This is a genomic window from Enterobacter sp. D2 (assembly GCF_034427575.1).
Classification (GTDB): Bacteria; Pseudomonadota; Gammaproteobacteria; order Enterobacterales; family Enterobacteriaceae; genus Enterobacter; species Enterobacter cloacae_M.
This window is the reverse complement of record NZ_JAXQPP010000002.1, coordinates 344,061-399,357: the sequence shown is the minus strand read 5'-3', so window position 1 is coordinate 399,357 and position 55,297 is coordinate 344,061. Positions and strand designations below refer to the sequence as shown.

Below are 55,297 nucleotides of genomic sequence, written 5' to 3'. Positions count from 1 at the left end.
TCGAATGTGAAACCTTCGCGACAGAGGCCGTTCCGCTGGCCGGTATTCGCGTCAACGTCGATATTCTTCAGCTGCAGGAGCTGCTGATGGAGATTGGCGAAGATGAGTTCTTCCAGCCGTCTATGGCGTCGAGCGGGATTAACTCGGCGACGCTGTCGGAAGAGATCCTCTGCGCCATTGAACGTCTGCTGGACGTGATGGAAAGGCCGCTGGACGCGCGTATTCTGGGCAAGCAGATCGTCCGCGAAATTCTCTACCATGTGCTGCTGGGCCCGGGCGGCGGGGCATTACTGGCTCTGGTGAGCCGACAGACCCACTTCAGCCTGATAAGCCGCGTGCTCAAGCGCATTGAAAGCCAGTACACGGAGAACCTCAGCGTCGACCAGCTGGCGGCGGAAGCGAACATGAGCGTCTCGGCGTTTCATCATAACTTCAAGTCGGTGACCAGCACCTCGCCGCTGCAGTACCTTAAAACCTACCGGTTGCATAAGGCGCGGATGCTGATGATCCACGACGGCATGAAGGCCAGCGCGGCGGCAATGCGGGTGGGTTACGAAAGCGCGTCGCAGTTCAGTCGGGAGTTTAAGCGCTATTTCGGCGTCACGCCGGGAGAAGATGCATCACGCATCCGAACCATGCAGGGAGCTTAAGCTTTTTCCTCTCCCCTATGGGGAGAGGGTCAGGGTGAGGGGATTACGCGCTGCAGTACTTCTTCTTAATCACCACCGCGATGGTTCCCACCAGACCCGCCACCAGCAGGAACATCGGCAGCACCATCAGGAAGGTCATCACCTGATCTTCATGGTGTTTCACAAAAGGGATCATATTCAGCGCATAGCCAAGCGTGGTGACTACACCCACCCACAGCAGGGCGCTCAGCCAGTTGAAGAACTGGAAGCGGCGGTTCGACAGACCGGAAATGCCCGCCATCGTCGGCAGAAGGGTGCGAACAAACGCCAGGAAACGCCCCGCCAGCAATGCCAGCAGGCCGTGGCGATCGAACATGCAGGTCGCACGCTGATGATATTTATGCGGTAACTGCGCCAGCCAGCCTTTTACGACGCGGGTATTCCCGAGCCAGCGGCCCTGAAGATAGCTCAGCCAGCAGCCCAGGCTGGCTGCGGAGGTGAGAATAACCATCGTTGGCGTGAAGTCCATGACGCCTTTCCCGATTAACGCCCCGGCAAGTAAAAGCAGGCTGTCACCGGGTAAAAACGAGGCTGGCAGTAATCCATTTTCCAGAAACAGAGTTGCGAACATCACGAGGTAAACGATACCAACGATGTGAGGATCCGCCAGCGCGGCAAAGTCGTGATGCCAAAGCGCCGCGATAATATCTTGAATAACAGCCATGGACTTTCCTGTGGAACAGCAGATATAGCGCTATTGTACTCCCTTATTCGCCCGTCGGGTTTGATCCCGGGCGCAACTCATGCAGACTTTTCTCATTGCCGTGTCCACAAAAGCGTCCAGAGAGTACATTTTCAGCCAGCACTCTACACGATACGCTCGAACCCTGCTGCTAAATCGGCAATCAGATCGTCAACGTTTTCTAAACCGATATGCAGTCGAATCAGGGTACCGCTGAAGTCCACTTCACCGCCGGGACGCAGAGCCGCAACCTGTTCCGGCTGATTAGGCAGGATCAGGGATTCAAAACCGCCCCAGGAGTAGGCCATGCTGAAGAGGGTAAAATTATCCAGATAGCTCGCCAGCTCGTCGTTATCCAATCGTTTTTTCAGCACGAATGAGAACAAACCGCTGCTGCCCGTAAAGTCACGCTGCCAGAATTCGTGGCCTTTACTGCCCGGTAGCGCGGGATGATTCACGCGCTCAACCTGCGGATGCTGCGCCAGCCATTCGGCCACCTTCAGGCTGCTTTCATGGTGCTGACGCAGGCGAACGCCCAGCGTGCGGAGTCCGCGGCTGGTCATGTAGGCCGTATCTGCATCCACCATCTGGCCCATCAGGTAGGCATTTTCACGCAGCTGATCCCAGCAGCGCGCGTTGGAAACCGCGGTGCCAATCATGCCGTCAGAGTGGCCAATCAGGTATTTCGTCGCCGCCTGAATCGAGATATCAATGTCGAATTCCAGCGCTTTAAACAGCACGCCCGCCGCCCAGGTGTTGTCGATCATCACGATCGCCTCTGGGGCTTTGCTACGCACGGCCTTCACGATAGCCGGCACGTCGTGAACTTCCATGGTGAGCGATCCCGGAGATTCCAGGAACACAATGCGCGTGTTTGGCTGAATAAGTTCGGCAATGCCTTCGCCAATCAGCGGGTCGAACCAGCCGGTCGTTACGCCGAGCTTGCTGAGGATTTTGGTACAGAAGTCCTGGCTGGGTTCATAGGCGGTGTTGGTCATCAGGATATGGTCGCCCTGTTCCACAAACGCCAGAATGGTGTTGGCGACCGCCGCCGCCCCGCACGGGAACAGCGCGCAGCCCGCGCCACCTTCCAGCTCGCACATCGCCTCCTGCAGCGAAAAATGGGTTAGCGTGCCGCGACGGCCATAAAACAACCCGCCTTTCGCGCGATTGCGCGTGGCAATTTTTTTCTCCTCAACGGTATCAAACACCAGCGAGGAGGCTCGTTGAATCACGCTGTTGACCGATCCCTGCGTATATTTTTTGCTGCGTCCTGCCTGTACCAGCGTGGTATCAAGATGCTTCTTTGTCATGTTCGCTAACCCTGTTTTTATACGTCTGGACGTCCAGACTACCACGATTGGAAAAAACTGCACCCCGAGGCTTATCGAATAAGCAGAAAATATTAGCAAAAATTCGCATAAGAAATTTTTACTGCGTAAGCGCAAGGAAAGTGAGCGAAAATTACGGCACCATGCAAATACTAATGAGAACTACTATCAATTCGACGACGTTTTGATATTATTACGCTCAGATTTTGTGATTTGCGTCCTGGAGATACAGAGTGGGTAATAATTTGATGCAGACGGATCTCTCCGTTTGGGGCATGTATCAGCATGCTGACATCGTGGTTAAGATTGTGATGATCGGCCTGATTCTGGCGTCCGTTGTCACCTGGGCTATTTTCTTCAGCAAGAGCGCCGAGCTGCTTTCTCAGAAGCGCCGCCTTAAGCGGGAACAGCAGCAGCTGGCAGAAGCCCGCTCTCTGGATCAGGCTGCAGATATGACCTCATCCTTCCACGCGAAAAGCCTGACCACCCTGTTAGTGAATGAAGCACATAACGAGCTGGAACTCTCCGCTGGCAGTGAAGATAACGAAGGCATCAAAGAACGTACCGGTTTCCGCCTGGAACGTCGCGTTGCGGCCGTTGGCCGACACATGGGACGCGGCAATGGTTATCTGGCGACCATCGGCGCGATCTCACCGTTTATCGGTCTTTTCGGAACGGTCTGGGGCATCATGAACAGCTTTATCGGTATCGCGCAGACCCAAACCACCAACCTGGCGGTCGTGGCGCCGGGTATCGCAGAAGCGCTGTTGGCGACGGCAATCGGTCTGGTTGCCGCTATCCCGGCGGTGGTCATCTACAACATCTTCGCGCGTATGATTGGCAGCTACAAAGCCACGCTGGGTGACGTTGCCGCGCAGGTTCTGCTGCTGCAAAGCCGCGATCTCGACCTGAACGCCAGCTCGGTTAAGCCGGTGCACGCGGCGTCTAAACTGCGCGCAGGTTAAGAGTATGGCGATGCGTCTAAACGAAAATCTGGACGATAACGGCGAAATGCATGAAATCAACGTGACGCCGTTTATCGACGTCATGCTGGTTCTGCTGATTATCTTCATGGTGGCCGCACCGCTGGCGACGGTGGATGTGAAGGTTAATCTGCCTGCCTCTTCCAGCCAGCCCCAGCCGCGCCCGGAGAAGCCTATCTACCTGTCGGTGAAGGCGGATAAATCCATGTTCCTCGGGAATGACCCGGTGACGGCCGACTCGGTCATCCCGGCGCTGGAGCAGCTTACGGGCGGTAAGAAAGACACCACGGTCTTCTTCCGTGCGGATAAAACCGTTGATTATGAAACCATGATGAAGGTAATGGACACGCTGCATCAGGCGGGTTACCTGAAGATTGGACTGGTCGGCGAAGAGAAAGCGGCCTCGAAGTGATAAAGAAGCTGGCGAAAGCCGGCTTTTTTTATGCCTGCCGGTTTATGCGTTTTTGCTATCCGTCGGTGCGGTAGAGGGGGTTGCCAGCGCGTCCTCATCAAGCGCAACGCAGGTGACGTTTGAGGTACGGTACTCACCGTCGGACAGCTTGCGCGTCAGACGCAGGGTGGCGATTTCTCTGGCAAGCAGATATTGATAATTGGCCTCAAGACGTCCCAGCAGCTTCTCTTTCAGTTCTGGCCGCTGCTCTATAATGGCGTTCATCACGGCACCGTAAATTTCTTCTTTGACCTGTAGCGGATAAATTTCACGGCGATTCTGCCATTTCAGACGAACCAGCGTCGCCGGGATCGATACCAGGTCTTGCGTAATACGCGTCATCTCGTCATTTTTTGTGTTTCTCAGTGCGTCGAGATTTTGCTTTAAGATAAATTCATCACTTTTTTTATCTTCTAAAGTCAAATAAACGTCGTTGTTTTTAACTTCTTTCACGTTAATCTTCCCCCAGGCTATAAAAAATTGGGTTGTTTTTTTCGCGCGTAATTAAATTAAGCCAAATTTCATTGCCCGCTTCATTAATTTCTTCGGTTTTCTCGGCCATTATTTGACTTAGTTTCTGGGCATCTATTTCACCCTCGGCCTGCAGGTCATTCAACAGGTGGACAAAGGCTTCAATTTTTATGGCGCGAAATAAGCGGTCTTTTATATGGCGATCGTGCTCTTCCAGCAACATATTTCGGGATTTGCCAGTTCGGGAAACACCAATTAATATATCGGGCTCGAAATCAGAGAGCTTTCTTTTCCCCTGAGTGAAACTGGCCTCTTTTTCTGCTTCCGTCGGTTGCTGTTCCACAGGCGTAATGTGGTACTTAGCCGGGACGAGATAGTCGGGCAGCATTTTTAATTTCCTTTATTTTCAACAGGGTGGGGTTGGTAAAGGCGTGAGATTCGTTGACAATATCATGAGGCAAATTTAAAATCAAAAAAAATGGAGCCTACCCATGAACAGCATCTTTTTTACGGTCATCACATTACTATTACTGACCGCTGGTGTGCTTTTATTGATGCAGGAGTTCAATAAAACGAAAGTGTCGAAAGACACCAGTGAACCCCCGCAACCTGAACTGATGACAAAAGAGGAAGGGGAAGACCATTTCTCTGTATTGATGAACTCCGTTACGCCTGTCTGGTACTGGCGGGTGAACCACGAATATATCGACTTTTTACACGCGACAATTAAGCGCATGAAAATGTCGGAAATTAATGATACGCCCGGACTGTTTGAGGCGCAGCGTCGCTGTAGCGATCTGAATTCAGCAGTCTATAAATATTATGACAATATTAAAAAGCGCTGCCTTAACGGCGAGAAGGTCTCTTATTCCGATCTGGACGTATTAAATTTGCGCCAGTGTTTTCGCGAGTTCAGTCTGGAAGCCTATCCTGAACTGGTGGCGCTTGTCTGGCCGGAGTACGCACGTCCCGAGGTTAACCCAGACAACGTCTGAGTGACGTACCGTTGAGTTATTGCAAACAGCCAGCGCCGTTGAGATATACTGGGCGCTGGTTTCTTTTGCAAACAGGACTTTATGGAACGCTTTTTTGAAAATGCCATGTACGCCTCTCGCTGGATACTGGCCCCCGTCTATTTTGGCCTCTCGCTGGCACTTATCGCGCTGACGATTAAGTTCTTTCAGGAAATCTGGCATGTTCTGCCGAACATTTTTTCTATTGCCGAAGCGGATTTGATTCTGGTTCTGCTGTCGCTGGTGGATATGACCCTGGTGGGCGGGCTGCTGGTGATGGTGATGTTCTCCGGCTACGAGAATTTTGTCTCCCAGCTCGATATCGACGAGCGTAAAGAGAAGCTCAGCTGGCTGGGCAAAATGGATGCTTCGTCGCTGAAGAATAAAGTGGCCGCGTCGATTGTGGCGATCTCCTCTATCCACCTGCTACGCGTGTTTATGGACGCGAAGAACGTGCCGGATAACAAACTGATGTGGTACGTCATTATCCACCTGACGTTTGTGCTGTCTGCGTTTGTGATGGGGTATCTGGATAAGATCAGTAAGAAGTAAACTACATCTAATACCTCTCACCCCTCCCTCTCCCCAAAGGGGAGAGGGAGAAAAGCCGCACCGAGCAGTTCCCTCTCCCCTTTGGGGAGAGGGTTAGGGTTAGGGTGAGGGGGGAAGGCATCAGACCGCACTATTTATCCGACGACGTCTGCCACAGATTCAACTCCCCATCCGCAACATGCTGGTCAATCCGCTTGAGTTCGTCCTCCGTAAAGCGCAGGTTTTCCAGCGCCTGAACATTCTCTTCCAGCTGTTCCGGGCGGCTTGCGCCAATCAGCACGGACGTCACGCGCGCATCTTTCAGCAGCCAGCTTAGCGCCATCTGCGCCATGGTTTGTCCGCGCGCCTGCGCCATCTCATTCAGCAGGCGAAGGCTGCTCAGGTTGGCGTCGGTCAGCATCTTCTGCGTCAGGCCGCGCGCTTTATTCCCTTCGCGCTGCATGCGTGAACCTTCAGGAATACCGTTCAGGTATTTTCCGGTCAGCAGCCCCTGCGCCAGCGGGGTAAAGGCAATACACCCCGTACCGTTTGCTTCGAGCGCATCCAGCAGGCCGGTCTTATCGACCCAGCGGTTAAGGAGGTTATAGGACGGCTGGTGGATCAGCAGGGGGATCTTCCACTCGCGCAGCAGCTCGGCCATTTTTTGCGTGCGCCCGGTTGAGTAGGAGGAAATGCCCACATACAGCGCTTTCCCACTCTGCACCGCCTGTGCCAGCGCGGAGGCCGTCTCTTCCATCGGCGTGTTTTCATCCACGCGGTGGGAATAGAAAATATCCACGTATTCGACGCCCAGGCGCTTCAGGCTTTGATCGAGGCTGGCGAGCAGATATTTGCGTGAACCGCCCGAACCGTACGGCCCCGGCCACATGTCGTAACCCGCCTTGGTGGAGATAATCAGCTCGTCGCGGTACGCGGCAAAGTCCTCACGCAGCAGGTGGCCGAAATTCTCCTCCGCGCTGCCCGGCGGCGGGCCATAGTTATTGGCGAGATCGAAATGGGTGATGCCGAGGTCGAAGGCTTTTCGCAGCAGCGCGCGCTGGGCGTCAAGAGGCTGGACGTGGCCGAAACTATGCCACAGTCCCAGCGACAGCGCGGGCAGGCGAAGGCCACTTTTACCGCAATAACGATATTGCATACTCTCATAGCGGCCAGGGTAAGGGTGCCAGGACATGATGTCTCCTTTCTTATTGATGAATTTTTCGAAACAACGTTTTCATCTGAACTTACCACATCGCAAATGACATCCCTAAGCTCGGAACTAATGATTAACGACTGCTGTGCGACCAGTGAAGCCACGCTAATTAAAAATGATCACAAAACGTTATAATTTCCCTCTTTCCTGCCGATAACGAGAGTAGTACTCGCCTCTGGGCGAACTCACCCTCACGGCAAGGAAGACTTATGAATATGCTCCGTAATTTCACGATCCGTTTCGTCATGCTGACGATTCTCGGGATCTTTTGTTTAATGTGGGCGGGCGTTGGGTTGTACAGCACCTGGTCCCTTTCTCGCGTATCAGATGGCAATGAAGTCGACCGCCAGCTGGTTAAACAGATGACGGTACTCAGCCAGGGTAACGATCAATATTTCCGCTTTGTGACCCGTCTGAGCCGCGCAATGGAAGTCAAAGCCGCAGGCGGCACGCCGGATCTGTCCTCTGCCCAACAGGCGCTGGATAACATGGGCAAGAAACTGGCCGAGATGAAGGCGATCTCCCCAGGCCCGATGGATGAGCAGATCTCTTCCAGGGTGATTGGCACCTGGCAGGCGCTGCTTGAACAGGGCGTAACGCCGCAAATGCAGCAGGCGAAGCAGGGGGCTCTGGAGGGGTATCGCCAGCAGGCCAACAACGTCACGCCGCCGCTGAGCCGCGCGTTTGGTGCGGCCGCTGAGGAGTTCAACAATGCCGCCGCGAAGTCGCTCGACAGCACCCGCGTGGTGGTGGACGGCCTGACAAGCATGACCCGCACGGTGATTATCGTTGCCACGATTATCGGCCTGCTGATCCTGCTTTTCACCGACCGTTACCTGGTGGCGATGCTGGTCAAACCGCTGGATCGCATTCGCCAGCAGTTCCGCCAGATTGCCCAGGGCGATCTCAGCCAGCCCATTGAGCCGTTCGGCCGCAACTGCGTGGGCCAGCTGGTGCCGCTGCTGAGCGCTATGCAGGACAGCCTGCGCGAAGCGGTCAGCACGATCCGCTCCGGCAGTGAAAATATCTGGCGCGGCGCGACGGAAATCTCCAGCGGTAACAACGATCTCTCTTCCCGTACCGAAGAGCAGGCGGCTGCGCTGGAAGAGACGGCAGCCAGCATGGAACAGCTGACCGCCACGGTGAAACTAAATGCGGAAAGCGCGCGTCAGGCCAGCCAGCTGGCCGATGTGGCCTCAACTACCGCCAGCCGCGGCGGTTCGCTGGTGGAAGAGGTGGTGACCACCATGAGCGGTATTTCGGAAAGCTCGAAGAAAATCGCTGAAATCACTAACGTTATCAACAGCATTGCCTTCCAGACCAATATTCTGGCGCTCAATGCGGCGGTTGAAGCAGCGCGCGCGGGTGAACAGGGGCGTGGTTTCGCGGTAGTGGCAGGAGAAGTTCGCAATCTGGCAAGCCGCAGCGCCAACGCGGCAAAAGAGATTGAAGGGCTGATTACCGACTCCGTTTCCCGCGTAGAGCAGGGGGCGCAGCTGGTGAGCGACACTGGCACCACCATGGATGCGATTTTGCGCGACGTGACGGAAGTGACAACCATCATGAAGCAAATCGCTTCCGCCTCTGAGGAGCAAAGCAAGGGCATTTCGCAGGTCGGGATTGCCATTACCCAGATGGACGGCGTTACCCAGCAAAACGCCTCGCTGGTTGAAGAGGTTTCTGCCGCGGCGGCGGCGCTGGAGCGCCAAACCGAAGATCTTCAGCGCTCTGTGCAGAAGTTCCGCCTGACGGCATAACGCAGCGTATAAGGCCGCCTTGTGCGGCCTTGTATTATTAACGCCTTCCCCATTCAGCCCCTTCTGAAACTGCTATTCTTTTGCTAACCCCACTGACGTTCTGGGCTCTCTTCTTCGAGGTGTTGCTATGAACAGATCGTTATCTGTCATTCCTGTCCTTTCTTGCATTCTTCTGATGCTGTTCTCGGTTTCTGCCAGTGCGACCCAGCAGGCGCAGGAGCGGCGCGTGGCGCGTGATGTCAGGCAGGAAACCCGTGACGCGTCGCGGCAGGTGAAGCAGACCTGCGTGGCGAACAATAACCAGAGCAATCACGACTGCCGTCAGGACAAGCGTCAGATGAAACAGTCCGGAAGACAAAAAGCGCGGGACATTAAGTATTAATGCAACAGGTGAGGCGGCATGCAGGCATGTCTCTTACCGCCTTTTCCAGTAGCGTTTCGGTATGACGCTCGTCATTGATGCTTCGCCCGGCTAGAACTTTAGGGCGTATTTTGACGTGCGTCCCACGCTGGTGCGTTTAACCCTGCAGCTGCAATTCGGGAAATCGGATATCCCGTTGCGGATGCCACTTCCGCAATACGCTTAAATGAAGGGTTACCGTTTGGTGAAAGTGATTTATAGAGTGATTCGCGAGAAATGCCTGCACGTTTAGCAATGACGGTCATCCCGCCAGAGGCTTCAATCACATGTCGTAAAGCCAGCATGAACGCCTCATAGCCTCCGGGCTCGTCAATTTCAATAAAAGCCTGATGAAGATATACGGGCGCGAAATCCGGAGAATCTTTCAGGAGCTGTACCATTGCGTCATCATGAAGTACTGATTTAGCCATTCCGATTTCCTCTTATATCCTGCGCTTGTAGTCGTTGAGATACTCAACGGCCCTGTCAATATCTGCATTTTGCTTTTTTTTCGTTCCAGTCAATAGCACCAGACTCACTGCGCCATCTGCCGGATCGAAGACTTCGCTGAAATAGACGCGGTAACCTGGCCCCTGGTCAATCCTGAGTTCTGAAACGCTCTCTCTGCATGGCTTGCAATCACCATAGTTACCCGTAGACATTCTGGCGACACGTGTAGCAATCATGGCTTTAGCTATGGGATCTTTCACACTTCTCAGATATGCATCAAAAGGGTCGTACCCGTCTGCTGTGATGTAGTGTTTGACCTTAGCCATTATTGTAGCCTGTAGTTTACGATAAGCAACTGCATTGTAATCTTCAGGCTACGACAGGCAACTGTTCACAGGGTTGTGGCAGTGGGGAAGATGTGATTTCTGAAAGCGGATCGCAAAAATGTGAGACCTTGTGCGGAGGGATTACTGCATAGCAACGAGGCCGGGCTCGCAGAGCGCTGCCCGGCTGTATTTATCAGTGCGTCGCTTCACCAATCAGCGCGCCCGTGCCCGCACCAACGGCTGCACCTTTCAGCACGCTCTTGCCGGTAAGCGCTGCGGCACCTGCGCCTACGGCAGCTCCTACCGCGCCGCCCTTACGTGCGTCTTTGCCCTTTTCGCCGTTTTTGAACATGGCACCGGTACCTGCGCCTACAACGGCGCCGCCAACGGTCGATTTCAGATCTTTGCCCGTAGCCGCGCCAATCGCCGCGCCTGCTACCGCGCCAGCGGCGGTTTTGTCGATGGCCATTCCCGAGGTGGAAAAAATGAGGGCGCTGATAACCAGCGTTGTTTTAATAAGTTTCATAACAGATCCTTTGTGACTGCTGTCGGTTGAGACGTCATTTCTCACTCTCAGACGCGAGAAAAACGTCCAGATAGTGCCAGCAATACCGGCTCAACCTTTAAGCTAATCATGCCCTGGGCAAGGATCTCCGTTGCCGGGCGGGGCTCCGCCCGGCGGAACGTTACGCCTGACGCTTATCTTCCGTATTGGTCTCGAAGTCGCTCGCCGCATGGCGCTCGTGGAGCTGCTCGTTCAGCTCGCCGCTGGTGCGGTTAACGATGCGTCCGCGCTTAACGGCATGGCGATTCGCCACGTCTTTCGCCCAGCGCTGGACGTTGGTGTACTTCTCTGCATCCAGGAACTCGGCGGCGTTGTACACGCTGCCCAGCGCCACGCAGCCGAACCATGGCCAGATTGCCATATCCGCGATGGTGTACTCCTCACCCGCCACGTAGCGACCGCGCGCCAGCTGTTTATCCAGCACGTCGAACAGGCGTTTGGCTTCCATGGTAAAGCGGTCAATTGCGTACTCAATTTTTACCGGCGCGTAGTTGTAGAAGTGGCCGAAGCCGCCGCCGAGGAACGGCGCCGCACCCTGCAGCCAGAACAGCCAGTTCAGGGTCTCGGTGCGCCCCGCCGGATCTTTCGGCAGGAAGTGGCCGAATTTCTCTGCCAGATAAAGCAGGATATTGCCGGACTCAAATACGCGCGTTGGCGGGTTCGTGGAGTGGTCACGAAGCGCCGGAATTTTCGAGTTCGGGTTCACCTCAACAAACCCGCTGGAGAACTGATCGCCCTCGCCGATGCGGATCAACCATGCGTCATACTCCGCGCCCGTCACGCCCAGCGCCAGCAGCTCTTCGAGCATGATCGTCACTTTCTGACCGTTCGGTGTCCCGAGAGAATAAAGCTGCAGCGGGTGGGAGCCCACGGGCAGATCTTTCTCATGGGTCGCGCCGGAAATCGGGCGGTTAATATTGGCGAACGCGCCGCCGCCGTTCTTTTTCCATTCCCACACTTTTGGTGGCTGATACGTGTTGTCTGACATGTTGGCCTGCCTTTTGAGTGATGTGTTGAGGCAGTGTAGCAGGAGATTTGTGAAGCGTTTAACGTTGCGAGCGCAATCAATTAACCGCTATTCCTTCCGGCGCTTATATATATCAAATCCGGCATAAGCTTAATCGAAAATCGCATTTTCATAATTAATGCGTAAACCGATAAAGCTGAATATGATGCTTCAACATAAATAAAAAATGCAGTAATAAACACTTTATAAGGCAAGGAGTTAGTGAGATGCGCAAGCTTCTGTTATCGGCAGTGGTGGTTTCGCTCGCGTTAGCCCTGGCGGGCTGTGATGATGCGAAAAATAAAGAGACAAATACGCCCTCAGCGGCAAAAAACGACGCGCCAAAAGAGGGCGGTTCGCTAATTATTGGAATTACCTCCGGCGACCCGTTAGCCGTTAATCCGCTCTATGCCAGTGACCGTACGACGTTAACGATCATGCAGGCGCTCTATGCCCCGCTGTACAGCTTTAATAACGGCAACATTGAGTGGGGCCTGGCGGAAAGCCTGACGCCTTCCGCCGACAACCTGAGCTATACCCTGACGTTAAAACCCAACCTGAAATGGCAGGACGGCCAGCCGCTGACGGCGGATGACGTGGTCTTCACCTTCAACAAGCTGCTGGATGCCAAACAGCACAGCTTCTTCCGCAGCATGTTCACCTACGGCGACAAGCCTGTTGAGGTGAGTAAGGTTGACGACCGTACCGTTAAGTTCACCCTACCGCAGGTCAGCGCGGCCTTTACCGGCACCCTGGTACAGATCTACCCGATTCCGCAGCACGTGTTCGCCGGTGAAGGCGACCTTGAAAAGAGCAGCAAAAACGATGCGCCGGTAGGCTCCGGGCCGTTCAAATTCAAAGAGTATCGCGCCGGGCAGTATTACGCCCTGACCCGTTTTGACGATTACTGGAACGGCAAAGCGAAGCTTGATTCGGTCACCTACCGTTTCGCCAAAGACAGCAACGCCGCCAACCTTGCGCTGCAAAACGGGGAAATTAACCTCAAGATGGTTGACCCGCAGGATGTGAACCGCCTGAAAAATACCGGTAAGTTTGACTTCGTGGTCTATCCGGAAGGCCGTCTGGCCTATATGACGTTCAACCAGAACGTGCCGGTGATGAAGAGCAAAGCGCTGCGCCAGGCCATCGCGTATGCCATCAACAAAGACGAGCTCACTCAGACCGCGTTTACCTCGCTGGACTACGCTAAACCGGCGACCTCGTTCCTGACGCCAGATACGCTTTACAAGACGGATGACGTCGAGCAGTACAAGTTCGATCTGCAAAAAGCCAAAGACCTGCTGAAGACGTCCGGCGCGCCGGACAACCTCAAGCTGCGCCTGGCGTATGTGAACACCAACAAAACCCAGGAGAGCATGGCGCTCTACATTCAGCAGGCGCTGAAGGGCATTGGGGTGAACGTGGAGCTGATGCCGCTGGACTCCAACGCCATGTCCCAGCGCAGCCTCGATATGAACAACACCGCGTGGGAGCTGAACCTGGGCGGCTACATCATGGGCTCCGAGCCGGACGGCTACAAATCGCTGTTCATGAGCAACGAAGCCTATAACTACGCGCACTACAAAAATCCGCAGTTTGATGCCCTGTGGGATAAAGGCGCTGTGGAAACCGACGCCGCAAAACGTGCCGATATCTATAAGCAAATTCAGCAGACCGTGGCGAACGACATGACGTACTACCCGATCGCCTACACCAATGCGACCGTCGCGGTGGACAAGCGTTTTGGCGGCACCGAGGAAGCGGAGCCGAAACCGGTCTATCTGTTCCAGGATCTGTCAAAAATCTATCAGAAATAAGTGATTGCCCCGGCCGTCAGGTCGGGGCTTTTGAAAGGGCACGTCGTGAACACACTCCTCACGCGTCGGCTGCTGCAGCTGCTGCCGATGCTGTTTTTTATTTCACTGGTGGCGTTTCTGCTGGTCAAGCTCGCGCCCGGCGATCCGGTGGCGGCGTACATTACGCCGCGTATGGCCCCGGAAGACATCGAGCGTATTCGCCAGAGCCTGGGGCTGGATAAGCCGCTGGTCACGCAGTACGTCCTGTGGCTGAAAAACGTCCTGCAGGGCGATCTTGGCTATTCGCTGATTTATCATCGCCCGGTGCTGGAGATGATCGGCGAACGTATTCCGGCCACGCTGGGGCTGATGGGCGCGTCGCTGCTGATGGCGATCGTGCTGGCGATCCCGCTGGGGCTGCTGGCGGGGGCATTTAAGCACCGCTGGCTGGATCATCTGCTCAATTTATTCGCCTATATCGGCATTTCTGTTCCGATTTTCTGGTTCGGCATCCTGCTCATCACCGTTTTTTCCGTGCAGCTTAACTGGTTCCCCAGCATGGGAATGCGCACCATCGGCATGGAGGATAACGGGCTGGATCTGCTGCGTCACGGCGTGCTGCCGTGTATTGCCCTCACGTTCTACAACCTCTCCAGCTACGTGCGCTACATCCGCTCCAACACTATCTCGCAGCTCTCGGCCGACTACGTGCAAACCCAGCTTGCCTACGGCGCGACGCGCTCCAGTATTCTGTTTCGGCACGTGCTGAAAAACGTGCTGCTGCCGGTGATTACCCTGTTCGGCCTGTCGTTCGGAGAGCTGATTGTGGGGGCCTATGTGACGGAAAGCGTCTTCTCCTGGCCGGGTATGGGGCTGCTCGGGATCCAGTCGATCGCCTCGCTGGATTACCCGCTGATTATGGCGATCATCATGCTCTCGTCGATGATGCTGATCGTCGGAAACCTGATCGCCGACGTGCTTTATCGCTTCGCCGATCCCCGCATTCGTACGCTGAGGTAACCCGGATGAGCAGACGCTGGCAGCAGGTTCGTCACCAGCTGCGCCGCAACCGTCCGGCGCAGTTCTCCCTGTTTGTGCTTTTTATTTTCGTTGTCGCCGCGCTCTTTGCTGGCTTAAGTCCGTACGACCCGGATCGGATGGCGCTCGGCGCGCGCACGTTGCCGCCGGATGCCGCGCACTGGTTTGGCACCGACGAATACGGCCGCGACTACTTCACCCGCGCGCTGTATGGCGGCCAGATCTCCCTGATGGTCGGTTTTCTCGCCATGCTCTTTTCCACGCTTATCGGCACGGTGGTGGGAACGGTGAGCGGCTATTTTGGCGGCTGGCTGGATAACCTGATGATGCGCGCCGTGGATATCCTGATGGCCATTCCGGCCTTCTTCCTGCTGCTGGTAGTGAATGCTTACCTCAAGCCGGGCGTGGATAACATCATTCTGATTATCAGCCTGCTGACGTGGATGAACATGTCGCGTCTGGTGCGTGCTGAAACCCTGTCGGTGAAAGAGCGCGAGTACGTGCTTTATGCCCGCGCGTCGGGAGAGCATCCGCTGCGCATCATCGTGCGCCACATCATTCCCGGCGTGCTGCCGACCATTATCGTGGCGGCCACGCTCAATATCGCCTCGGCCATTCTGATGGAGTCAACCCTGAGCTTCCTGGGGCTGGGCGTGCAGGCGCCCGCGGCGTCGTGGGGAAGCATGCTTAACAACGCCCAGTCTTATATTGGCGAAGCGTCGTGGCTGGCGATGTTCCCCGGCATTCTGATCCTGCTGACGGTGTTCAGCTTTAACGTGCTGGGCGATGTGTTCCGTACCGCCTTTGAGCCGGGAGCGAATCGCGATGAGTAACTTATTAGCGCTTGAGAACCTGCAAACCACGTTCCGCACCCGCGAGGGGGAGGTTCACGCGGTGCGCGGCGTGAGCTTTCAGGTGCAGCCGGGGGAACTTGTCGGCATCGTCGGCGAGTCGGGCTGCGGGAAAAGCGTCACCTGTAAGTCAATTATCCAGCTTCTGGGGAGCAACGGACGGATAACCGGCGGCAGCATCCGCTTCCAGAATGAGGATCTGGCGCAGAAAACGCCCGCGCAGATGCGCGCCATTCGCGGCAACGAGATCGCGATGATTTTTCAGGATCCGATGACCGCCCTGAACCCGGTGCTGACCATCGGCAAGCAGATGGCTGAGATCCTGATGCGCAATAAAGGGTTGACCAAAAAAGCGGCCAAAGCGGCGGCCATCGCCATGCTGGAAAAGGTGGGCATTGCCGGGGCGGAACGGCGATACGACCAGTATCCTCACGAGTTCAGCGGCGGCATGCGCCAGCGGGTAATGATCGCCATTGCGCTCTCCTGCAACCCGAAGCTTCTTATTGCCGATGAACCGACCACCGCGCTGGACGTCACCATTCAGGCGCAGATCCTGCGCCTGCTGAAAAGTCTGCAACAGCAGACCCGGACCGCGATTTTGCTGATCACCCACGATCTCGGCGTGGTGGCGCAGGTCTGCAGCCGCGTGGTGGTGATGTACGGCGGGCTGGTGATGGAGGAGGGCAGCGTGGAGGACATTTTTTATCGCCCTGCGCATCCTTACACCCAGGGGCTGCTGGCCTCGCTGCCGCGCCCGGATGAGGTGAATCAGCGTTTATCGCCCATTGAAGGTTCGCCGCCCGGCCTGCTTAACCCGCCGCCGGGCTGTCCGTTCGCGGAGCGCTGTCCGAAGCGCATGCCCCAGTGTGAACGACAGCCTGCATTTTACGCCGCCGGAGAGGGCCATCGCGCCGCCTGCTGGCTATGGGCCGACAAGGAGATTCAGGCATGAATGAACAACAGGCGCCATTAGTGAGCGTGCGCGAGCTGCGCAAACACTATCCTCTCAACGGCGGTTTGCTGCGTAAAGGCGCGGCCGTGAAGGCGGTTGACGGCGTGAGCTTTGATATCCAGCCCGGCGAGACGTTTGGCCTGGTGGGGGAGTCCGGCTGCGGAAAATCCACCCTCGGGCGCGCCATCCTGCGCCTGTTCGATATCACCTCAGGCGAGATCCACTTCGCCGGGCAGGCGATTGCCCACGCCCGCGAAAAAGAGCTCAAGCCGCTGCGTAAGCGGATGCAGGCGATTTTTCAGGATCCTTACTCCTCGCTCAACCCCGGTATGACGGTGCGACAGCTGGTGGCCGAACCGATGCAGATCCACGGCTACAGCCGCGAAGAACAGCGGGAACGGACGGAAACGCTGCTCTACAAAGTGGGGCTCAAGCACGAACACCTTGAACGATTCCCGCATGAGTTCAGCGGCGGACAGCGTCAGCGCATCAGTATTGCCCGCGCGTTGTCCGTGCATCCTGAATTTGTGCTGTGCGATGAGCCGCTCTCGGCGCTGGACGTCTCGGTGCAGGCGCAGGTGGTGAATATTCTGCAGGATCTGCAGCAGGAGCTGGGGCTAACCTATCTGTTCATCGCCCACGATCTCTCCATGGTGCGGCATATCTCCAGCCGCATTGGGGTGATGTATCTCGGTAAACTGGTGGAGGAGGCCCCGGCGAATGAACTGTATCAGCGTCCGGCGCATCCATACACCCGCGCGCTGCTGGCGGCGGTTCCCCAGCCCGATCCGCGCATCCGCAACCTCGAAGACGCCACCCTGGGCGGCGACGTTCCAGGCCCTACGTCCGCGCTGCCGGGCTGTAAGTTCTGCAGCCGCTGCCCGCACGCCATGCCGGTGTGCCAGACGCAGGAGCCTGCCATGCAGGAGATCGCGCCAGGGCATTTCGCGGCATGCTGGCTGTTTAACATGTAGTTAATGCGCCGCGCAGGTGTATGATAAATGCCCCTCTGTCAGGTTAATTACAACGTGCAGACGACGACAACCCATAAAAAATTGCCGCCTGCCTGTTTTAGGTTGGATACATGCGTAAAGGAAAGTTAAGCAGTGATGCGCCATTCGGGACATTGTTAGGCTATGCGCCCGGTGGCGTGGCGATTTACTCTTCAAATTACGGCAGTCTGGACCCGCGAAGCTACCCGCAGGACGCAGATTTTCGCAGCTATATCGGCAACGAATACATGGGCCACAAGTGGCAGTGCGTTGAGTTTGCCCGCCGTTTCCTGTTTCTCAACTATGGCTTTGTGTTTACCGACGTCGGCATGGCGTGGGAAATCTTCTCCCTGCGCTTTTTGCGTCAGGTGGTGAACGATAACATTCTGCCCCTTCAGGCCTTTGCCAATGGTTCGAAACGCGCGCCGCGCGCCGGAGCGCTGCTGATCTGGCAAAAGGGCGGCGAATTTCACGAAACCGGCCACGTGGCGGTGATCACCCAGCTTCTCGACGATAGGGTGCGTATTGCGGAGCAGAACGTCATTCACTCCCCGCTGCCGCTCGGGCAGCAGTGGACGCGCGAGCTGCGTCTGAGCGTGGAGAACGGGTGTTACACCATCCATGACACCTTCAACGACACGGAGATCCTCGGCTGGATGATCCAGACCGACGACGCGGAACACAGCATTCCCCAGCCGGAAATCGACGGCGAACTGCTGAAAATCAGCGGCGCGCGGCTGAAAAACAAACGTCAGTTCGACGGAAAATGGCTTAACGAAAATGACGCGCTACAGCAGGCGTATATCCGCGCCAACGGCCATGTGATCAACAAAGATCCCTGCCAGTACTTCACCATTACCGAAAGCGCCGAGCAGGAGCTGATCAAGGCCACCAACGAACTGCACCTGATGTACCTGCACGCGACGGACAAGGTGCTGAAAGACGACAGCCTGCTGGCGCTTTTCGACATCCCGAAAATCCTCTGGCCGCGCCTGCGCCTCTCCTGGCAGTGGCGTCGCCACCATATGATCACCGGTCGTATGGATTTCTGCATGGATGAGCGCGGCATTAAGGTTTATGAGTACAACGCTGACTCCGCCTCCTGCCATACCGAGGGCGGGCTGATTCTCGAGGAGTGGGTGAAAAACGGCTATCGCGGCAACGGGCATAACCCGGCGGAAGGGCTGCTGGAAGAGCTGACCGGGGCATGGAAGCACAGCCACGCGCGGCCGTTCGTCCACATCATGCAGGACAACGATGTCGAAGAGGACTATCACGCGCTCTTTATTCAGCGTTCGCTGATGCAGGCCGGGTTCGAGACCAAAATCCTGCACGGGCTGGAGGCGCTCAGCTGGGATGCCGCCGGACAGCTGATCGACGACGAAGGCCGCCACGTCAACTGCGTGTGGAAAACCTGGGCGTGGGAAACGGCGATTGAGCAGATCCGCGAGCTCAGCGAAACCGAATATGCCGCCGTGCCGATCCGCACCGGGCATCCCGAGGGCGAGGTGCGCCTGATTGACGTCCTGCTGCGCCCGGAAGTGCTGGTCTTCGAACCGCTGTGGACCGTTATTCCCGGCAACAAGGCGATTCTCCCGGTACTGTGGCAGCTGTTCCCGAACCACCGTTACCTGCTCGACACCGATTTTGAGGTTAACGATCTGCTGAAGCAGACCGGCTATGCCGTGAAGCCGATTGCCGGACGCTGCGGCAGCAATATCGATCTCATCAGCGCTCAGGACGAACTGCTGGATAAATCCAGCGGCAAGTTTGTTGACCGCAAGAATATCTACCAGCAGCTGTGGTGCCTGCCGAAGGTCGACGGCAAGTACATACAGGTCTGCACCTTCACCGTGGGCGGGAACTACGGCGGAACCTGTTTGCGCGGCGATGACTCGCTGGTGGTGAAGAAAGAGAGCGATATCGAGCCGTTGATTGTGGTGAAGGACTCGCTATAAAAATCTCTCCGCTGGGTTGAGGGTTGCCTAAAAATATTGCCTGCACGGACGGCCCCCTCTCCCTTGAGGGAGAGGGCTGGGGTGAGGGGGAACATACGGCTCAGGTCACGTTATGTTCCTTGCTACAAAATACTGTGGTTCCCTCAGCCCGCAGGGTCTCCTGCGGGGGCTTTACGTTACTGCTCTTCCTCTTCCTGCTGCTCGCTGATCTTCAGATCGATGATGCGGCCAATCTGATCGTGATACACCGTCAGCAGGTTGTACTGGCTCATCTCGGAGATGATCTGCGGTGAAACATTAAAGCTGCGGGCCAGCTCTTCCTGGTGAAAATAGCCTGGCTGACGCCGCCTCACATGGGCGCGGCGGCGGTTGTACTGATACCACAAAATCAGCAGCCAGCCGTTGAGCGCGGCGAACAGCAGGTAGAGCAACACCGTATTAAAGGACGCAATAATCACGCTCCAGCGGTGGTCGCTCTCATCGGTTAGCTGCATCCACAGCCGGGCATACAGGAAAAACAGAAATCCTCCCCATGCCACCAGCGTCAGCGCGGCATCGAAAAGACGCGGCAAGAGCCGATGCTCGGTCAAAATTAAGGTATTTTCGTTCATTAAATGCTCCCTTTTCCCCGGTCCGGACTGATCCAGCGCGCGCGGGCGCGCTGGCGTTTAAGCATGACTTTTGGAAATGCGACGAGGGTGGTGAACAGGCCAATCATCCAGTACACCATCGGGAACCAGATCACCCAGAAAAGCGAGCTGGCCACTTTTCGTTCGTACCGCCGCTCGATGTACAAGCTGACCAGGAACTGCAGCAGGCACATCACGCCCAGCAGCAGCCCGGTAAACTCCGGTGGAAAAAGGCTCTCCACGGTCAGCCTGGCGGGAACAGGCGCGACATGGCTGAGGAGGAACAGCAGCACCGTCATCGCATATGCGAAGGCCCACAGCGTTGACAGGGCGTACTCCAGAAACAGCGGCCACATGCGGTGATGCTCCCAGCGCACAATCCTGCGCAGGTTGACCAGAAACACCTCCGCGCCCCCCTGGGCCCAGCGCAGGCGCTGTTTCCACAGGCCCCTCAGCGTCTCCGGCATCAGGATCCAGCACAGCGCCCGCGGCTCAAAAAAGATATCCCAGTGGCGCAGCTGAAGCTTCCAGCTGATGTCGATGTCTTCGGTGATCATGTCCGGGCTCCAGTACCCGACGTCTGCCAGCGCCTGTCGGCGAAACGCGGCGATGACGCCGGAGACGGTAAAGACCCGGCCATAGATCCGCTGCGTCCGCTTGATGAGCCCAATAATGGAAGAGAACTCGCCCACCTGAATGCGGCCAATCAGCGTGGAGCGCGTGCGAATGCGCGGATTACCGGTAACCGCCCCGACGTGAGGGTACTGAATCAGCGGGGCCACCAGATAAGCCGCCGTATCGCGATCGAGCAGGGCGTCGCCGTCAATGCAGACCAGCAGGTCGCCCCGGGCCGCCGCTGCCCCGGCCTTGAGCGCCAGCGCTTTCCCCTGGTTTTCCGCGAGGTTAATCACCCGCAGGCGCGGCTGTTCCTGCGCCAGCTCCTGCAGCACCTGCGCGGTGTTGTCAGAAGATCCGTCGTTGATGGCAATAACTTCTATATTTTCATACCGCTGATCCAGCGCGGCGCTGATGGTCTCCCGGGCATTCCTTCCCTCGTTGAAACAGGGGATAAGAATGGAGATGAGCGGCTCACCCGCGAGCGTCGGGGCGGGCGTGTCTTTATCCCACGACCAGTGGCGTTCAAGCTGATACCAGAAATAGAGGCCGCCGGTTATCCAGAGCACCGACATAAACAGCGGCCAGAAGAACACAAAATCCAGAATCAGTTCGCCGGTAAAAAGAGCGGCCACGCCTAACGGCAACCCGAATACCAGACATAAAATAGAGAATGCGATAATGCGATCAGTCATTGTCAGGGTACCAGTACGAAGAAAATTCAGGCCTGATGCGCGAGATATCAGGTTGGTTGTTGAGAAAGTCGTCGGGGTAGTAACCGTAGTTTTTGACGCCGTTTAGCTGGAGCACGCGCATCCACTGCGCAAGCTGGCTATCGGCAACGGCGCGCTGCGGTTTCTGGTCCCAGTCCCTGGCCTGCAGCTCGAAAATCGTTTTATCGAGCGCGCCGGGGCGTGCGGCGACCGCTTTAACCAGACGCGTCAGCCAGGCATCGCTCTCGTCTGCCGGGACGGACTCCATCAGCGGCATGGCCATCGGTACCGTCCAGTCATACTCCGCCAGAAAATCATCAAGATTCTGCGCGAACCACGCTTCGCTTTCGGGCTGCAGAATGGGTAAGGCGAACATATTGCGGGCGGTTTTTATCTGCGGGCCACGGATATGCTTCACCGCCAGGCTCAGGGCGTGGGTAAACCCGATAAGCGTCTGGCTTTTCTGACGCGTGGTGTTCTGACCGGCATCGTCCACGTCCGTCAGCGCTGCATCGTCATGGAACAAAATCCCGTTGAAGCTGGCATAGCGGGCCAGATCTTCATAGATGTCCGTCACCTGCTGGCGCACCTGCGGGTCCCACGGGGAGAGCCGGATATAGGGCTCGGTGGCTTCGCGCAGCTTGCCGGTTTGACGATCCCGGCGCTGCACGCGCGGCAGGGAAGGATCGAGATCGAACGAGAGCACCGGCATCCACGCGAAGACTTTCACGCCCGCGCGGGTTTGCAGCTGCCAGGAGACAAAATTAAAAAGATCTGCCCGGACCGGCAGACGACGGTTGGGGAAATAGAGCGCCTTGATCCTGCCGTCGCCCTGCGGGTCGGCAAACGCCTGCAGGAAAACATGGCTGATCTTCATGTCATAGACCCGCTGGATCAGCCTGTTGATGTTTTGGGTCTGCTGGGCAGGATCGGGATCGTAAACGTAGTCGAGATCGACGTGCATGACGCGCACGGGATCGCGCTCCTGAACCTGGCTGACCGTGCTGGCAAACGCCTTGAGCGAGGGATTCCCGGCGATCAGCAGGCGGGGGATATTGCCCAGATCCTGCACGTTCCCCAGCCCGTCCTCAAGGGTGAAGGCCAGCCGGTAACCCTGCTGTCTGGCGATAGCGAGCGACGTACCGCTGGCGGCGCCGTAGGGCCAGACCCAGGCGCGCGGCGCTTTGCCCGTCACCTGCGTGATTTTTTCAGTCACTTTACGAACGTCATCGCCGATCCGCTGGCTGAACTGCTGGTCGGTTTCATAGCGGCCCGTGGCTTTGTCATAAAAGCGATTGGCGATGGCCGGCTCGCGGCTGCCCTGCGGGTTGGCCGGAATACCGTAATGCGAGGCCCAGGTGTGCGATCCGATCTCAATCAGCGGGGACCGGCTGAGCTCGCGCACCATGTCCCACGTCGCGAAGCGATCCCGGGGCGTCATCAGGCCGCCGAAGTTAACTTTTTGATTTGCCGGCGTATCCACCCAGCTGCCCACCGGCGCCCACAGCGCAGGAATGTTCCATGCCTGAAGCAGCGGCCAGACGCGGGTGTAAAAGCTGCTGTAGCCGTCGTCAAAACTGAGCAGAACGGCTTTTGGCGGCAGCGTTTTTTTCCCGTCATGCGCGTCAAGAATGTCCTGCACGCTGATGGCGTGGTAGCCGTTGTGCAGAAGCCAGCTTATCTGCTCGTTTAACGCGCTGGTGCGAACGGAGAGATAGCGCTGATCGGCGGCATCGTCTTCAACGTCGTGGTAGGCCAGGACCAGAAACTGGTTCTCCGGCCAGGGTTTACTCGCCTCCAGCTGCGGCCGATCTTTGGGCGCAATGAACGAGATCGCCTGCGCGCAGACGCTCGCGCTGAGGCAGAGCCAGCCGAGGAGTATCAGGCTCACGGAAAAACGTGTGTTCAGCATATTCATCCTTAAAAGCGTAAAGTCGCGTCAAACGTGACGGAGAGATTGCTCTCGCGTTTGCCGTCGTAAGGGCGTTTATCCCAGTTCAGCATCACGCCGGTATCAATGACGTTGTTCCACTGGACGCGCTGTCCGTAACCCAGCAGGGCGATGGCGCCAGCGGACTGATTTTTCTGCCAGTAGCTGCCGCCTCCCGCCACAAACTGCTGGCTCCAGAGGGTGTCGTAATGGCGGACCATCTCATGGTCAACGGCCAGGGCAGCCGTCACGGACAGATCCCGCGCCGGGTTGTAGTAGAGCGTGTCGCGCAGGCTGTTTTTGCTGGCGGCGATCCCCGGCTCGAGATCCAGCGTCAGGGACGGGGTCTGCCAGAGACGCTCCTTGCCCGTGAGGGTGTATTCCTGGCGACGGTTATGGTCGGAGAAGCGGCTGAGGGCGGCGCTGAACTGGTACTCACGCCGCTCGTTTTGATACCAGCGCACTCCGCCTTCACCCCGGTTGGCGCTAATTCCGTTGCGTAACGCCCGAAGGGGCGTGGTGCGCGACAGGCGTTCCAGGCTGCCGCTGACCTGCCAGCTATCGGTCACAAAGTATGTTGTTGCGAGGCGAGCGCCCGGCTTGTTTTCGCCGTGATAGCGGTTGCTGGAAAGCTCGGCTTCGAGCTGGAGGTCGCGTGGCCGCCATTCGACGCCGCCCAAAAGGTGACGGCTGGTGCCTTTGCCCTCATCGAAATTACTATGCGCGTAGCGGGTGCCTGCAAACAGCCGCCAGCTATCCGCTACGGGTGGGCCATAGAGCGTGGCGTCCCAGCTCAGGTCGTGTGTCCCGCTGACGGGGCTATCGGAGTGCAAACCCTTGCTCGCGTTGAGGCGCAGTTCGGACATGTGGTGGACCGTTCTGAGCCTGTCGAGACGCCTGGCGCTGCGGTCGGCGGGCGCGCGAGCCAGCACGTCGTCGGCCAGTAAATCCATCTGTCGCCACTCCTGCAGATCCATCGCGACGTAAGCCTGCTGTTGCTCTAGCTCTGTGTTGGACGGCTCCAGCGCCTCCGCTTTTTTCAGCTTTTGCTCGGCCGCGCGCGGCAGGCCCCGCGCCTGAAGCAGGGTGGCGTAGTCAATCTGTAATCCCTGATTGCCCGGCGCCGTTGTCGCCAGACGGTGCGCCAGCTTTTCGGCTTCCGGCAGGGCATTCGTCGCCAGCAAATAGTTAAAGCGGAGCGACTGTCCGGTAAGCCACCGATCGTTCGGCTGAGGGGTTGGGGAGCCGAAATCGTAGCGGGTCCACGGGACGTTGCGGGTCTGGCGCTCTACGTACTGGCGGGCGGACTGATACTGTCCCGTATCCAGCCAGGCGTAGAAAAGCGCGTGCTCTTCGTCCTGCGGGTCGGAAGCGTATTGCGGATAGCGTTGCAGAAGCGAGAAGGCGGCGGCAGCGTTTTGCTCCTGCAGATACGCGGAGATGACCCAGCCGATTGCCCAGCCCGGCACCGGATGCTGGGCTGCCGTAAGATCCTGATATTCGCTAATCACCCGTGGGTAATCAGCATGGGCGTACAGCGCCCCAAGCCTGTCGATACGAGCAAGGACGACGTCTTCCGCCGCCTGCGGCTCTTTTTGCCAGCGAGCAAGCAGAGCGTCGTAACGATTCAGCGCGGTTTGCGCAAGCTGCAGGCGCTCCTTTTCTGTTCTGCCAGGCACATCGGCAAGGCGAACCCGTTCTGCAGCGGCATTACGCTCAAGACGACGACGCTCCGCGGGGGACAGCGTTACGCTTTGTGAAAGCTGGAGCGCGGGGGTGTTCACCCGGCTATCCGTTAGCGCGTCGATTAGTTCGCTGAGGAGCGCTTTATTCTCAGGTGCGACATTCAGCGCGCGGGTGTCTGCCAGAAGCCGATCCCAGCTTTTTCCCTGGCGTAACCAGACATACGAGAGCGTCTGGAGATGCGCCTGAGAGGGATTTTCCGCTGCCAGCCGTCGGGCTTCCTGCAGGGCAAGCGTATCCATGCGGGCATCGGCCAGGGTTTTGATATAGCCGATACGATAATCATCGTTATCCGGCGCAAGGCTATGCGCCTCTTTCCAGAGCGCCAGGGCCGGCTGCCACGCTTTTTGATTTCGCCTGGACTGCGCGACGGCAGCAACGCCGCGGGCGGGCAGCGGCATATAAATGCCGTAACGCTGCCAGACCTGAATAACCTCGTTATCATGACCCGCCCAGGCTGCAACCTGTAACCAGTCCGCAACTTGTTCAGGCGTCAGGGCATGCTGCTGCTGATAACGCTGAAGATAATCGAGAAACGGCGTGTAATTACCGTTACGCGCCTGTTGAATCTGTTGCTCATAAACGGATTCAGTCGCCTGAGCCAGAACAGGAAAGAGGAATAACAGAAACAATAATGTTGGGGTGCGATAAAAGAATAACGTATTGAAGCGAAGTGAACTTTCCATATCTATTTGCCATTTGTTTATCATGAATCCATTGCATAACACGGCCGCCTTTAAACTCAGGGTTAAAGGCCATAAATGAGAACATTAAATCTGAATGCAGTGATGTTACGGGGTACTTACCTAAAGGTAATTATGGATCCTTATCTCAGTGTGCTGGGTGAAAGCTAATGTACACCTGATATGTTGCCGGATAAATATGTTGAAAAGCCGGTGTGTCGTTTTGAGATAATTCTGGATTGAGCGCTTTGTGACGTTTTTATTGAATTAGGTGTTTATTTTTAACTAATTGAAATTACTGTATTTTATTTTTATTGTGACAGCTTTGTATATATTTTTAATGGGGTTTACCTGCCTCAATTAAAGTACTTTCTGGTGCATGTTTGGGAAGTTTCATGACAAAAACTCTTAATGTTTAGAGAAGTGACTTTTCTGCGATTGTTTTTTATTTATAATTAATGGTAGCCATTGAATGATAGTCTACAGGAAGTCTTACTCATCAATGTCTGTATTGAGGGATGTCCAAAGCCAGAATACATTTATCGTTAATATAACAGCGCTATAAAACGAAGGCGGCCTTCTTTGCGAGGGATCGTGCTTGCTTTAATCTAAAAGGGATGGTTAGTGGCAACTTCAATTGTTTTAGTGACTCAGGATCGCTACCTTGTCAGAGGGATGCGGATATTTTTCCCGGATATTATCCTGCTCGACTCGATTGACAGAAACATATTTGATAACGGTGCAGATGAATATTCTGTATTGATTGATAGTCGTTCTCCGCTCCGTTTATATGATTACCTGATACGCCATCCGGCCAGAACGAAAAAAACAATCTGCTGCGTTATGCTCGATATGCGACACCGCGAGGAGAATCTGCTCAGTATGAAGCTGTTTATGAACACGTCGCTGACCGCGCCGGATATGGCGTCGTTATTTAACCTGGTGCTCAATATGAAGGGCAGGCGCCTGACCACGAAGTGGCTGCTTAACTTACGGCTTAGCACGCACGAAGCGATCATGCTGCGGTTGCTGCGGGCAGGGATGTCGATGGAAGCCATTGCCGATGAGCTGAATACGTCGGTGAAAAGCCTCTATCGCAAACGAACGGCGCTCTCGGAACGCCTGGGGGCGGAGAACTTCAACGAGGCGTGTTTGTTTATCTTTAAAAACAAACTGCTGGACGCAGGTGGGAACGATCCCTAAAGTTGTCAGGAATTCAAAAGCAAAAAACGCCACGAGGGCGGGTTCGTTAATAAGGTGCGTGGTAACGCGCTTATCTCGATACCAGCGGATGTAAGGTGGCAGAAAATGAGCGGGTGGCGGTTGGATTTTGGGGGAGAGGAAACGCGTATTATAATGAAAAACGAATAGTATCTTCTGCTCTTTAACCCCGTTTATGAACTGCCAGAGGCTAAGCCATGTGTTTTATCCTGAGCGGGTGATACCAGAATGAGACTCCTGGAAGTGATTGAAAAATTTAAAAGGACGTTAGAAATGAATAAATATCTGTCTGGTCTGTGTGTTGTTTCTTTTTTTTATTTTTCTTCAATAGGTTACGCGCACTCTACGGGGCAAAATAAAGTTCAGGTTAGTATCGAACCCAGCAACTTTAATAGTGGATATATCCCGGTAATTTATGGTGCAGATGAAATAGAGCCTTCTAATTTCAGGGGGGAGGATCTAAAGGAGATGCAGGATAGCCTGAGGAAGATGAAGTCCGACAACCGCAAAGTCGATGAGCTAACTCAGAAGGTTTTACAGCTTGAGAGAAAGAATTCTGAGCAGGAGAGTAAGATCGAGCGATTGCAAAGAAGCCTTGATGACATGAAGCGGAGCAACGACAACCTTTCAAATCAGGTCAGCAATTTATCCGGCAAAATTAAGTGATAAAAAAGAGCCACCGCCTGTATTAACTTACCGGACTATTATCGTAAGCGTGCCTGCATTAAAGCCACGCTTATCAGCGCCCAGAAATCGGCCGTAGCCATATAGCAAAAACCCGCCTTTTGGGCGGGTTCTTTAAATAGTGGTGCCCGGACTCGGAATCGAACCAAGGACACGGGGATTTTCAATCCCCTGCTCTACCGACTGAGCTATCCGGGCAACGGGGCGCATTAAACCCGATCTGCCCGGTGGCGTCAACGAAAAATGTTGTTTTCGTTACAGACTGCGCAATCTCTCACCATTTCGCCGCATCCTTAAGCGAAAAAGTGCGTCCAGAGCGCGGAGAGCGGCATGGCGAGCAGCAGTGCGGGCAGCATATTTACCACGGCAAACATCTTGATCCCACAGATGCGCAGCCCGGTAGCCAGCAGCAGCAGGCCGCCGACGGCGGTAAAGTCTGCCATCATTGCCGGCGTGGTTAGCGGGAGAATTAGCGTGGCACAGGTAGCCAGTGCCAGCTGGATAAGCAGCATCGGGACGCAAATCGCCGCCACGGCAATGCCGAGCGTGGTGGCAAAAATAGTGGCGGTGAAGAAATCAAGAAACGCTTTTGCAATCAAAATGCTCGGGTCGCCCGTCATCCCTTCCTGCATCGAACCGAAAATCCCGGTGCCGCTGGCGCAAAACAGAATAATGATGGCGACATAGTTCTGAATAAACGTCTCGTGCGTGCCGTGTTTCGCCTTGCCCGGTCGGGCAATCAGGTTTTTGGCTTTACTCACCGCGCTGTTAATGCCTTTTTCCAGATAGCAAAATTCGCCAATCAGCGCGCCGAGCAGGGTGGCCAACACCATCACCGGCAGGTTGGCGCATTTGATCACCAGAAGAATACCAATCCCTAACGATGCCAGGCCGAATATTGAGGGCATGGAGGTGCGAATACGCTCCGGCAACCGCTGGCTCAGCACGGCGCCGAGTACGCCGCCCAGCAATACGGCGCCTGCGTTAATAAATGGCCCGATAACCAAAGTTAACTCCTGTTATTTAATCATTGATATTGCATTATTATGGCACGGCAGGGCTGCGCGGGCCTTAGCTTTGGTTGATTTGGTGCATACTGATTCCTTCTTGCACCTCAAAATAAAAGGTGACATTATTGCGCGAATTTTCTCCTCCCTGTCTCACCGCCCGGTGAGGGTAACTGCGCCTATGAAAACCATGAAAATTGCCGTCAGCCGCGAGCTGCTTTCAACTGTGTCTACGCACCGCGAAAAGGTGACGCTGGACAGCACTGATTTTACCGATGTGGCGGCCGTCGTCATCACAACAGCTGAAAGTCGCAGCGGCATTCTTGCACTGCTGAAACGCACGGGCTTTCAGCTACCGGTGTTTATTTTCTCGCAGGAGCCTACGGACGTACCCGATGGCGCCACCGCGGTTATATCGGGTAAAGCTCAGGAGTTTCTGGAACTGGAGACCGCTGCCAGCCGTTACGAAGAGAATCTGCTGCCGCCTTTTTTCGACACCCTGAGCCAGTATGTGGAGATGGGCAACAGCACTTTCGCCTGTCCGGGCCACCAGCACGGGGCCTTTTTCAAAAAACACCCGGCAGGGCGACAGTTCTATGATTTCTTCGGTGAGAACGTGTTTCGCGCCGACATGTGCAACGCCGACGTGAAGCTGGGCGATCTGCTGATCCACGAAGGGTCCGCCAAGCACGCGCAAAAGTTCGCGGCAAAAGTGTTCAATGCGGACAAAACCTACTTCGTGCTGAACGGCACGTCAGCGGCAAACAAGGTGGTGACCAACGCGCTGCTGACCCGCGGCGATCTGGTGCTGTTCGACCGCAATAACCATAAGTCCAACCACCACGGGGCGCTGATCCAGGCGGGCGCCACGCCGGTTTATCTTGAGGCGGCGCGTAACCCGTTTGGCTTTATTGGCGGGATTGACGACCACTGCTTTGACGATGCCTATCTGCGGGATCTTATCCGCGAGGCGGCGCCGGAAAAGGCCGACGAGGCGCGTCCGTTCCGCCTGGCGATCATTCAGCTTGGCACCTACGACGGGACGATCTACAACGCCCGCCAGGTGATCGACAAGATCGGTCATCTGTGCGACTACATCCTCTTTGACTCCGCCTGGGTGGGCTACGAGCAGTTTATTCCAATGATGGCGGAAACGTCCCCGCTCTTGCTGGAATTGAACGAGAACGATCCGGGGATTTTCGTGACCCAGTCGGTGCACAAACAGCAGGCCGGGTTCTCGCAAACGTCGCAGATCCATAAAAAGGATAACCACATTCGCGGTCAGGCGCGTTTCTGCCCGCACAAGCGGCTGAACAACGCGTTTATGCTGCACGCCTCCACCAGCCCGTTTTATCCGCTGTTTGCCGCGCTGGATGTGAATGCCAAGATCCACGAAGGGGAAAGCGGACGCAGGCTGTGGGCGGAGTGCGTCGAGCTGGGGATTGAAGCGCGCAAGGCAATCATTGCCAACTGTCATATGATCAAACCGTTTATCCCACCGGTGGTAGCGGGGCGGCCGTGGCAGGATCATCCGACGCACGCCATTGCCAGCGAGCTGCGCTTCTTCAGCTTCGAGCCGGGGGCCAAATGGCACGGCTTTGAGGGCTATGCAAGCGAGCAGTACTTTGTCGACCCGTGCAAGCTCCTGCTGACCACGCCGGGCATCAATGCCGAAACCGGCGAGTACACGGATTTCGGGATCCCGGCGACGATTCTGGCGCACTATCTGCGTGAAAACGGCATTGTGCCGGAGAAATGCGACCTTAACTCGATCCTGTTCCTGCTGACCCCTGCCGAAAGCAGCGAGAAGCTGGCGCAGCTGGTGGCGATGCTGGGACAGTTTGAACAGCATATTGAAGACGACACGCCGCTGGCGGACGTGCTGCCGACGATCTTCCAGAAATACCCGGTGCGCTACCGGGATTACACCCTCCGCCAGCTGTGCCAGGAGATGCACGATCTCTACGTCAGCTTCGACGTGAAGGATTTGCAGAAGGCGATGTTCCGCAAGGAGAGCCTGCCTGAGGTGGTGATGAACCCGCAGGATGCCAATCAGGCGTATATTCGCGGGAATGTGGAGCTGGTTCGCATACGGGATGCCGCAGGGCGCATTGCTGCTGAAGGGGCGCTGCCCTATCCGCCTGGCGTGCTGTGCGTGGTGCCGGGTGAAGTCTGGGGCGGGGCGGTACAGCGTTACTTCCTCGCGCTGGAGGAGGGCGTCAACCTGCTGCCGGGCTTCTCGCCGGAGCTGCAGGGAGTTTACAGCGAGAAGGATGCCGACGGGATTAAGCGGCTGTATGGGTATGTTTTAAGATAGTGCGGGCTGTTTCCCTCACCCTAACCCTCTCCCACAGGGAGAGGGAACGTTTCATCAAACCGCACTACGCTTGTACATCCTCCTCGGATGCCCAATCTTGCCATACAGCATCTCCACCGTCAGAAAACCCGCCTCCACGCAGTGCTCCAGATAGCGCCGGGTGGTCGTTTTGCTTAATCCCGTCTCGCTCACCACCTCATCCACGGTAAAGCAGTGCGTTGCCTTATCGTTAAACAGCGTCTGCACCCGCGCCAGCGTATTTTCCTCAATGCCTTTACTGCCGTTGTCCTGGCGGTAGTTTTTCGCCTGAAGCTGATACAGCGAATCCACGTTCTGCTGGTCGACAATCTTCCAGACGCGCTGCTGTTCGGCAAACTGCACGAACCGCTCCAGCGACTGGCTGAGCCGCTTCCAGGAGACGGGTTTGAGGATGTAGTCGAACGCACCGTTGCGAATCGCCTGGCTGCAGGTGTCCATATCGCTGGCGGCAGTAATAAAAATCACCGAGCAGTTGGCGCGGGCCAGCATGGGGTTATTGATAAGCGAGATGCCTTTACCGTCCGGCAGGTAGTTATCCAGCAGCATCAGCTGCGGCTGTTTGCTTTCAAGCTCTGCCTGGGCCGCAGCCAGCGACGAGGCAATGCCTACCAGCCTCAGACGCGGATGTTTGCCTATCAGCTCCGCGTGCAGTTGCGCCAGTTCGTTCTCGTCTTCAACAATCAGTACGTCGATAAGTTCATGTTGCATAGTCGGTGTCTTCCAGTTGCCGGGCGGTTCCCGTGGCCGGGATAAACAAGGAGAAAATGGCGCCGCGCGGGGTATTATCGGCAACTTCTATCGCGCCGCCAGCCTGTGTGACGTAGCTTTCGATCAGATACAGGCCAATCCCATGATCGCCGCGCGTTTTGGTGGTGATGCCGCGTTCAAAGATTCGCTCACGGATCTCGGGCTTGATGCCAACGCCCTGGTCGGCCACTTCAATAATCAGCTCCTGTTCGCTGAGTTTTATCAGCACTTCTACCGGCGCGTGGGGAAGCGGCGACCTCTGTGTTGCTTCGATGGCGTTATCCAGCAGGTTGCCAATAATCGAAATCAGCTCTTGTTCCCCAAGGGGCAGGAACGGTCTGTCCAGCCGACAGCCCGGGTCGAAACACAGCTCGACGCCTTTCTCCCGCGCGCGGGCGGCTTTCCCCAGCAGCAGGCCGCACAGGGTCGGTGAACTGAAGCGCGAAGAGATAAAGTCCAGAAGCTCCTGGGCATGTTCCGACTGCGCCTGAATGTAGCCAATGGCTTCCTCATAGCGGCCCATGTGCAGCAGGCCGGAGAGGGTGGTCATCCTGTTTAACTGCTCGTGGCGCATAATGCGGAGGTTATCGACATAGCGTTTAACCTGGCTGAGCTGGGCGCTTAGCGAGTCGATCTCGTTGCGATCGCGGAAGGTGATCACCCAGCCCTGCAGCGACCCCTCAAGCATGATGTGCACCCGGCTGGCAATCACCGTGAGATCGTTAAAACGACAAATCTCGTCATGGGTATCTTTCGCCAGCATCGTCTGCGTGTCGAAGAACGGGACCGGATCGATCACCTGGCTTATTAGCTGTCCGCGCAGCTCGCGGGCCGGCTGGCTCAGACCCAGCAGCTTGCGCGCCGCTTGGTTGATGACTTCAATCCGCCGCCGATCGTCAATGGCAATCACCCCTTCATAAATAGACTCCATCATCGCCTTCTGCTGGCGCACCAGCAGGCCGATCTCGCGCGGCTCAAGGGAGAAGATCTGCTTCTTGATGCTGCGGGTAAAGAACCAGGAGAAGATAAAGAGAGCGATCAGCAGCAGCACGGCGGCAATCAGGATATTGACCACCTTACTGACGGTAATGGTATCAAGGTAGCTGGTGAGATAGCCTACCGAAACAATGCCGACCACCTGTCCGGCGGCGTTGAAGATGGGGGCTTTACTGCGCAGCGAAATGCCCAGCCCGCCTTTGCGGATGGTGGTGGTGCTTTTACCCTGCAATACGGCTTCATTGTCTCCGCCAACCAGGGTTGTGCCCACTCTATCGGCAAAGACGGAGTGAAAAAGATGCTGCCCTTTATTATCACCAATCACAATAAAGCTGGCGTCGCTGTGCGCAGAAATCTTCTGCATAAAATCATGGATGGCGTTGATATTCTTTTGTTCAACTTCATTACGCAATGTCGGAATAAGCGCAATCTCTTCAGCCTGTATTTTGGCACGCGTACTCATTTCCTGATAAAGCTGTTTCCCGACGTCGGCATAATAATATCCGCCCAGCAGCGCGAAAAGCACTGAGAAAAAGGCAACCAGCGAAATAAACAGCTTAATCTGGAAAGAGACTTTCATAACTATCACGCGAGGTAGCAGCAAAGATCGCCAATATATCATCTTTTTTCGCGCTGACGCCCGCTTTGCCGAAAACTTGTGATCCCTTGCACAGCGGGCGCTGTAAAAGAGTTATCCTGAAGGCTAACGTGCTTCTGGCTGCACGAACAAATGTTATTTGTTTGTTCAATTCGGAAAAGAAACCATAAAAACCACGGCAATAAATAAGGTATAAATCACATTAAATAAAAGAAACCATTAAAACCATAGCTGCCATTAAAACTTCGCTTTTAATATGCCATCCCTCACATAAAGTAAGCCTTTGTGACTCTAAGCTGAACGCACAAAATAACCAAGGGGCTTATTATGAGCACAACTGACGATTCTTTCTCTGTTACCCACGACCCGATTGAAATTCAGCGGCCTTCGCTCAAAGAGCGCTGGTGGCATATTATGGATACCTGGAAAGTTGGGATTATACCTCTGCCGCTGTTCGTTCTGGCGGGCGCGCTGATTGCCATTGATTGCCTGGGCGGAAAACTGCCGAGCGATATCGTGGTCATGGTGGCAACGCTGGCCTTCTTCGGCTTTGCCTGCGGCGAGTTTGGCAAACGCCTGCCGATTGTCGGCAAGCTCGGCGCGGCGGCGATTTGCGCCACCTTTATCCCTTCCGCGCTGGTCTATTATGGCCTGCTGCCGGACGTGGTGGTCGAGTCCACCACCAAATTCTACAAATCCACCAACATTCTCTATCTCTACATCTGCTGCATTATCGTCGGCAGCATCATGAGCATGAACCGCACGGTGCTGATTCAGGGCTTCCTGCGCATCTTCTTCCCGATGCTGTGCGGCGAAATCGTCGGCATGCTGGTGGGGATGGGCGTCGGCCTGGCGCTGGGTCTTGAGCCGTTCCAGATCTTCTTCTTTATCATTCTGCCGATTATGGCGGGCGGCGTCGGGGAAGGGGCGATCCCGCTTTCCATCGGCTATGCCACCCTGCTGCACATGGACCAGGGCGTTGCGCTCGGTCGCGTGCTGCCGATGGTCATGCTCGGCGGTCTGACGGCAATCATCATCTCCGGCTGCCTGAACCAGCTCGGTAAACGCTTCCCGCACCTGACCGGTGAAGGCCAGCTGATGCCTAACCGCGCGAATGCCGATGCCACGGTCTCTCAGCCTGCTTTTTCCGGCAAAGCGGACGTCACCACTATCGCCTCCGGCGCGCTGCTGGCGGTGCTGCTCTACATGCTGGGCATGCTCGGCCACAAGCTGATTGGCCTGCCCGCACCGGTCGGCATGCTGTTTATGGCGGTGCTGGTGAAGCTCTGCAACGGCGCCTCTCCGCGCCTGCTCGAAGGCTCTCAGGTGGTGTACAAATTCTTCCAGACCTCCGTGACCTACCCAATCCTCTTCGCCGTCGGCGTGGCTATCACCCCGTGGCATGAACTGGTGGCGGCGTTCACCGTCAGCAACCTGCTGGTAATTGTCAGCACCGTTTCTGCACTGGTCGCCACCGGCTTCTTCGTCGGCAAAAAGATTGGTATGCATCCGATTGATGTCGCCATCGTCTCCTGCTGCCAGAGCGGCCAGGGCGGTACCGGCGACGTGGCGATCCTGACCGCAGGCAACCGCATGAGCCTGATGCCGTTCGCCCAGATTGCTACCCGTATCGGCGGGGCGATTAACGTCTCTGTCTCACTGCTGATTCTGGGCAACTTCCTCGTTTAAGTTTTCAGGAAAGAACAATGAAACTCGCAAGCTTTTTATACCAGGGAAAACGCAGCTACGGCATCGTCCAGGCCGACGGCGTGATTGATTTAGGCCGCCGTCTCGGCGACCGCTACAGCGACCTCAAGGCGCTGCTGCAGGGCAACGGGCTGGCGCAGGCCACCCGCTACCTGAACGACGCCGTGGACGTGCCGCTGAGCGCCATCACCTTCTTACCGGTGATTGAGCAGCCGGAAAAGATCCTCTGCGTGGGCATGAACTATGCCGACAAGCGCAAGGAGTTTGACCAGCATAATCCGGCCCCGACGCTGTTTGTCCGCTTCCCGGATTCACAGACCGGCCACAACGAGCCGGTGCTGAAGCCGCGCCACTCCAGCGAATTCGACTATGAAGGCGAGCTGGCGGTGATCATCGGCAAAGGCGGGGAGAACATCAGCCGCGACGACGCCCTGCGCCACGTGGCGGGCTACAGCTGCTACATGGACGGCTCCGCCCGCGACTGGCAGCACACCTGGTTTACCGCCGGTAAAAACTGGCGCAAAACCGGCGCGTTTGGGCCGTGGATGGCGACGGCTGATGAGATCCCGGATCCGCACCAGCTTGCGATCCGCACCTGGCTGAACGGCCGCATGGTGCAGGAAGACAACACCAGCAGCATGATCCACAAGGTTGCGGAGCTGATCGAGTACATCAGCACCTTTACCCGCTTAAGCCCGGGCGACGTGATCATCACCGGATCTCCGGGCGGGGTGGGTAAAAAACGCAATCCGCCGCTGTTTATGAAGGAAGGGGATCGCATTGAGGTGGAGATCGAACATATCGGTCATCTGAGCAACGTGATCGTGGAAGCGCCAGCCGTCGGGCTTGCGGCAGCACACTGAGTAAGGCGGCATGAACAGTCAACCCATCGATTTTCGCCACACGCTGGTGGCGAAACACCCGGAACGCTTAAGCCAGATCCGCTACCTGCTGGCAGACAGCGGCCTTGGCCTGGACAACGACATCACGCTGTTTGTCGAAGCCTGGTCCGGTTCGCAGCTGGTGGGTTGCGCAGGGCTTGCCGCCAACGTCATCAAATGCGTGGCGGTCAACGAGCAGCTTCGCGGCGAGAACCTCAGCGCGCGGCTGCTGGCAGAGGTGGAAAATGCGGCGCTGGAGCGCGGCCATTTTCACCTCTTTCTCTGCACCCGTCCGTGCAATCGGGAGCGCTTTGCCCGCAGCGGCTTCTGGCCGATTGCCCAGAGCGGAAACAACGCCGTGCTGATGGAAAACACCCCGCAGGGGATCGAACGCTACTGCCGTTCCCTGCGCGCGAAGCGCAAGTGCGGGGAGAACGTTGGGGCGATAGTGATGAACGCCAATCCGTTCACCCTCGGCCACCGCCATCTGGTGGAGCAGGCGGCGCAGCGGTGCGACGCCCTGCACCTGTTCGTGGTGCGTGAAGACGCCTCGTTCTTCCCGTTCAGCGCGCGCCTCGAGATGGTGCGCGCGGGCGTGGCGCATCTGCCGAACGTGGTGGTGCATGAAGGCTCGCAGTACATCATCTCCCGCGCCACCTTCCCGGCCTACTTCCTGAAGGAGACCGGCAAAGTGCAGCAGGCGTGGAGCGAGATCGACGTGCTGATCTTCCGGGACTTCATTGCCCCGGCGCTCGGCATCACGCACCGCTTCATCGGATCGGAGCCGTTTTGCGATATCACCCGCCAGTACAACCAGACGCTGCACGACCTGCTGGCCTCGCATATCGAGGTGGTGGAAATGCCGCGCATCAAGGCCACCGGCAACGCCATATCAGCGTCCGAAGTGCGCCGCTTACTGAAGACACAGCAGTTTTCCCGGATCCGGGAGATTGTCCCGGACTCCACCTTCGCGCATCTCGAAACGCATTACCGTGCGAGTGCGGAAGTCGCTTAACTACCAGGAATTTATCATGAAAATTGTAAGGGAGGCGCTGGCCGGAACGCAGGAGTCCAGCGACCTGATGGTGAAAATCGCTCCCGCTCACGGCGAGCTGGAGATAGTCATCCACAGTGAAGTGATTAAGCAGTTTGGCGAGCAAATTCGCCAGGTGGTCAACGACACGTTGCGCGCCATGAACGTGCACCAGGGATTAATTATTATTGAAGACAAAGGGGCGCTGGACTGTGTGATCCGCGCCCGCCTGCAAAGCGCGCTGATGCGTGCAGCCGATGAACAGGCCATCAACTGGGGGGCGCTGAAATGAGCAAACTCCGCCGCAGCATGCTGTTCCTGCCGGGCGCCAACGCCGCCATGCTTTCCACCGCATTTATCTACCGTCCCGACTCCATCATGTTTGATCTTGAGGACGCCGTCGCCCTGCGCGAGAAGGATACCGCGCGCATGCTGGTGTTCCATGCCCTGCAGCACCCGATGTATCAGGATATCGAAACAGTGGTGCGCATTAACCCACTCAGCACGCCGTTTGGCCTGCTGGATCTGGAGGCTGCCGTGCGGGCCGGCGTGGACGTGATCCGCCTGCCGAAAACCGACACGCCGGACGATATCTACGAGCTGGAAGGCCACCTCGAACGCATCGAGCAAGAGTGCGGCCGCGAGGTCGGCTCCACCCGCGTGATGGCGGCGATTGAGTCGGCCATTGGCGTCATCAACGCCGTGGCGATTGCCCGCAGCTCTGTGCGCCTCATCGGGATTGCGCTGGCCGCCTTTGACTACGTGATGGACATGCAGACCGAGCGCGGCGACGGCACCGAGCTGTTCTACGCCCGCTGCGCCGTGCTGCACGCCGCCCGCGCGGCGGGTATCGACGCCTTCGACGTGGTGTGGTCAGACGTTAACGACGAGGCCGGGTTCCTGCGCGAGGTCGATCTGATCCGCAAGATGGGCTTTAACGGCAAATCGCTGATTAACCCACGCCAGATTGACCTGCTGCACAACGCCTACGCCCCGACTCAGGAAGAGGTGGATCACGCCAAAAGGGTGATTGAGGCGGCAGAAGAGGGCGAGCGTAACGGCCTGGGCGTGGTATCGCTCAACGGCAAAATGGTGGATGCACCGATTATTAACCACGCGCAGGTGGTGCTGGAGCGCGCGGCGGCCTCCGGCGTGCGTCGGTAAGGATGAAATAATGAATCAGACTGAACTTCTTCACGTGTATTTTCCCCATCTGCGGGACTTAAAACCCTTTGATACCGCCCACAGCGCCACGCCGTGGCTGGCGGACAGCGACGCGAAGCACAGCCGCAAGCTCTGCGCCTCTGTTGAAGAGGCGGTTAAGCGCTGCGGCCTGCAGGACGGCATGACCATCTCCTTCCACCACGCGTTTCGCGAAGGCGACAGGGTAATCAACACCGTCGTGGCGCTGCTGGCGCGAATGGGCTTCAAAAACCTGACGCTGGCTTCCAGCTCGCTGATGACCTGCAACGACGCGCTGATCGAGCATATTGAAAGCGGCGTCATCACCCGGATTTATACCTCCGGTATGCGCGGCAGGCTGGCGGACGCGATCTCCCACGGGCTGATGGACGAGCCGGTGCAAATTCACTCCCACGGCGGTCGCGTGAAGCTGCTCCAGGACGGCGAGCTGAATATTGACGTGGCGTTTCTCGGCGTGCCGTGCAGCGATGAGTTTGGCAACGCCAACGGGACGCACGGCAAATCGTGCTGCGGCTCCCTGGGCTACGCCATGGTGGACGCCCACTTTGCCCGCAAGGTAGTGCTGCTGACCGAAGAACTGGTGCCGTTCCCCAATATGCCCGCCAGCCTGGTGCAGGACCAGGTGGACTACATCGTGCAGGTTGAGAGCGTGGGCGACCCGGCGAAAATCAGCGTCGGCGCGGCGCGCGTCACCAGCAACCCGCGCGAGCTGATGATCGCCCGCTATGCGGCGGACGTCATTGAACACTCCGGCTACTTCAAACCGGGCTTCTCGATGCAGACCGGCTCCGGCGCGGCGGCGACCGCCTGCACGCGCTTTATGGAAGAGAAGATGGAGCGCAGCGGCGTGAAGGCGCGCTTTGCGCTCGGCGGCATCACCGGCAGCCTGGTGGATCTGCACGAGAAGGGGCTCATCGAAAAGCTGCTCGATACCCAGTGCTTTGACGGCCAGGCGGCGGCCTCGCTGGCGCGCAACCCGAACCACGTGGAGATCTCCACCAACGTCTACGCCAACCCCGGCAGCAAGGCGGCAAGCTGCGACCAGCTTGACGTGGTGATCCTCAGCGCCCTCGAAATCGACGTCGATTTCAACGTCAACGTTATCACCGGCTCCGACGGGGTGATGCGCGGCGCGTCCGGTGGGCACTGCGACGTGGCCGCCGCGGCAAACCTGACCATCGTCGTCGCGCCGCTGTTGCGCAGCCGCATTCCGACGGTCGTGAAGCGGGTTACCACGCGCCTCACGCCGGGCGAGAGCATCGACGTGCTGGTCACCGACCACGGCATTGCGGTCAACCCGGCGCGCCCGGAGATCCGCGAGCGGCTGCTGGAAGCCGGGCTCAAAGTTGTGGATATCAGCGCGCTTTACGAGCGGGCGATTTCCCTGACGGGCGTACCGAAACCGATTGAATTTACCGACAAAATCGTCGGGGTGATCCGCTACCGCGACGGCAGCGTGATCGACACCGTACGACAGGTGAAGGAGGAAGTGTGATTTTAGCGACACCCGTGCGGGCGGGTGTCAGTCTGGACGAACTGCTGGCGGCGAAAGAGCGCCGCGCAGCGCGCCAGGCTGACATGCTCGAGCACTATCAACAACCGGTGATTTCCCTCACGCTGGTCACGCCAGGGGAGATCAAGGACAGCCTGCGCTATCGCAACACCATGGGCGTGGCGCTGCAGATGTGCGACCAGCTGCTGTGGGAAAACCGCTGGCGGGTGCTGGACCGCCAGGTTCTATGGCTCCCGACCGGGCCAGAAGCCCTGTGGTGCGTGGCCCACCCGGCGGTGGAAATCAAAGCGCACTGCGCGGAGCTGGAGCAGACGCACCCGCTCGGCAGACTGTGGGATCTGGACGTGATCTGCCCTCAGCACGGCCACGTCGGGCGTCAGTCGCTGGGGGCGAATCTCAGACGCTGCCTGATCTGCGACGAGCCCGCGCACGCCTGTTCCCGCTCGCGGAAGCATCCCGTTGAGCAGGTGGTTTCCCGCATAGAGAAGACGATCGATGACTGGTTTGCTCGCGACTAAACCGCGCCCGGTTGACGTGCCCGCGCTTGCCGAGGCGGCGCTATGGCAGGAGCTGGAGCTGACGCCCAAGCCGGGGCTGGTGGACAAGCTCAATAACGGTTCCCATCGCGATATGGACCACGCGCTGTTCGTTCGCAGCATTGCGGCGATTACGCCGTGGTTTTCGCGTTTTGCCGAGCTGGGTAGTGCGCATGGGGATAAACCTGCTGACGCACAGCTTCGAATTATCCGCCCGATGGGGATGGCCTGCGAGCAGGCGATGTACGCCGCGACGAACGGAGTGAACACCCACAAGGGCGGGATTTTTGCCCTGGGTTTACTGTGCTTCGCCGCCGGGCGTGTGAAACATATCTCCGCAGACAGCCTCTGCTGTGAGGTAAGTAACATCTGCAGCGGGCTGGTATCGCGGGAGCTGGCCGCGCGCGGCGGACAGGCGACGGCGGGCGAGCGGCAGTTTCAGCAGTACGGCTTAACCGGCGCGCGCGGAGAGGCGGAAAGCGGCTTTGCGACGGCGCGTAAGGCGCTGGCGCAGTGGAACGGACAGTCGCTTCACGGCCTGCTGTTGCGCCTGATGGCGGTCAATCAGGATAGTAATCTCGTCTCGCGCGGCGGCATTGAAGGGCTGCGCTACGTTCAGGGCTACGCGCGGGAATTACTGGCGAGTGGCTGGGATCGCGAGGCGTTGCTGAAGATGGATAACGCATTGATTGTACGAAACCTGAGCCCGGGCGGCAGCGCGGATTTGCTGTCTGTGGGGTGGGTGCTATCTGCAATAAAATAGCCGGGTGGCGCTAACGCTTACCCGGCCTGTGAACGGTGTTTTTGTAGGCCCGGTAAGGCGAAGCCGCCACCGGGCACAATACCGCAAAGATTAATGCGCTATTGGCTGCGCACCGTGCGGTTCACGCACGTGCTTGTACTTGAACAGCGCGATGAACGCGAAGAACAGCACCAGCGAGTACGCCGCGAAGATCAGCCACACAGGCTGCCAGTTGGTAATGCCGTTGGTGGTATACATCTCAACCACTTTACCGCTTACCACTCCGCCCAGAATACAGCCGAAGCCGTTGGTCATCATCAGGAACATACCCTGCGCGCTGGCGCGAATTTCAGGCTTCACCTCTTTTTCCACAAACACCGAACCGGAGATGTTGAAGAAGTCGAATGCGCAGCCGTAAACGATCATCGACAGCACCAGCAGCACGGTGCCGAACGGGCTTGGGTCGCCGTAGGCGAACAGACCGAAGCGCAACATCCATGCCGCGATACTGATCAGCATGACGTTCTTGATGCCGTAGCGGCTCAGGAAGAACGGGATGGTCAGGATGAACAGCGTCTCAGAGATCTGAGAGATGGACATCATCACCGACGCGTGTTCAACGATAAAGCTGCCGGAGAACAGCGGGTTGTTGTCGAAGCTGTGCAGGAAGGTGTTGCCGAACATGTTGGTGATCTGCAGCTCCGCGCCCAGCAGCATGGAGAAGATAAAGAAGATCGCCATGCGTTTGTTTTTGAACAGCGCGAAGGCGTCCAGGCCGAGCATGGTGCTCCAGCTCTGGTTTTTTTGCTGGTTTGAGACCGGAATGTGCGGCAGCGTCAGGGTAAAGATCGCCAGCAGCACGGAGAGCGCTGCGCCGATATAGAGCTGCATATGGCTCAGTTCGAAGCCCGCGAAGCTCACGCCCCACATCGCCATGATAAAGCCGATAGTTCCCCAGATACGGATTGGCGGGAAATCGGTCACGATATCCATATCCGCGGACTTCAGGCGGTAGTAGGAGATGGTGTTGATCAGGCCAAGCGTTGGCATATAGGCCAGCGAGTTAAGCAGGATCACCATGAACATCGCCCCCGGCGTGGTCACCTGGGCTGCCATAAACAGCGTCCCCGCGCCCACCAGGTGGCAAAGCATGTACAGCCATTTCGCACTCAACCATTTATCCGCCACGATGCCCAGCAGCGTTGGCATGAAGACAGCCGCAATACCGAGCGAGCTGTAAACGGCACCGATTGACGCACCGTCGAACTTGAGCGTCACAAACATATAGGAGCCGAGTGTAGTCAGCCAGCTACCCCACAGGCAGAACTGCAGAAACGACAAAATTTTAAGCTGCAGCTTAAGGTTCATGTTACTTTCCTCACAAGTGAGCGGGAGATATGTTGTTATAGGAACATTCAGGGTTGTTATTTGATGCAATTCTATCAGTTGGCAACGATATGTTTTGTTACCTCCCGCAAAAAAATGCAATCCACATTAATTTGCAGTTTGGATTGTGATGCAAATAACATTTTCGTATGGGTGGTGTTGGATAGGTGCGGCCTGATGCCTCACCCTGACCCTCTCCCACAGGGAGAGGGGAAACAGAACACCTTCTCCCAGAGGGGAGAAGGTGTGCCGATCACCGGCGACGATAGTTTTTCTGCGCCGTATTCACCTTATACAGGTACCGGCGGGATTCCGCAGACGGGTGGCGGGTGGTGAGGGTAGAGTAGACATCCCCCGGCGCCATGCTGTTGATGATGTTTGCGGCCTGCACTTTGTCATTCGAGAAGACGCGCAGCACGCTGCCCGCGCCGCCGTTATAGGCGGTGATCACCGCATAGCGGCGTGACGTTGGGTTATCAATTCCGCCCAGGTACACATTGTTCAGCATCGCCAGATAGGCCGTGCCGGTATCAATGTTGCTCTGCGGATCGAACAGATAGCTGCGGCTCGGCGTGCCGGATTTCCCCTGCGCGCGGAAGACGTCTTTACCGGCGCTGTGCTGCACTACCTGCATCAGCCCCAGGGCGTCGGAACGGCTTACCGCGTACGGGTTGAACGAGGATTCGGTCTGCATAATCGCTAGGATCAGCGACTCATCCACGCCGTACTTGCGCGAGGCCTGACGCACCATCCCAATGTACTTATGCGCACGCTTGTCCAGGTGGTTCGGGACGAGGTTGATGGTGACGCTGTAGATAATCTTCAGACCGTTAGAGCGGCTTTTCAGGCGCGTCTGCAGCAGGTAGTCGGCAAATTTCGTGGCGCGACCTTCCCAGCGGATCGGCTGGCCAGTCTGATCGACAACCTGGCCGTACAGGAACGGCTCTTTCGAGATCGTGATATCGTCGGCATCGGAGTAGAGATCGATAGATCCAGGATCGTCACCCATCAGCAGGGTTTTGACGATCGCCTGACGCAGTCGTGCCGCAGGGTCGGTGCCTGCGATGGTTTCAACCGTTATCGTACCCTCATCAAAGTTGATGTGGCTTCGGGTCTGATAGGCGTCGGTGTACTTAACGTAGTCCTTAGGTCCTGCAATAAGAACTTCGTTAAATCCCCATATGTTCTCGATGTTGTGGGCAAACTGCCCCATCAAAATGTCAAAACCGTTGGTGTCCTTGATCCAGGCTTCGTTGTAATCTTCGCCTTTTTTTGACGAACACGAGACAAGCAACGGCGCAACAAGGGCTAGCGCTAAAAGTTTTTTCATCATTCCGGGAGTGCGTGTTGTGTTTGCTTTAACGGCGGGGGTTCCCCCGCACGCTGTTATTTTTCCGGTGGCGTATAGCCTTCGATGTGCACGTCTTTACCTTCGAACAGGAAGCTCACCATCTCCTGCTCCAGCAGCTTGCGATGTTCCGGGTTCATCATGCTGAGTTTTTTCTCGTTGATCAGCATGGTCTGCTTTTTCTGCCACTGTCCCCAGGCTTCTTTGGAGATTTCATTGTAGATGCGTTTACCCAGGTCGCCCGGATAAAGCTGGAAATCCTGGCCTTCAGCGTCACGCTGCAGGAAAGTACAAAAAATCGTTCTGGCCATACTCATTCCTCTTTTTCTTGTCGATGCTAAACCATTGCACCGGCACGTAATTGCTGTAACAGGCGCTCCACGGGAGCCGCCAGTCCGACTGATGGCGGTTGCGCTAAGTTATACCAGAGAGCGGTGCCTTCATCCATGCACGAGGCAAATGACGACACGGGAAGCCACATGGGTACAATATCCAGGTGGAAATGGCTGAACGTATGGCGAAACGCGGTCAGCTGCGTCAGGTTATCGGCAGCAATCCCGCGCTGTTTAAGCCATTCACGCAGCAAATCTTCATCTTCAAACTGTGGGAAGCAGTATAGACCACCCCACAGACCGCTCGGTGGACGCTGGGCGAGGAAGACCTCGTCGCCGTGCTGCATCAGCAGCATATAGCCGGTGCGCTCCGGCAGCGTCTGTTTGGGTTTCTTACCCGGATATTGCGCCCATGAATGGTTGGCATACGCCACGCAGAGATTATTCACCGGGCAGAGTTCGCATTTTGGTTTTGAGCGCGTGCAGACCATCGCGCCGAGATCCATCATCGCCTGGTTGAAACGCTCGACGCCGTTGGCCGGGGTGACCGCTTCACTTATTTCCCAGAGACGTTTTTCAACGTCCTTTTTACCCGGCCAGCCGTCGACGGCATAGCAGCGTGCCAGCACGCGCTTCACGTTGCCGTCGAGGATCGGGAAATGCTTGCCTAAAGACAGGGAGAGAATGGCGCCTGCGGTTGAACGTCCTACGCCGGGGAGATCGGCCACCTCATCGAAGGTTTCCGGGAATTTCCCGTTGTGGCGCATGGCAACCTGCTGTGCGGCCTTGTGAAGGTTACGCGCGCGGGCGTAATAGCCAAGACCGGTCCACAGGTGCAGGACCTCGTCCAGCGGGGCGTTGGCCAGATCGGTCACCGTCGGGAAGCGCGCCATAAAACGCTCGAAGTAAGGGATCACCGTGGCGACCTGCGTTTGTTGCAACATCACCTCGGAGAGCCATACTTTGTAAGGCGTTTTTTCAATTTGCCAGGGCAGAGTTTTACGCCCGTATTTGTCGTACCAGTCCAGCACCTGGGCTGAAAATTGAGAGGCTTGCATGGTCATCGATTCGCATAATCAGGGACGCAGATTGCAGCACAGCGTCAATCTGCTGTAAACCGGATCTTTCCCATGCTTGCATAGAAGCCTTAACTTTGGATAATGCCCGTTTCCCGAACATTCTCACAAGCAGACAACTCTTTTATGAAAAACGACGTCATTTCACCGGAATTTGATGAAAACGGTCGCCCGCTGCGCCGTATTCGCAGCTTTGTCCGCCGTCAGGGCCGCCTGACAAAAGGGCAGCAACACGCGCTGGACAACTACTGGCCGGTGATGGGCGTTGAGTTCAGCGAGCAGCCTCTGGATTTTGCTGAACTGTTTGGCCGCGAAGCACCCGTCACGCTGGAGATCGGGTTTGGTATGGGCGCCTCGCTGGTGACCATGGCGAAAGCTCGCCCGGAGCAGAACTTCCTCGGTATCGAAGTCCACTCCCCGGGCGTGGGTGCATGCCTGGCAACGGCCCATGAAGAGGGCGTTGAGAACCTGCGCGTGATGTGTCACGACGCGGTGGAAGCGCTGCATAAAATGATTCCTGACAATTCTTTAACCATGGTTCAGCTCTTTTTCCCTGACCCGTGGCACAAAGCACGTCATAATAAACGCCGTATCGTTCAGGCACCGTTTGCCGAGCTGGTTAAAAGCAAGCTGAAGCTGGGCGGTGTCTTCCATATGGCGACCGACTGGGAACCGTATGCGGAACATATGCTGGAAGTGATGTCGTCGCTGGACGGTTACAAAAACCAGTCTGCGAGCAACGACTATGTACCGCGTCCGGAATCGCGTCCGGTAACGAAATTTGAACAGCGTGGCCATCGTCTTGGTCACGGTGTATGGGACTTAATGTTCGAGAGGGTGAAATAATGGCAAAGAATCGTAGCCGTCGTCTGCGTAAAAAGATGCATATCGAAGAATTCCAGGAAGTGGGCTTCTCCGTAGCGTGGCGTTTCCCGGAAGGCACCAGTGTAGAGCAGATCGATCAGGACGTGGATGCGTTCATCAATGACGTGATTGAGCCAAACAAGCTGGCCTTCGACGGTAGCGGTTACCTGGCCTGGGAAGGTCTGATCTGCACCCAGGAAGTGGGTAAATGCACCGAAGAACATCAGGCGCTGGTACGTAAATGGCTTGAAGACCACAAGCTAGAAGATGTCCGCGTCAGCGAACTTTTCGACGTTTGGTGGGACTAATAAAGCAATAAGGGGCCAGCATTAGCTGGCCCATTTTGTCTGAGGGAGTGTTTAAGATGCGCAAAACGTTGCTGGCTGTTGCTTTGATGGCAACCGGATTCACCGCCCATGCGGATTATCAATGTAGCGTCACCCCGCGTGATGACGTGGTGTTAAGCCCGCAAACCGTGCAGGTCAAAGGCGAGAACGGCAATCTGGTGATTACGCCGGATGGTAACGTGACGTTTAACGGCAAGCCGCAAAACCTGACTGCCGCGCAGCGCGAGCAGGCGAAGGATTACCAGGCTGAGCTGCGTACCGCACTGCCGTGGATCAACGACGGCGCGCTGACCCGCGTTGAGAAAAGCCGCGTGGCGCTGGATAAGATCATTACTAAAGAAGTGGGTGAGAGCAGCAACATGCGCACCCGCCTGACGAAGCTCGATAAGCAGCTTAAAGAGCAGATGAACCGCATTATCGAGACGCGCACCGACGGCCTGACGTTCCACTACAAGGCGATTGATCAGGTCCGCGCTGACGGGCAGCAGCTGGTGAATCAGGCGATGGGCGGCATCCTGCAGGACAGCATCAACGAAATGGGGGCGAAAGCCGTGCTGAAGGGCGGCGGTAACCCGCTGCAGGGCGTGCTGGGCAGTCTGGGCGGCTTGCAGACCTCCATTCAGAACGAGTGGAAGAACCAGGAAGATGATTTCCAGCAGTTCGGCAAAGACGTGTGTAAACGCGTGGTGTCGCTGGAAGATAGCCGGAAGGCGCTGGTGGGGACGCTTAAGTAAGATCTCTGCGCGCTGGGCCCCTCACCCCGGCCCTCTCCCCATGGGAGAGGGTGTAATCGTTCCCTCTCCCATGGGGAGAGGGTTAGGGTGAGGGCATCAGGCATTGCAGTCGTTGCAGAATAGCTATCAACACCTCCTCCTCATTAGCCCTGAATTCGTTATTCCAGAACCGTAAGACTTCCCATCCGTTCGCATTCAAAAACTCGGTACGTCGTGAATCATACTTCTCTTTGTTCTGATGCTGACCCCCGTCCAGCTCAACGATCAGCTTCGCCTTAAAGCAGGCTAAATCCACGATGTACGGACCAATAGGCATCTGCCGACGAAACTTATACCCAAAGAAGCGACGACCCCTGAGCAAATACCAGAGGCGTAATTCTTCGGGCGTCATTTGTGTGCGGAGTTGTTTTGATTTTTCCATCCCCACACTCTGCCAGCCTTTTCCTCAGCCGGCAGAGCGGGATGCAAAATCCTGAATAAGCCTTCAGGATTCTTCGGCGAGGAACAGCTCAAGAAGAGAGTTTAAGAACAGCTTGCCGTGCTCGGTGATCTGCCAGTATTCCTCACTCTCGGTGAGATACCCCTGGGCCAGCGCTTCGTCGATCTGCGGGCGAATCACCGACTCCGGCAGCCCGGTGTAACGCGCAAACTCCGCGCGCGGCGCGGCTTCCAGCAGACGGAAGCGGTTCATGAAGAACTCAAACGGTTTATCCGCCGCCTCAACGTCGTGCTGACGCTCCAGGTAGCGGCCTTCCATGTATCCGCGCGGGTGGCGGGTTTTGGCGGTGCGCAGAATGCGCCCGTCCGGGAAGGTCACCTTGCCGTGCGCGCCGCAGCCAATTCCCAGGTAGTCGCCAAAGCGCCAGTAGTTCAGGTTGTGCTGGCACTGATAGCCCGGCTTCGCATACGCGGACGTTTCATACTGCTGATAGCCCGCAGCGGTTAGCAGCCTGTGACCCTGCTCGAAGATATCCCAGAGCGCGTCGTCGTCCGGCAGCACCGGCGGGCGGGAACCGAACAGCGTGTTTGGCTCAATGGTGAGCTGATACCACGACAGGTGCGGCGGGTTCAGTTCGATCGCCTGGCGCAGGTCGTCCAGCGCCTCTTCCAGCGACTGATCCGGCAGGCCGTGCATCAAATCGAGGTTGAAGCTGCGAAGGCCCAGCCCGGTCGCCAGATTTGCCGCGCGCTTCGCCTCTTCCGGGCCGTGAATGCGTCCCAGACGTTTTAGCTTCGGTTCGCTAAAGCTCTGCACGCCGATGGAGATGCGGTTTACACCCGCGCGCTGATAGTCGACAAAACGGTCAGCCTCAACGGTGCCGGGGTTGGCTTCCATGGTAATTTCCGCATCCGCCGCCAGGTTCAGGCGCGCACGCACGCCGTCCAGCAGCGTCTGCATTGCCGGGCCGGACAGCAGGCTCGGCGTACCGCCACCAATGAAAATGGTCTTAACTTCACGTCCCTGTGCGTAAGCGACATCGGCGTCCAGGTCGGCCAGCAGATGCGCAACATAGTCATCGTGCGGCACTTCGCCCTTCAGGGCGTGCGAGTTGAAATCGCAGTACGGGCACTTCTGCACGCACCACGGGATGTGAATATACAGACTCAGAGGCGGCAAATTAGCCATTACGCAGTGCTTCCAGTAACAGTTTCAGCGCGCGTCCACGGTGGGAAATCGCGCTTTTCTCTTCGCGGGTCAGTTCCGCAGCGGTTTTGCCCTCGGTCGGGACAAAGAAAATCGGGTCGTAGCCAAAGCCGCCGTTGCCAGCTGCTTCATGGGTAATCACGCCCGGCCAGCTGCCGTGGCAGACAATCGGCGTAGGGTCTTCCGCGTGACGCATATAGACCAGCACGCAGTGAAACTGCGCGGTGCGCTGTTCGTCCGGTACGTCTTTCAGGGCGACAAGCAGCTTTTCCAGATTCTGCTGGTCGGTGGCGTCAACGCCGGAATAGCGCGCAGAGTAAATCCCCGGGGCACCGCCGAGAAAATCCACGGCCAGGCCGGAGTCGTCGGCAATCGCGGGCAGGCCGGTAATCTGCGCGGCGTGACGCGCTTTCAGGATCGCGTTTTCGATAAACGTCAGCCCCGTCTCTTCGGCGGACTCCACGCCCAGATCGGTCTGGGCAACCACGTCCAGCCCAAAATCATTTAATAGCGAGGCCAGCTCGCGCACTTTACCGGCGTTGCCGGTCGCGAGAACAACTTTCTGCATGGTTTAGTCCTGTTCTTTCAGAGCCGCGACTTCCGTCGGGATAGATTGCGGATTAAGGATTTTTACCTGTTTATGTCGCCCAAGTTCACCTTTTTCAATGATGACCTGGCTTTTGGCAACGCGAAACTGTTTTGCCAGATATTTAGTCAGATGCGCGTTCGCCTGACCGTCAACCGGCGGGGCGGTGATGGCGACTTTTAACTCGTCGCCATGCAGCCCGACAATACTGTCACGGCTGGCCTTCGGCTGAATATACAGCCGCAAAACCAGCCCGTCAGCGCAGGTGCTTACGGCACTCATAGCGCCATCCACAGCCCCGGCAGCAGCATATCGCCCGTGGACTGTAACAGCTCAGCGATCCCCATGTTGACCACATAGAGCAGCAGAACCAGGATCATCGGCGAGAAATCAATACCGCCCATCGAAGGCAGCAGATTGCGAATCGGGCGCAGCAGCGGTTCGGCCAGTTGGATCAGCGCATATTCTACCGGACTACGCCCCTGGCTTACCCAACTCATGATGGCCATGACCAGCAGCACCCAGAAAATCAGCAGGCCGATGGTTTTGATTAAAATCAGGACCGCAGCAATCCAGATAATCGGCTGGAAGGTGATGACCATAAACAGCACGATCGCTTTGATAACGCTCAGAATAAACGCCACCAGCAGAGACGAGCTGTCGATGGGACCCATCGCCGGGATAATGCGGCGCAGAGGTCCGACAACAGGTTGCGTGATTTTCACGACAAACTGCGAGAACGGATTATAAAAATCACAGCGGGCCCACTGCATCCAGACGCGCAGCAAAAGCGCCATCGTATACAGCTCAAGCACTGTTGAGAGCAGGAAAGTCAACGTCTTCATGGCGTTCCTCAGGTTTCCTTATTATTTTGAGTAGTCGCGCGCACCGAAAATTGCCGTACCGATGCGCACCATAGTGCTGCCTGCCGCGATGGCGGCTTCCATATCATCTGACATGCCCAGTGAAAGCGTGTCTACCGTGTTATAGCGCGCTTTAAGCGCCTCAAATGCTACAGCCATTTGCTGTGCCACGGCAAACTGCCTTTCATAACTTGACTCAGGCGCCGGAATTGCCATCAGCCCGCGCAGGGTCAAGCGCGGCAGTTCGGCAACCTCTGCGGCCAGCGCGTCCAACTCGCTCAGCGCAATGCCGGACTTGCTGTTTTCGTCGCTGATGTTGACCTGAATCAGCACGTTAAGCGCTGGCATTTCTGCCGGACGCTGGTCATTCAGGCGGGTAGCAATACGCAGGCGATCGATGGTGTGGCACCAGTCGAAGTGTTCTGCTACCAGACGGCTTTTGTTCGACTGCAGGGGGCCAATAAAGTGCCACTGCAGATCCGTATTCCCCTGTTCCTGAAAGTAGCGAATTTTATCCACGCCTTCCTGAACGTAGTTTTCACCAAACGCCCGCTGGCCTGCGTCAATAGCTTCTGCGATGGCGCTCGCAGGCTTGGTTTTGCTGACTGCAAGCAGCGTAATTTCTTCTGAAGCACGGCCGCAGCGCGCTGCGGCGGCTGAGATTTTGTCCCGGACCTGTGCCAGGTTATGCGCAATGTCGTTCATTTTCCGAGGAGTAGTCTATGGATGTGGAAGAAATTGTGGCTCTTAGTGTAAAGCATAACGTCTCCGATCTACACCTGTGCAGTGATTCGCCACCGCGCTGGCGCAGATTAGGTCGGCTTGAACCCGCTCCTTTTCCGCCTCCCGATGTCGGAGCGTTATTGAAAGCGTGGCTCAACGATGAGCAGCAGGGGATATGGTGGGCAAAGGGGCAGGTGGATTTTGCCTCGACGGTGACGGGAGGCCAGCGGCTGCGCGGCAGTGCCTTTAAGCAGATGAGAGGTGTCTCTGTGACGCTGCGGCTGCTGCCGCGTAGCTGCCCACAGCTCTCTTCGCTGGGCGCGCCGCGGGCGATCCCGGAACTGTTGTCCAATGACGCCGGGCTGATTCTGGTCACGGGGGCGACCGGCAGCGGCAAATCCACTACGCTGGCGGCGATGGTCGATTTTCTCAACCACCATGCTGACGGCCATATCCTCACGCTTGAAGATCCGGTGGAGTTTATCTACCAGAGCGAACGTTGTCTGATCCAGCAGCGGGAGATAGGCCAGCACAGCCCGTCATTTGCTGAAGCGCTGCGCAGCGCCTTACGCCAGGATCCGGACGTTATTCTGCTGGGGGAGCTGCGCGACAGCGAAACGATCCGCCTGGCGCTGACGGCGGCGGAAACCGGACACCTGGTGCTGGCGACGCTGCATACGCGCGGGGCATCGCAGGCGATTGAACGGCTGGTCGATACGTTCCCGGCGCAGGAGAAAGATCCGGTGCGTAACCAGCTGGGCGGCAGCCTGCGAGCGGTGCTGGCGCAGAGGCTGCTTCCCGATCTGCAGGGCGGGCGCGTCGCGTTGTATGAACTGCTGGTGAACACTGCGGCGGCGGCGAATTTGATTCGTGAAGGGAAAACGTGGCAACTGCCCGGGATCATTCAAACCGGTCAGCAGGCAGGAATGCAGAACTTTGACCAGAGCCTGGCGGAGAGACGGGCGCAGGGCCGGCTGTAGGCCCCCGTGCTTAAAAGCCCTGCTCGAAATAGCTTTCGAGGATAATCACGGCGGAAGCAGAGTCCACGCTGCCCTTGTTGAGCGCACGGAAGCCGCCGTGCTCAAACAGGCCCGCACGCGCTTCGACGGTGCTGAGACGCTCGTCGTGCAGCTTCACGGAGACGCCAAAGCGGCCATGGATTTTATTGGCGAACTTACGCGCCCGGGCGGTAAGCGGCTGTTCTGTGCCGTCCATGTTCAGCGGCAGCCCAACAATAACATCATCCGGCTGCCACTCTTTGAGCAGACGCTCGATAAGATTCCAGTCTGGCGTGCCGTCATTGGCCTTCAGGGCCGTAAGCGGACGCGCGGTACCGGTGATGCGCTGCCCCACGGCGACGCCAATGCTTTTGGTACCAAAATCGAAGGCCAGAAGCGTTCCGCTCATCAGGCGTGCCCCGCTACGCCAGGCATGGTCAGGATATCAATGCCAATCAGCTTCGCCGCGTCACGCCAGCGATCGGCGATAGGGGTTTTAAACAGGATGTTCATGTCCGCAGGCGCGGTAAGCCAGGCGTTATCAAGGATCTCTTGCTCAAGCTGGCCTTTCTCCCAGGACGAATAGCCCAACGCCACCAGCACTTCAGAAGGTTGCTCTGCGGTACCCAGCGTTTCGAGCACATCACGCGAGGTGGTGATGACGGTGTTATCCGAAATTCGAATACTGGAAGAGAATACCGGCGGCGTATGCAGGATAAAGCCGCGATCTTCTGCAAGAGGTCCACCCAGCATCACCGGTTTATCAAGCCGTATTTCCGGCAGTCGCGCTTCAGCCGAGATTTTCAGCTTGTCCAGAATTCCTTCAACCTGAAGATTTTCCAGTGGTTTATTGATGATAATACCCATCGCGCCGTCTTCATTGTATTCACAAATATAAACCACGGCGCGGCGAAAAATCGGGTCCTGGAGAGCAGGCATGGCAATAAGAAAGTGATGCTGTAAATTCATTGTCAGAGGTACTGTTTCCTGGTTTAAAAAGCGACAACGCCCAGTATGGGGACAAACACAGGCGCTGTCACTAATAGTATTGTTAGGTTATTTCTGTAAACGTTTTTCGATAGCGTCCATCAGCATTCCGGTGATCGAAATCGGGAATTCCGCTTCAATTTCACGAATGCAGGTCGGGCTGGTGACGTTCACTTCGGTCAGACGATCGCCGATGATATCCAGGCCAACGAAGATCAGGCCTTTGGCTTTCAGCGTTGGGCCAACGCGGCGGGCAATTTCCCAGTCGCTTTCGGTCAGCGGGCGCGGCTCACCGCGACCGCCGGCTGCCAGGTTCCCACGAGTTTCGCCACCCTGCGGGATACGCGCCAGGCAGTAAGGAACCGGTTCGCCATCTACCACCAGAACGCGCTTATCGCCGTCTTTAATCGCCGGAATATAGTTCTGCGCCATGCAGTAACGCGTGCCCAGTTCGGTCAGCGTTTCGGCAATCACGCCAATGTTCGGGTCGCTCTCCTTAACGCGGAAAATCGACGCGCCGCCCATGCCGTCCAGCGGCTTCATGATGATATCGCCGTGCTTCTGCCAGAATTCCTTCAGCTGCGCTTTGCTGCGGGTCACCAGGGTTTCCGGCGTCAGGTCAGAGAACCAGGCGGTGTAGAGCTTCTCGTTGCAGTCGCGCAGGCTCTGCGGCTTGTTGACGATCAGCGTGCCTTTCTCTTCTGCGCGCTCAAGGATATAGGTGCTGTAGATGTATTCGGTGTCGAACGGCGGATCTTTACGCATCAGGATGACGTTGAGATCGGCCAGGGCAATATCCTGCTCGGTGCCGAACTCATACCATTTGTCATAGTTCTGCTCGACGTTAACGATGCGGGTGCGCGCGCGGGCTTCACCGTTGATCAGGTAAAGATCGTTCATCTCCATATAGTGGAGTTCATAGCCGCGACGCTGCGCTTCCAGCAGCATGGCGAAGCTGGAATCTTTCTTGATGTTAATGTTTGCGATGGGGTCCATCACGATGCCGAGCTTGATCATGTTCTTCTCCGTTAATGCTTCAACCCAGATCGCCAAACCGTACCTGTAGCGCGGTAATGGCCGTGAGTGCCGTTGTCTCAGTGCGCAGAACGCGAGGTCCCAACAGAATATCAGTAAACTGGTAACGTGCCGTCATCGCAATTTCGTCCGCCGACAGGCCGCCTTCGGGGCCAATCAGCAGGCGTACGCGCTCAACGGGCAGGGGCAGCGTATTGATGCTGGCGCTGGCGCGCGGATGAAGATTGAGCTTCAGCCCGCTTTCCTCTTCTGCACACCAGTCCTCCAGATCCATCGCCGGGCGGATCTCCGGAATACGGTTGCGGCCACTCTGTTCGCAAGCCGCAATGGCGATTTTCTGCCACTGCTGGATCTTTTTGTTCAGACGTTCCGCATCCAGTTTAACGCCGCAGCGCTCAGAAAAAAGTGGCGTAATGAGGCTTACACCCAGTTCAATGGATTTCTGTATGGTGAACTCCATTTTCTCGCCGCGCGACATCACCTGGCCCAGATGGATGTGCAGCGGTGATTCCCGATCATCCACTTCGCCACGCAGGACGTTAACGTGTACGCTTTTTTTATCAGACCGCGTGATTTCCGCGTCGAAAACCTGGTTCGAGCCGTCGAACAGCTGTATTGCCTGGCCTGCGCCCATGCGCAGCACGCGGCCAACGTGGTTGGCGGCGTCATCAGACAAGGCGATTTCGCGGCCTGCGGTAATCAGTTCAGGATGGTAAATGCGGGGAATGCGCATAGTCAGAAATTCCATGTGTCATGCGATATAAGCGAATTGCCGTAGTGTAGGTTAGCTCTTTTGCGCCTGGCAAGCCCGCTGGACGTAAGGGTTGTGATTCCCCTGGACTCTGGCGATACGTTCGTCGCGCTGGCATTCCCACTCCGTCACCGGGTACTGCTTGTCCCAGGCGTTGAACAGCTGCGTCTGCTGGCGGGAGAGGTTGAGGTCGTAACGGTCACGCATATAGAAGTAGGTGCGGGCAATGCTGCCGCGCGCGCGGGCAGGGGGCTCGGCGACTTTCTCTTTAAAATCAACCTTCATACCGCACTGGCCGTACTGGCCTTCGCCACCGTTCCACTGGCTGTACATGAAATTACCCCGGTCGCCGTTCACTTCACCTACGGCAGGCTGCAGGTTATGCATATCGCTTTCCATCTGGCGATAAACCGGGTCTTTGGCGCAGTTTTTACGTCCGCCATCCTGCCAGCACTGGCGCTGGTGGCCAAACTGCCAGGCCGGAACGACATGTTCCCATTCAATGCGGCTGGCGCGGTTTTCGTTTTTACGCACCTTATAGCCGCAGGACTCAAGGTCAACGACCCCTTTTTTACCCTGCCAGTTAATTTTACAGCCGCAGTAGAAATCCCCCGGCACATCGGCGTTTAC

At 56.8% G+C, this 55,297-nt stretch carries 59 protein-coding genes and 1 tRNA gene (2 of these 60 only partly in view); 28 read left to right on the top strand and 32 right to left on the bottom strand.

Translation table 11 applies throughout. From position 1 onward, the window contains the following. On the top strand, window positions 1–650 hold the 3' portion of the coding sequence (locus tag SPG90_RS14090) for an AraC family transcriptional regulator (RefSeq protein ID WP_023309177.1). 250 nt of this gene lie to the left of the window's left edge; 650 of the gene's 900 nt are visible here — the last part of the coding sequence; its start codon lies off the left edge, out of view; the stop codon is at window positions 648–650. 43 nt (window positions 651–693) lie between these two features. Here SPG90_RS14090 and yghB read toward each other — a convergent pair whose 3' ends face one another. Next, window positions 694–1,353: a DedA family general envelope maintenance protein YghB gene (gene yghB, locus SPG90_RS14085; RefSeq protein WP_029740714.1), complete on the bottom strand. Its 660-nt coding sequence runs from the start codon at window positions 1,351–1,353 to the stop codon at window positions 694–696. A gap of 143 nt (window positions 1,354–1,496) precedes the next feature. After that, entirely contained in the window at window positions 1,497–2,684 is a 1,188-nt protein-coding gene (metC, locus tag SPG90_RS14080; protein ID WP_047173597.1) for a cystathionine beta-lyase, read from the bottom strand. Window positions 2,685–2,935: 251 nt separating this feature from the next. Between metC and exbB the strand changes: the two genes are divergently transcribed. Further along, window positions 2,936–3,667 carry a tol-pal system-associated acyl-CoA thioesterase gene (gene exbB / locus SPG90_RS14075; protein ID WP_322408201.1) on the top strand — a complete coding sequence of 244 codons (732 nt, stop codon included), beginning with the start codon at window positions 2,936–2,938 and terminating at the stop codon, window positions 3,665–3,667. Between the two features lie 4 nt (window positions 3,668–3,671). Continuing rightward, window positions 3,672–4,097 (top strand): TonB system transport protein ExbD, encoded by a 426-nt coding sequence (exbD, locus tag SPG90_RS14070; protein WP_023309173.1) that lies wholly within the window; start codon window positions 3,672–3,674, stop codon window positions 4,095–4,097. A 42-nt stretch (window positions 4,098–4,139) separates the two neighbouring features. Here exbD and SPG90_RS14065 read toward each other — a convergent pair whose 3' ends face one another. Both SPG90_RS14065 and SPG90_RS14060 read right to left on the bottom strand, forming a co-directional pair. Continuing rightward, window positions 4,140–4,589, bottom strand: a complete 450-nt coding sequence (locus SPG90_RS14065; protein ID WP_023309172.1) for a hypothetical protein — start codon at window positions 4,587–4,589, stop codon at window positions 4,140–4,142. A 1-nt stretch (window position 4,590) separates the two neighbouring features. After that, complete coding sequence (locus tag SPG90_RS14060) at window positions 4,591–4,995, bottom strand: hypothetical protein (RefSeq protein ID WP_023309171.1); 405 nt, start codon at window positions 4,993–4,995, stop codon at window positions 4,591–4,593. A gap of 103 nt (window positions 4,996–5,098) precedes the next feature. Between SPG90_RS14060 and SPG90_RS14055 the strand changes: the two genes are divergently transcribed. Both SPG90_RS14055 and SPG90_RS14050 read left to right on the top strand, forming a co-directional pair. Then, window positions 5,099–5,602: an ESA_00282 family adhesion-associated protein gene (locus SPG90_RS14055; protein WP_023309170.1), complete on the top strand. Its 504-nt coding sequence runs from the start codon at window positions 5,099–5,101 to the stop codon at window positions 5,600–5,602. A gap of 81 nt (window positions 5,603–5,683) precedes the next feature. Beyond that, complete coding sequence (locus SPG90_RS14050; RefSeq protein WP_023309169.1) at window positions 5,684–6,172, top strand: TIGR00645 family protein; 489 nt, start codon at window positions 5,684–5,686, stop codon at window positions 6,170–6,172. 130 nt (window positions 6,173–6,302) lie between these two features. On the opposite strand, the gene SPG90_RS14045 is transcribed toward SPG90_RS14050, so the two are convergent. Next, window positions 6,303–7,343, bottom strand: coding sequence for an aldo/keto reductase (locus SPG90_RS14045; protein WP_322408200.1), 1,041 nt, complete (start codon window positions 7,341–7,343; stop codon window positions 6,303–6,305). 230 nt (window positions 7,344–7,573) lie between these two features. Here SPG90_RS14045 and SPG90_RS14040 point away from each other — a divergent pair, with 230 nt between their 5' ends. After that, window positions 7,574–9,121, top strand: a complete 1,548-nt coding sequence (locus SPG90_RS14040) for a methyl-accepting chemotaxis protein (RefSeq protein ID WP_248162690.1) — start codon at window positions 7,574–7,576, stop codon at window positions 9,119–9,121. A 127-nt stretch (window positions 9,122–9,248) separates the two neighbouring features. Then, window positions 9,249–9,503, top strand: a complete 255-nt coding sequence (locus SPG90_RS14035; protein ID WP_023309166.1) for a hypothetical protein — start codon at window positions 9,249–9,251, stop codon at window positions 9,501–9,503. A gap of 98 nt (window positions 9,504–9,601) precedes the next feature. On the opposite strand, the gene SPG90_RS14030 is transcribed toward SPG90_RS14035, so the two are convergent. The 4 genes from SPG90_RS14030 to yghU all read right to left on the bottom strand — a co-directional run bounded on the left by SPG90_RS14030 (window position 9,602) and on the right by yghU (window position 11,850). Continuing rightward, entirely contained in the window at window positions 9,602–9,952 is a 351-nt protein-coding gene (locus tag SPG90_RS14030) for a DNA-binding protein (RefSeq protein ID WP_045356040.1), read from the bottom strand. Window positions 9,953–9,964: 12 nt separating this feature from the next. Continuing rightward, window positions 9,965–10,297, bottom strand: coding sequence for a type II toxin-antitoxin system RelE/ParE family toxin (locus SPG90_RS14025; protein ID WP_033146641.1), 333 nt, complete (start codon window positions 10,295–10,297; stop codon window positions 9,965–9,967). Window positions 10,298–10,490: 193 nt separating this feature from the next. Continuing rightward, on the bottom strand, window positions 10,491–10,823 hold the full coding sequence (locus SPG90_RS14020) for a YMGG-like glycine zipper-containing protein (RefSeq protein WP_023309163.1): 333 nt from the start codon (window positions 10,821–10,823) through the stop codon (window positions 10,491–10,493). A 160-nt stretch (window positions 10,824–10,983) separates the two neighbouring features. Further along, window positions 10,984–11,850, bottom strand: a complete 867-nt coding sequence (gene yghU / locus SPG90_RS14015) for a glutathione-dependent disulfide-bond oxidoreductase (protein ID WP_045403966.1) — start codon at window positions 11,848–11,850, stop codon at window positions 10,984–10,986. Window positions 11,851–12,095: 245 nt separating this feature from the next. On the opposite strand from yghU, the gene SPG90_RS14010 reads away from it, so the two are divergent. The 6 genes from SPG90_RS14010 to gss all read left to right on the top strand — a co-directional run bounded on the left by SPG90_RS14010 (window position 12,096) and on the right by gss (window position 19,455). Further along, entirely contained in the window at window positions 12,096–13,685 is a 1,590-nt protein-coding gene (locus SPG90_RS14010; RefSeq protein ID WP_126303089.1) for an ABC transporter substrate-binding protein, read from the top strand. 45 nt (window positions 13,686–13,730) lie between these two features. Beyond that, on the top strand, window positions 13,731–14,684 hold the full coding sequence (locus tag SPG90_RS14005; RefSeq protein ID WP_023309160.1) for an ABC transporter permease: 954 nt from the start codon (window positions 13,731–13,733) through the stop codon (window positions 14,682–14,684). Window positions 14,685–14,689: 5 nt separating this feature from the next. Further along, window positions 14,690–15,535 carry an ABC transporter permease gene (locus SPG90_RS14000; protein WP_126303088.1) on the top strand — a complete coding sequence of 282 codons (846 nt, stop codon included), beginning with the start codon at window positions 14,690–14,692 and terminating at the stop codon, window positions 15,533–15,535. Then, complete coding sequence (locus SPG90_RS13995; RefSeq protein ID WP_126303087.1) at window positions 15,528–16,505, top strand: ABC transporter ATP-binding protein; 978 nt, start codon at window positions 15,528–15,530, stop codon at window positions 16,503–16,505. Before SPG90_RS14000 ends, SPG90_RS13995 begins: the two co-directional genes overlap by 8 nt. Continuing rightward, on the top strand, window positions 16,502–17,479 hold the full coding sequence (locus tag SPG90_RS13990; RefSeq protein ID WP_126303086.1) for an ABC transporter ATP-binding protein: 978 nt from the start codon (window positions 16,502–16,504) through the stop codon (window positions 17,477–17,479). Before SPG90_RS13995 ends, SPG90_RS13990 begins: the two co-directional genes overlap by 4 nt. A 110-nt stretch (window positions 17,480–17,589) precedes the next feature. Beyond that, window positions 17,590–19,455 carry a bifunctional glutathionylspermidine amidase/synthase gene (gene gss / locus SPG90_RS13985; RefSeq protein ID WP_322408199.1) on the top strand — a complete coding sequence of 622 codons (1,866 nt, stop codon included), beginning with the start codon at window positions 17,590–17,592 and terminating at the stop codon, window positions 19,453–19,455. 176 nt (window positions 19,456–19,631) lie between these two features. Here gss and pgaD read toward each other — a convergent pair whose 3' ends face one another. Genes pgaD through pgaA form a run of 4 tightly spaced genes read right to left on the bottom strand, consistent with a single transcriptional unit; the run spans window position 19,632 to window position 25,771 of the window. Beyond that, window positions 19,632–20,066 (bottom strand): poly-beta-1,6-N-acetyl-D-glucosamine biosynthesis protein PgaD, encoded by a 435-nt coding sequence (gene pgaD / locus SPG90_RS13980; protein ID WP_023309156.1) that lies wholly within the window; start codon window positions 20,064–20,066, stop codon window positions 19,632–19,634. After that, window positions 20,066–21,394, bottom strand: a complete 1,329-nt coding sequence (pgaC, locus tag SPG90_RS13975) for a poly-beta-1,6-N-acetyl-D-glucosamine synthase (RefSeq protein WP_023309155.1) — start codon at window positions 21,392–21,394, stop codon at window positions 20,066–20,068. Before pgaC ends, pgaD begins: the two co-directional genes overlap by 1 nt. Beyond that, window positions 21,387–23,324 (bottom strand): poly-beta-1,6-N-acetyl-D-glucosamine N-deacetylase PgaB, encoded by a 1,938-nt coding sequence (gene pgaB, locus SPG90_RS13970; protein ID WP_322408198.1) that lies wholly within the window; start codon window positions 23,322–23,324, stop codon window positions 21,387–21,389. Before pgaB ends, pgaC begins: the two co-directional genes overlap by 8 nt. Before the next feature lie 8 nt (window positions 23,325–23,332). After that, a complete protein-coding gene (pgaA, locus tag SPG90_RS13965; RefSeq protein ID WP_126303083.1) occupies window positions 23,333–25,771 on the bottom strand; it encodes a poly-beta-1,6 N-acetyl-D-glucosamine export porin PgaA in 2,439 nt (812 codons plus the stop codon). Window positions 25,772–26,443: 672 nt separating this feature from the next. Between pgaA and SPG90_RS13960 the strand changes: the two genes are divergently transcribed. Both SPG90_RS13960 and SPG90_RS13955 read left to right on the top strand, forming a co-directional pair. Further along, window positions 26,444–26,971, top strand: a complete 528-nt coding sequence (locus tag SPG90_RS13960) for a helix-turn-helix domain-containing protein (RefSeq protein ID WP_063930490.1) — start codon at window positions 26,444–26,446, stop codon at window positions 26,969–26,971. 291 nt (window positions 26,972–27,262) lie between these two features. Beyond that, window positions 27,263–27,655 (top strand): hypothetical protein, encoded by a 393-nt coding sequence (locus tag SPG90_RS13955; RefSeq protein ID WP_115876385.1) that lies wholly within the window; start codon window positions 27,263–27,265, stop codon window positions 27,653–27,655. Window positions 27,656–27,795: 140 nt separating this feature from the next. On the opposite strand, the gene SPG90_RS13950 is transcribed toward SPG90_RS13955, so the two are convergent. Both SPG90_RS13950 and SPG90_RS13945 read right to left on the bottom strand, forming a co-directional pair. Continuing rightward, window positions 27,796–27,871, bottom strand: a tRNA-Phe gene (locus SPG90_RS13950). A gap of 95 nt (window positions 27,872–27,966) precedes the next feature. Next, on the bottom strand, window positions 27,967–28,680 hold the full coding sequence (locus SPG90_RS13945; RefSeq protein ID WP_047173584.1) for a DUF554 domain-containing protein: 714 nt from the start codon (window positions 28,678–28,680) through the stop codon (window positions 27,967–27,969). A gap of 181 nt (window positions 28,681–28,861) precedes the next feature. On the opposite strand from SPG90_RS13945, the gene SPG90_RS13940 reads away from it, so the two are divergent. After that, window positions 28,862–30,997, top strand: coding sequence for an ornithine decarboxylase (locus SPG90_RS13940; protein WP_322408197.1), 2,136 nt, complete (start codon window positions 28,862–28,864; stop codon window positions 30,995–30,997). A gap of 54 nt (window positions 30,998–31,051) precedes the next feature. Here the strand turns inward: SPG90_RS13940 and SPG90_RS13935 are convergent, their stop codons facing one another. Together SPG90_RS13935 and SPG90_RS13930 are read right to left on the bottom strand one after the other, a co-directional pair. Further along, the gene (locus tag SPG90_RS13935; protein WP_322408196.1) at window positions 31,052–31,744 is read right to left on the bottom strand and encodes a response regulator; all 693 of its coding nucleotides are present in this window, start codon (window positions 31,742–31,744) and stop codon (window positions 31,052–31,054) included. Continuing rightward, window positions 31,734–33,359, bottom strand: a complete 1,626-nt coding sequence (locus SPG90_RS13930; RefSeq protein ID WP_248162712.1) for an ATP-binding protein — start codon at window positions 33,357–33,359, stop codon at window positions 31,734–31,736. Before SPG90_RS13930 ends, SPG90_RS13935 begins: the two co-directional genes overlap by 11 nt. A gap of 345 nt (window positions 33,360–33,704) precedes the next feature. Between SPG90_RS13930 and SPG90_RS13925 the strand changes: the two genes are divergently transcribed. Genes SPG90_RS13925 through citG form a run of 8 tightly spaced genes read left to right on the top strand, consistent with a single transcriptional unit; the run spans window position 33,705 to window position 41,013 of the window. Next, window positions 33,705–35,066, top strand: coding sequence for a 2-hydroxycarboxylate transporter family protein (locus tag SPG90_RS13925; RefSeq protein WP_029740738.1), 1,362 nt, complete (start codon window positions 33,705–33,707; stop codon window positions 35,064–35,066). Between the two features lie 17 nt (window positions 35,067–35,083). Beyond that, a complete protein-coding gene (locus SPG90_RS13920) occupies window positions 35,084–35,947 on the top strand; it encodes a fumarylacetoacetate hydrolase family protein (RefSeq protein ID WP_032660021.1) in 864 nt (287 codons plus the stop codon). A 10-nt stretch (window positions 35,948–35,957) separates the two neighbouring features. Further along, the gene (gene citC / locus SPG90_RS13915) at window positions 35,958–36,980 is read left to right on the top strand and encodes a [citrate (pro-3S)-lyase] ligase (protein WP_023309144.1); all 1,023 of its coding nucleotides are present in this window, start codon (window positions 35,958–35,960) and stop codon (window positions 36,978–36,980) included. A gap of 16 nt (window positions 36,981–36,996) precedes the next feature. Next, window positions 36,997–37,290 (top strand): citrate lyase acyl carrier protein, encoded by a 294-nt coding sequence (citD, locus tag SPG90_RS13910; protein WP_008499773.1) that lies wholly within the window; start codon window positions 36,997–36,999, stop codon window positions 37,288–37,290. Further along, window positions 37,287–38,162 (top strand): citrate (pro-3S)-lyase subunit beta, encoded by an 876-nt coding sequence (citE, locus tag SPG90_RS13905; protein WP_023309143.1) that lies wholly within the window; start codon window positions 37,287–37,289, stop codon window positions 38,160–38,162. The genes citD and citE overlap by 4 nt, the downstream gene beginning before the upstream one ends. A 10-nt stretch (window positions 38,163–38,172) precedes the next feature. Further along, window positions 38,173–39,696, top strand: coding sequence for a citrate lyase subunit alpha (citF, locus tag SPG90_RS13900; RefSeq protein WP_126303081.1), 1,524 nt, complete (start codon window positions 38,173–38,175; stop codon window positions 39,694–39,696). After that, complete coding sequence (gene citX, locus SPG90_RS13895) at window positions 39,693–40,232, top strand: citrate lyase holo-[acyl-carrier protein] synthase (protein WP_047173576.1); 540 nt, start codon at window positions 39,693–39,695, stop codon at window positions 40,230–40,232. The genes citF and citX overlap by 4 nt, the downstream gene beginning before the upstream one ends. Then, window positions 40,210–41,013, top strand: coding sequence for a triphosphoribosyl-dephospho-CoA synthase CitG (gene citG / locus SPG90_RS13890; protein WP_047173575.1), 804 nt, complete (start codon window positions 40,210–40,212; stop codon window positions 41,011–41,013). The genes citX and citG overlap by 23 nt, the downstream gene beginning before the upstream one ends. Before the next feature lie 90 nt (window positions 41,014–41,103). On the opposite strand, the gene SPG90_RS13885 is transcribed toward citG, so the two are convergent. From SPG90_RS13885 to mutY, 4 genes are all read right to left on the bottom strand, one after another. Next, window positions 41,104–42,360: a nucleoside permease gene (locus SPG90_RS13885; protein ID WP_045403930.1), complete on the bottom strand. Its 1,257-nt coding sequence runs from the start codon at window positions 42,358–42,360 to the stop codon at window positions 41,104–41,106. A gap of 271 nt (window positions 42,361–42,631) precedes the next feature. Then, window positions 42,632–43,708: a membrane-bound lytic murein transglycosylase MltC gene (mltC, locus tag SPG90_RS13880; protein WP_045355622.1), complete on the bottom strand. Its 1,077-nt coding sequence runs from the start codon at window positions 43,706–43,708 to the stop codon at window positions 42,632–42,634. 56 nt (window positions 43,709–43,764) lie between these two features. Beyond that, complete coding sequence (locus tag SPG90_RS13875) at window positions 43,765–44,037, bottom strand: oxidative damage protection protein (protein WP_023309138.1); 273 nt, start codon at window positions 44,035–44,037, stop codon at window positions 43,765–43,767. Between the two features lie 26 nt (window positions 44,038–44,063). Beyond that, window positions 44,064–45,116, bottom strand: a complete 1,053-nt coding sequence (gene mutY, locus SPG90_RS13870; protein ID WP_168964397.1) for an A/G-specific adenine glycosylase — start codon at window positions 45,114–45,116, stop codon at window positions 44,064–44,066. Between the two features lie 144 nt (window positions 45,117–45,260). Here mutY and trmB point away from each other — a divergent pair, with 144 nt between their 5' ends. Genes trmB through SPG90_RS13855 form a run of 3 tightly spaced genes read left to right on the top strand, consistent with a single transcriptional unit; the run spans window position 45,261 to window position 47,079 of the window. Then, window positions 45,261–45,980 carry a tRNA (guanosine(46)-N7)-methyltransferase TrmB gene (trmB, locus tag SPG90_RS13865; protein WP_126303078.1) on the top strand — a complete coding sequence of 240 codons (720 nt, stop codon included), beginning with the start codon at window positions 45,261–45,263 and terminating at the stop codon, window positions 45,978–45,980. Then, entirely contained in the window at window positions 45,980–46,306 is a 327-nt protein-coding gene (locus SPG90_RS13860) for a YggL family protein (RefSeq protein WP_014885198.1), read from the top strand. The genes trmB and SPG90_RS13860 overlap by 1 nt, the downstream gene beginning before the upstream one ends. 56 nt (window positions 46,307–46,362) lie before the next feature. Further along, window positions 46,363–47,079 (top strand): DUF2884 domain-containing protein, encoded by a 717-nt coding sequence (locus SPG90_RS13855; protein WP_023309135.1) that lies wholly within the window; start codon window positions 46,363–46,365, stop codon window positions 47,077–47,079. Window positions 47,080–47,161: 82 nt separating this feature from the next. Here the strand turns inward: SPG90_RS13855 and SPG90_RS13850 are convergent, their stop codons facing one another. The 6 genes from SPG90_RS13850 to SPG90_RS13825 all read right to left on the bottom strand — a co-directional run bounded on the left by SPG90_RS13850 (window position 47,162) and on the right by SPG90_RS13825 (window position 50,878). Further along, entirely contained in the window at window positions 47,162–47,500 is a 339-nt protein-coding gene (locus SPG90_RS13850; RefSeq protein WP_322408195.1) for an endonuclease domain-containing protein, read from the bottom strand. A gap of 63 nt (window positions 47,501–47,563) precedes the next feature. Next, window positions 47,564–48,706, bottom strand: coding sequence for a radical SAM family heme chaperone HemW (hemW, locus tag SPG90_RS13845; RefSeq protein WP_045403924.1), 1,143 nt, complete (start codon window positions 48,704–48,706; stop codon window positions 47,564–47,566). Further along, complete coding sequence (locus SPG90_RS13840; protein ID WP_045403921.1) at window positions 48,699–49,292, bottom strand: XTP/dITP diphosphatase; 594 nt, start codon at window positions 49,290–49,292, stop codon at window positions 48,699–48,701. The genes hemW and SPG90_RS13840 overlap by 8 nt, the downstream gene beginning before the upstream one ends. A gap of 3 nt (window positions 49,293–49,295) precedes the next feature. Continuing rightward, a complete protein-coding gene (gene yggU / locus SPG90_RS13835; RefSeq protein ID WP_023333349.1) occupies window positions 49,296–49,592 on the bottom strand; it encodes a DUF167 family protein YggU in 297 nt (98 codons plus the stop codon). Continuing rightward, window positions 49,589–50,155 carry a YggT family protein gene (locus SPG90_RS13830; protein WP_023309130.1) on the bottom strand — a complete coding sequence of 189 codons (567 nt, stop codon included), beginning with the start codon at window positions 50,153–50,155 and terminating at the stop codon, window positions 49,589–49,591. The genes yggU and SPG90_RS13830 overlap by 4 nt, the downstream gene beginning before the upstream one ends. 21 nt (window positions 50,156–50,176) lie before the next feature. After that, window positions 50,177–50,878, bottom strand: a complete 702-nt coding sequence (locus SPG90_RS13825) for a YggS family pyridoxal phosphate-dependent enzyme (RefSeq protein WP_045403918.1) — start codon at window positions 50,876–50,878, stop codon at window positions 50,177–50,179. Window positions 50,879–50,895: 17 nt separating this feature from the next. Here SPG90_RS13825 and SPG90_RS13820 point away from each other — a divergent pair, with 17 nt between their 5' ends. Then, a complete protein-coding gene (locus tag SPG90_RS13820) occupies window positions 50,896–51,876 on the top strand; it encodes a type IV pilus twitching motility protein PilT (RefSeq protein WP_023309128.1) in 981 nt (326 codons plus the stop codon). A 10-nt stretch (window positions 51,877–51,886) separates the two neighbouring features. Here the strand turns inward: SPG90_RS13820 and ruvX are convergent, their stop codons facing one another. The 5 genes from ruvX to endA all read right to left on the bottom strand — a co-directional run. Continuing rightward, entirely contained in the window at window positions 51,887–52,303 is a 417-nt protein-coding gene (gene ruvX, locus SPG90_RS13815) for a Holliday junction resolvase RuvX (RefSeq protein WP_021242076.1), read from the bottom strand. After that, the gene (locus tag SPG90_RS13810) at window positions 52,303–52,863 is read right to left on the bottom strand and encodes a YqgE/AlgH family protein (RefSeq protein ID WP_028014368.1); all 561 of its coding nucleotides are present in this window, start codon (window positions 52,861–52,863) and stop codon (window positions 52,303–52,305) included. The genes ruvX and SPG90_RS13810 overlap by 1 nt, the downstream gene beginning before the upstream one ends. Before the next feature lie 87 nt (window positions 52,864–52,950). Then, complete coding sequence (gshB, locus tag SPG90_RS13805) at window positions 52,951–53,898, bottom strand: glutathione synthase (RefSeq protein ID WP_029739222.1); 948 nt, start codon at window positions 53,896–53,898, stop codon at window positions 52,951–52,953. A gap of 19 nt (window positions 53,899–53,917) precedes the next feature. Continuing rightward, a complete protein-coding gene (rsmE, locus tag SPG90_RS13800) occupies window positions 53,918–54,649 on the bottom strand; it encodes a 16S rRNA (uracil(1498)-N(3))-methyltransferase (RefSeq protein ID WP_023309126.1) in 732 nt (243 codons plus the stop codon). A gap of 51 nt (window positions 54,650–54,700) precedes the next feature. After that, window positions 54,701–55,297, bottom strand: partial view of a deoxyribonuclease I gene (endA, locus tag SPG90_RS13795; protein ID WP_023333343.1) — the 3' portion only. Its footprint extends 111 nt past the window's final position; only the last 597 of its 708 coding nucleotides appear in the window; the start codon falls outside the window, past its right edge; its stop codon occupies window positions 54,701–54,703.

Bases quoted from the DNA above. Each gene is read 5' to 3' on its own strand.
- rsmE (WP_023309126.1), bottom strand. From the start codon at position 54,649: ATGCGCATTCCCCGCATTTACCATCCTGAACTGATTACCGCAGGCCGC.
- SPG90_RS13995 (WP_126303087.1), top strand. From the start codon at position 15,528: ATGAGTAACTTATTAGCGCTTGAGAACCTGCAAACCACGTTCCGCACC.
- pgaB (WP_322408198.1), bottom strand. From the start codon at position 23,324: ATGCTGAACACACGTTTTTCCGTGAGCCTGATACTCCTCGGCTGGCTC.
- SPG90_RS13830 (WP_023309130.1), bottom strand. From the start codon at position 50,155: ATGAAGACGTTGACTTTCCTGCTCTCAACAGTGCTTGAGCTGTATACG.
- SPG90_RS14050 (WP_023309169.1), top strand. From the start codon at position 5,684: ATGGAACGCTTTTTTGAAAATGCCATGTACGCCTCTCGCTGGATACTG.
- SPG90_RS13940 (WP_322408197.1), top strand. From the start codon at position 28,862: ATGAAAACCATGAAAATTGCCGTCAGCCGCGAGCTGCTTTCAACTGTG.
- SPG90_RS14045 (WP_322408200.1), bottom strand. From the start codon at position 7,343: ATGTCCTGGCACCCTTACCCTGGCCGCTATGAGAGTATGCAATATCGT.
- SPG90_RS13935 (WP_322408196.1), bottom strand. From the start codon at position 31,744: ATGCAACATGAACTTATCGACGTACTGATTGTTGAAGACGAGAACGAA.
- citC (WP_023309144.1), top strand. From the start codon at position 35,958: ATGAACAGTCAACCCATCGATTTTCGCCACACGCTGGTGGCGAAACAC.
- SPG90_RS13885 (WP_045403930.1), bottom strand. From the start codon at position 42,360: ATGAACCTTAAGCTGCAGCTTAAAATTTTGTCGTTTCTGCAGTTCTGC.
- gshB (WP_029739222.1), bottom strand. From the start codon at position 53,898: ATGATCAAGCTCGGCATCGTGATGGACCCCATCGCAAACATTAACATC.
- SPG90_RS13860 (WP_014885198.1), top strand. From the start codon at position 45,980: ATGGCAAAGAATCGTAGCCGTCGTCTGCGTAAAAAGATGCATATCGAA.
- SPG90_RS14020 (WP_023309163.1), bottom strand. From the start codon at position 10,823: ATGAAACTTATTAAAACAACGCTGGTTATCAGCGCCCTCATTTTTTCC.
- yghB (WP_029740714.1), bottom strand. From the start codon at position 1,353: ATGGCTGTTATTCAAGATATTATCGCGGCGCTTTGGCATCACGACTTT.
- SPG90_RS14040 (WP_248162690.1), top strand. From the start codon at position 7,574: ATGAATATGCTCCGTAATTTCACGATCCGTTTCGTCATGCTGACGATT.
- yggU (WP_023333349.1), bottom strand. From the start codon at position 49,592: ATGAGTGCCGTAAGCACCTGCGCTGACGGGCTGGTTTTGCGGCTGTAT.
- citD (WP_008499773.1), top strand. From the start codon at position 36,997: ATGAAAATTGTAAGGGAGGCGCTGGCCGGAACGCAGGAGTCCAGCGAC.
- citF (WP_126303081.1), top strand. From the start codon at position 38,173: ATGAATCAGACTGAACTTCTTCACGTGTATTTTCCCCATCTGCGGGAC.
- pgaA (WP_126303083.1), bottom strand. From the start codon at position 25,771: ATGGAAAGTTCACTTCGCTTCAATACGTTATTCTTTTATCGCACCCCA.
- trmB (WP_126303078.1), top strand. From the start codon at position 45,261: ATGAAAAACGACGTCATTTCACCGGAATTTGATGAAAACGGTCGCCCG.
- SPG90_RS13960 (WP_063930490.1), top strand. From the start codon at position 26,444: ATGCGGATATTTTTCCCGGATATTATCCTGCTCGACTCGATTGACAGA.
- SPG90_RS14035 (WP_023309166.1), top strand. From the start codon at position 9,249: ATGAACAGATCGTTATCTGTCATTCCTGTCCTTTCTTGCATTCTTCTG.
- ruvX (WP_021242076.1), bottom strand. From the start codon at position 52,303: ATGAGCGGAACGCTTCTGGCCTTCGATTTTGGTACCAAAAGCATTGGC.
- SPG90_RS13990 (WP_126303086.1), top strand. From the start codon at position 16,502: ATGAATGAACAACAGGCGCCATTAGTGAGCGTGCGCGAGCTGCGCAAA.
- SPG90_RS13810 (WP_028014368.1), bottom strand. From the start codon at position 52,863: ATGAATTTACAGCATCACTTTCTTATTGCCATGCCTGCTCTCCAGGAC.
- citE (WP_023309143.1), top strand. From the start codon at position 37,287: ATGAGCAAACTCCGCCGCAGCATGCTGTTCCTGCCGGGCGCCAACGCC.
- SPG90_RS14055 (WP_023309170.1), top strand. From the start codon at position 5,099: ATGAACAGCATCTTTTTTACGGTCATCACATTACTATTACTGACCGCT.
- gss (WP_322408199.1), top strand. From the start codon at position 17,590: ATGCGTAAAGGAAAGTTAAGCAGTGATGCGCCATTCGGGACATTGTTA.
- mltC (WP_045355622.1), bottom strand. From the start codon at position 43,708: ATGAAAAAACTTTTAGCGCTAGCCCTTGTTGCGCCGTTGCTTGTCTCG.
- SPG90_RS13820 (WP_023309128.1), top strand. From the start codon at position 50,896: ATGGATGTGGAAGAAATTGTGGCTCTTAGTGTAAAGCATAACGTCTCC.
- mutY (WP_168964397.1), bottom strand. From the start codon at position 45,116: ATGCAAGCCTCTCAATTTTCAGCCCAGGTGCTGGACTGGTACGACAAA.
- SPG90_RS13930 (WP_248162712.1), bottom strand. From the start codon at position 33,359: ATGAAAGTCTCTTTCCAGATTAAGCTGTTTATTTCGCTGGTTGCCTTT.
- SPG90_RS14000 (WP_126303088.1), top strand. From the start codon at position 14,690: ATGAGCAGACGCTGGCAGCAGGTTCGTCACCAGCTGCGCCGCAACCGT.
- SPG90_RS14030 (WP_045356040.1), bottom strand. From the start codon at position 9,952: ATGGCTAAATCAGTACTTCATGATGACGCAATGGTACAGCTCCTGAAA.
- citG (WP_047173575.1), top strand. From the start codon at position 40,210: ATGACTGGTTTGCTCGCGACTAAACCGCGCCCGGTTGACGTGCCCGCG.
- SPG90_RS14010 (WP_126303089.1), top strand. From the start codon at position 12,096: ATGCGCAAGCTTCTGTTATCGGCAGTGGTGGTTTCGCTCGCGTTAGCC.
- SPG90_RS14025 (WP_033146641.1), bottom strand. From the start codon at position 10,297: ATGGCTAAGGTCAAACACTACATCACAGCAGACGGGTACGACCCTTTT.
- pgaC (WP_023309155.1), bottom strand. From the start codon at position 21,394: ATGACTGATCGCATTATCGCATTCTCTATTTTATGTCTGGTATTCGGG.
- SPG90_RS13825 (WP_045403918.1), bottom strand. From the start codon at position 50,878: ATGAACGACATTGCGCATAACCTGGCACAGGTCCGGGACAAAATCTCA.
- exbD (WP_023309173.1), top strand. From the start codon at position 3,672: ATGGCGATGCGTCTAAACGAAAATCTGGACGATAACGGCGAAATGCAT.
- yghU (WP_045403966.1), bottom strand. From the start codon at position 11,850: ATGTCAGACAACACGTATCAGCCACCAAAAGTGTGGGAATGGAAAAAG.
- SPG90_RS13955 (WP_115876385.1), top strand. From the start codon at position 27,263: ATGAATAAATATCTGTCTGGTCTGTGTGTTGTTTCTTTTTTTTATTTT.
- SPG90_RS13925 (WP_029740738.1), top strand. From the start codon at position 33,705: ATGAGCACAACTGACGATTCTTTCTCTGTTACCCACGACCCGATTGAA.
- SPG90_RS13855 (WP_023309135.1), top strand. From the start codon at position 46,363: ATGCGCAAAACGTTGCTGGCTGTTGCTTTGATGGCAACCGGATTCACC.
- SPG90_RS14060 (WP_023309171.1), bottom strand. From the start codon at position 4,995: ATGCTGCCCGACTATCTCGTCCCGGCTAAGTACCACATTACGCCTGTG.
- SPG90_RS13850 (WP_322408195.1), bottom strand. From the start codon at position 47,500: ATGGAAAAATCAAAACAACTCCGCACACAAATGACGCCCGAAGAATTA.
- pgaD (WP_023309156.1), bottom strand. From the start codon at position 20,066: ATGAACGAAAATACCTTAATTTTGACCGAGCATCGGCTCTTGCCGCGT.
- metC (WP_047173597.1), bottom strand. From the start codon at position 2,684: ATGACAAAGAAGCATCTTGATACCACGCTGGTACAGGCAGGACGCAGC.
- SPG90_RS13840 (WP_045403921.1), bottom strand. From the start codon at position 49,292: ATGCAGAAAGTTGTTCTCGCGACCGGCAACGCCGGTAAAGTGCGCGAG.
- SPG90_RS13920 (WP_032660021.1), top strand. From the start codon at position 35,084: ATGAAACTCGCAAGCTTTTTATACCAGGGAAAACGCAGCTACGGCATC.
- SPG90_RS13875 (WP_023309138.1), bottom strand. From the start codon at position 44,037: ATGGCCAGAACGATTTTTTGTACTTTCCTGCAGCGTGACGCTGAAGGC.
- hemW (WP_045403924.1), bottom strand. From the start codon at position 48,706: ATGGCTAATTTGCCGCCTCTGAGTCTGTATATTCACATCCCGTGGTGC.